This window comes from Edaphosphingomonas fennica (assembly GCF_003034225.1).
Classification (GTDB): Bacteria; Pseudomonadota; Alphaproteobacteria; order Sphingomonadales; family Sphingomonadaceae; genus Sphingomonas_E; species Sphingomonas_E fennica.
Genome location: NZ_PHHF01000026.1, coordinates 1 through 57,671 on the forward strand (window position 1 = coordinate 1; position 57,671 = coordinate 57,671).

50 protein-coding genes (1 of these 50 running past the window's edge) are annotated in these 57,671 nt (G+C 66.7%); 20 read left to right on the forward strand and 30 right to left on the reverse strand.

Going from position 1 to position 57,671, the window contains the following annotated elements:
- Positions 1–359: 359 nt before the first annotated feature.
- Together CV103_RS05975 and CV103_RS05980 are read right to left on the reverse strand one after the other, a co-directional pair.
- Positions 360–1,142, reverse strand: a complete 783-nt coding sequence (locus CV103_RS05975; protein ID WP_107394305.1) for an SDR family oxidoreductase — start codon at positions 1,140–1,142, stop codon at positions 360–362.
- Positions 1,139–1,465, reverse strand: coding sequence for a nuclear transport factor 2 family protein (locus CV103_RS05980; protein ID WP_070932535.1), 327 nt, complete (start codon positions 1,463–1,465; stop codon positions 1,139–1,141). Before CV103_RS05980 ends, CV103_RS05975 begins: the two co-directional genes overlap by 4 nt.
- A gap of 133 nt (positions 1,466–1,598) precedes the next feature.
- Here CV103_RS05980 and CV103_RS05985 point away from each other — a divergent pair, with 133 nt between their 5' ends.
- Positions 1,599–1,928: a winged helix-turn-helix transcriptional regulator gene (locus tag CV103_RS05985; RefSeq protein WP_015459376.1), complete on the forward strand. Its 330-nt coding sequence runs from the start codon at positions 1,599–1,601 to the stop codon at positions 1,926–1,928.
- Positions 1,929–2,013: 85 nt separating this feature from the next.
- Here the strand turns inward: CV103_RS05985 and CV103_RS05990 are convergent, their stop codons facing one another.
- On the reverse strand, positions 2,014–2,808 hold the full coding sequence (locus tag CV103_RS05990) for an alpha/beta fold hydrolase (RefSeq protein WP_107394307.1): 795 nt from the start codon (positions 2,806–2,808) through the stop codon (positions 2,014–2,016).
- A gap of 50 nt (positions 2,809–2,858) precedes the next feature.
- On the reverse strand, positions 2,859–3,701 hold the full coding sequence (locus tag CV103_RS05995; RefSeq protein ID WP_107394308.1) for an SDR family oxidoreductase: 843 nt from the start codon (positions 3,699–3,701) through the stop codon (positions 2,859–2,861).
- A 96-nt stretch (positions 3,702–3,797) separates the two neighbouring features.
- On the opposite strand from CV103_RS05995, the gene CV103_RS06000 reads away from it, so the two are divergent.
- Entirely contained in the window at positions 3,798–4,736 is a 939-nt protein-coding gene (locus CV103_RS06000; protein ID WP_107394367.1) for an AraC family transcriptional regulator, read from the forward strand.
- On the opposite strand, the gene CV103_RS06005 is transcribed toward CV103_RS06000, so the two are convergent.
- Positions 4,733–5,626, reverse strand: a complete 894-nt coding sequence (locus tag CV103_RS06005; protein WP_015459372.1) for an NAD-dependent epimerase/dehydratase family protein — start codon at positions 5,624–5,626, stop codon at positions 4,733–4,735. The two genes, CV103_RS06000 and CV103_RS06005, sit on opposite strands and share 4 nt — an antisense overlap.
- Before the next feature lie 113 nt (positions 5,627–5,739).
- On the opposite strand from CV103_RS06005, the gene CV103_RS06010 reads away from it, so the two are divergent.
- The 5 genes from CV103_RS06010 (at position 5,740) to CV103_RS06030 (ending at position 11,218) form a co-directional block, all read left to right on the forward strand.
- Complete coding sequence (locus CV103_RS06010; RefSeq protein WP_107394309.1) at positions 5,740–6,648, forward strand: LysR family transcriptional regulator; 909 nt, start codon at positions 5,740–5,742, stop codon at positions 6,646–6,648.
- 160 nt (positions 6,649–6,808) lie between these two features.
- Positions 6,809–9,058 carry a TonB-dependent siderophore receptor gene (locus CV103_RS06015; protein WP_015459370.1) on the forward strand — a complete coding sequence of 750 codons (2,250 nt, stop codon included), beginning with the start codon at positions 6,809–6,811 and terminating at the stop codon, positions 9,056–9,058.
- Positions 9,059–9,065: 7 nt separating this feature from the next.
- Positions 9,066–9,356, forward strand: coding sequence for an iron transporter (locus CV103_RS06020; protein WP_107394310.1), 291 nt, complete (start codon positions 9,066–9,068; stop codon positions 9,354–9,356).
- Between the two features lie 13 nt (positions 9,357–9,369).
- Positions 9,370–10,881 carry a PepSY-associated TM helix domain-containing protein gene (locus CV103_RS06025; protein ID WP_107394311.1) on the forward strand — a complete coding sequence of 504 codons (1,512 nt, stop codon included), beginning with the start codon at positions 9,370–9,372 and terminating at the stop codon, positions 10,879–10,881.
- A 13-nt stretch (positions 10,882–10,894) separates the two neighbouring features.
- A complete protein-coding gene (locus CV103_RS06030; protein WP_107394312.1) occupies positions 10,895–11,218 on the forward strand; it encodes a DUF3325 domain-containing protein in 324 nt (107 codons plus the stop codon).
- Between the two features lie 24 nt (positions 11,219–11,242).
- Here CV103_RS06030 and CV103_RS06035 read toward each other — a convergent pair whose 3' ends face one another.
- The 4 genes from CV103_RS06035 to CV103_RS06050 form a co-directional block, all read right to left on the reverse strand.
- Positions 11,243–12,496: a threonine synthase gene (locus tag CV103_RS06035; RefSeq protein ID WP_211314357.1), complete on the reverse strand. Its 1,254-nt coding sequence runs from the start codon at positions 12,494–12,496 to the stop codon at positions 11,243–11,245.
- Between the two features lie 106 nt (positions 12,497–12,602).
- Positions 12,603–13,937: a dicarboxylate/amino acid:cation symporter gene (locus CV103_RS06040; protein ID WP_015459365.1), complete on the reverse strand. Its 1,335-nt coding sequence runs from the start codon at positions 13,935–13,937 to the stop codon at positions 12,603–12,605.
- A 10-nt stretch (positions 13,938–13,947) separates the two neighbouring features.
- Positions 13,948–14,871 (reverse strand): serine O-acetyltransferase EpsC, encoded by a 924-nt coding sequence (epsC, locus tag CV103_RS06045; protein ID WP_051128840.1) that lies wholly within the window; start codon positions 14,869–14,871, stop codon positions 13,948–13,950.
- Between the two features lie 67 nt (positions 14,872–14,938).
- Complete coding sequence (locus CV103_RS06050; RefSeq protein ID WP_107394313.1) at positions 14,939–15,817, reverse strand: PEPxxWA-CTERM sorting domain-containing protein; 879 nt, start codon at positions 15,815–15,817, stop codon at positions 14,939–14,941.
- A gap of 334 nt (positions 15,818–16,151) precedes the next feature.
- On the opposite strand from CV103_RS06050, the gene uvrA reads away from it, so the two are divergent.
- From uvrA to CV103_RS06065, 3 genes are all read left to right on the forward strand, one after another.
- Complete coding sequence (uvrA, locus tag CV103_RS06055; RefSeq protein WP_015459362.1) at positions 16,152–19,073, forward strand: excinuclease ABC subunit UvrA; 2,922 nt, start codon at positions 16,152–16,154, stop codon at positions 19,071–19,073.
- Between the two features lie 84 nt (positions 19,074–19,157).
- Positions 19,158–19,559, forward strand: coding sequence for a hypothetical protein (locus tag CV103_RS06060; RefSeq protein ID WP_245896671.1), 402 nt, complete (start codon positions 19,158–19,160; stop codon positions 19,557–19,559).
- On the forward strand, positions 19,556–19,768 hold the full coding sequence (locus CV103_RS06065) for a hypothetical protein (protein WP_245896672.1): 213 nt from the start codon (positions 19,556–19,558) through the stop codon (positions 19,766–19,768). The genes CV103_RS06060 and CV103_RS06065 overlap by 4 nt, the downstream gene beginning before the upstream one ends.
- 225 nt (positions 19,769–19,993) lie before the next feature.
- Here the strand turns inward: CV103_RS06065 and CV103_RS06070 are convergent, their stop codons facing one another.
- Complete coding sequence (locus tag CV103_RS06070) at positions 19,994–20,365, reverse strand: GFA family protein (protein ID WP_245896674.1); 372 nt, start codon at positions 20,363–20,365, stop codon at positions 19,994–19,996.
- A gap of 139 nt (positions 20,366–20,504) precedes the next feature.
- Here CV103_RS06070 and CV103_RS06075 point away from each other — a divergent pair, with 139 nt between their 5' ends.
- Together CV103_RS06075 and CV103_RS06080 are read left to right on the forward strand one after the other, a co-directional pair.
- Positions 20,505–21,950 carry a hypothetical protein gene (locus CV103_RS06075; protein ID WP_107394314.1) on the forward strand — a complete coding sequence of 482 codons (1,446 nt, stop codon included), beginning with the start codon at positions 20,505–20,507 and terminating at the stop codon, positions 21,948–21,950.
- A gap of 88 nt (positions 21,951–22,038) precedes the next feature.
- Positions 22,039–22,896, forward strand: a complete 858-nt coding sequence (locus CV103_RS06080; protein ID WP_107394315.1) for an HpcH/HpaI aldolase/citrate lyase family protein — start codon at positions 22,039–22,041, stop codon at positions 22,894–22,896.
- Here CV103_RS06080 and CV103_RS06085 read toward each other — a convergent pair.
- From CV103_RS06085 to fliD, 4 genes are all read right to left on the reverse strand, one after another.
- Positions 22,893–24,197 (reverse strand): dicarboxylate/amino acid:cation symporter, encoded by a 1,305-nt coding sequence (locus CV103_RS06085; RefSeq protein ID WP_107394316.1) that lies wholly within the window; start codon positions 24,195–24,197, stop codon positions 22,893–22,895. The two genes, CV103_RS06080 and CV103_RS06085, sit on opposite strands and share 4 nt — an antisense overlap.
- A 78-nt stretch (positions 24,198–24,275) precedes the next feature.
- A complete protein-coding gene (locus tag CV103_RS06090; protein ID WP_015459355.1) occupies positions 24,276–25,151 on the reverse strand; it encodes an LLM class flavin-dependent oxidoreductase in 876 nt (291 codons plus the stop codon).
- A 108-nt stretch (positions 25,152–25,259) separates the two neighbouring features.
- Positions 25,260–25,658 (reverse strand): flagellar export chaperone FliS, encoded by a 399-nt coding sequence (locus CV103_RS06095; protein ID WP_015459354.1) that lies wholly within the window; start codon positions 25,656–25,658, stop codon positions 25,260–25,262.
- 75 nt (positions 25,659–25,733) lie between these two features.
- Positions 25,734–27,335 (reverse strand): flagellar filament capping protein FliD, encoded by a 1,602-nt coding sequence (fliD, locus tag CV103_RS06100; protein ID WP_170112568.1) that lies wholly within the window; start codon positions 27,333–27,335, stop codon positions 25,734–25,736.
- Positions 27,336–27,479: 144 nt separating this feature from the next.
- On the opposite strand from fliD, the gene CV103_RS06105 reads away from it, so the two are divergent.
- Complete coding sequence (locus CV103_RS06105) at positions 27,480–28,472, forward strand: FAD:protein FMN transferase (RefSeq protein WP_107394318.1); 993 nt, start codon at positions 27,480–27,482, stop codon at positions 28,470–28,472.
- Positions 28,473–28,505: 33 nt separating this feature from the next.
- Here CV103_RS06105 and CV103_RS06110 read toward each other — a convergent pair whose 3' ends face one another.
- The 6 genes from CV103_RS06110 to CV103_RS06135 all read right to left on the reverse strand — a co-directional run bounded on the left by CV103_RS06110 (position 28,506) and on the right by CV103_RS06135 (position 37,032).
- A complete protein-coding gene (locus tag CV103_RS06110) occupies positions 28,506–30,923 on the reverse strand; it encodes a TonB-dependent receptor (RefSeq protein WP_107394319.1) in 2,418 nt (805 codons plus the stop codon).
- An 87-nt stretch (positions 30,924–31,010) separates the two neighbouring features.
- On the reverse strand, positions 31,011–31,238 hold the full coding sequence (locus CV103_RS06115; protein ID WP_107394320.1) for a ribbon-helix-helix domain-containing protein: 228 nt from the start codon (positions 31,236–31,238) through the stop codon (positions 31,011–31,013).
- Between the two features lie 46 nt (positions 31,239–31,284).
- A complete protein-coding gene (gene phbB, locus CV103_RS06120; protein WP_015459349.1) occupies positions 31,285–32,007 on the reverse strand; it encodes an acetoacetyl-CoA reductase in 723 nt (240 codons plus the stop codon).
- A 31-nt stretch (positions 32,008–32,038) separates the two neighbouring features.
- A complete protein-coding gene (hemH, locus tag CV103_RS06125) occupies positions 32,039–33,046 on the reverse strand; it encodes a ferrochelatase (RefSeq protein ID WP_107394321.1) in 1,008 nt (335 codons plus the stop codon).
- Positions 33,043–35,259 (reverse strand): xanthine dehydrogenase family protein molybdopterin-binding subunit, encoded by a 2,217-nt coding sequence (locus tag CV103_RS06130; RefSeq protein ID WP_107394322.1) that lies wholly within the window; start codon positions 35,257–35,259, stop codon positions 33,043–33,045. The genes hemH and CV103_RS06130 overlap by 4 nt, the downstream gene beginning before the upstream one ends.
- 75 nt (positions 35,260–35,334) lie before the next feature.
- Positions 35,335–37,032: a class I adenylate-forming enzyme family protein gene (locus CV103_RS06135; RefSeq protein ID WP_245896676.1), complete on the reverse strand. Its 1,698-nt coding sequence runs from the start codon at positions 37,030–37,032 to the stop codon at positions 35,335–35,337.
- 73 nt (positions 37,033–37,105) lie between these two features.
- Here CV103_RS06135 and lgt point away from each other — a divergent pair, with 73 nt between their 5' ends.
- The 3 genes from lgt to pgeF are packed head-to-tail and all read left to right on the forward strand — an operon-like array spanning position 37,106 to position 39,885.
- Positions 37,106–37,972, forward strand: coding sequence for a prolipoprotein diacylglyceryl transferase (lgt, locus tag CV103_RS06140; protein ID WP_015459345.1), 867 nt, complete (start codon positions 37,106–37,108; stop codon positions 37,970–37,972).
- Between the two features lie 16 nt (positions 37,973–37,988).
- The gene (locus CV103_RS06145) at positions 37,989–39,047 is read left to right on the forward strand and encodes a class I SAM-dependent methyltransferase (protein WP_107394324.1); all 1,059 of its coding nucleotides are present in this window, start codon (positions 37,989–37,991) and stop codon (positions 39,045–39,047) included.
- A 58-nt stretch (positions 39,048–39,105) separates the two neighbouring features.
- Positions 39,106–39,885 (forward strand): peptidoglycan editing factor PgeF, encoded by a 780-nt coding sequence (pgeF, locus tag CV103_RS06150; protein WP_107394325.1) that lies wholly within the window; start codon positions 39,106–39,108, stop codon positions 39,883–39,885.
- 16 nt (positions 39,886–39,901) lie between these two features.
- Here the strand turns inward: pgeF and CV103_RS06155 are convergent, their stop codons facing one another.
- Positions 39,902–42,397 (reverse strand): ABC transporter permease, encoded by a 2,496-nt coding sequence (locus tag CV103_RS06155; protein ID WP_107394326.1) that lies wholly within the window; start codon positions 42,395–42,397, stop codon positions 39,902–39,904.
- Complete coding sequence (locus CV103_RS06160) at positions 42,394–43,086, reverse strand: ABC transporter ATP-binding protein (RefSeq protein ID WP_107394327.1); 693 nt, start codon at positions 43,084–43,086, stop codon at positions 42,394–42,396. The genes CV103_RS06155 and CV103_RS06160 overlap by 4 nt, the downstream gene beginning before the upstream one ends.
- A gap of 79 nt (positions 43,087–43,165) precedes the next feature.
- Between CV103_RS06160 and CV103_RS06165 the strand changes: the two genes are divergently transcribed.
- Together CV103_RS06165 and CV103_RS06170 are read left to right on the forward strand one after the other, a co-directional pair.
- A complete protein-coding gene (locus CV103_RS06165; RefSeq protein ID WP_070935460.1) occupies positions 43,166–43,759 on the forward strand; it encodes an arylesterase in 594 nt (197 codons plus the stop codon).
- Between the two features lie 118 nt (positions 43,760–43,877).
- On the forward strand, positions 43,878–44,780 hold the full coding sequence (locus CV103_RS06170) for a hypothetical protein (RefSeq protein WP_146163387.1): 903 nt from the start codon (positions 43,878–43,880) through the stop codon (positions 44,778–44,780).
- A gap of 49 nt (positions 44,781–44,829) precedes the next feature.
- Here CV103_RS06170 and CV103_RS06175 read toward each other — a convergent pair whose 3' ends face one another.
- The 3 genes from CV103_RS06175 to CV103_RS06185 form a co-directional block, all read right to left on the reverse strand.
- Positions 44,830–45,225, reverse strand: coding sequence for a glycine zipper 2TM domain-containing protein (locus CV103_RS06175; RefSeq protein WP_015459338.1), 396 nt, complete (start codon positions 45,223–45,225; stop codon positions 44,830–44,832).
- A gap of 110 nt (positions 45,226–45,335) precedes the next feature.
- Complete coding sequence (locus CV103_RS06180; RefSeq protein ID WP_107394370.1) at positions 45,336–46,607, reverse strand: CaiB/BaiF CoA transferase family protein; 1,272 nt, start codon at positions 46,605–46,607, stop codon at positions 45,336–45,338.
- 90 nt (positions 46,608–46,697) lie between these two features.
- Positions 46,698–47,657, reverse strand: a complete 960-nt coding sequence (locus CV103_RS06185; protein ID WP_107394330.1) for a 1-phosphofructokinase family hexose kinase — start codon at positions 47,655–47,657, stop codon at positions 46,698–46,700.
- Positions 47,658–47,928: 271 nt separating this feature from the next.
- Here CV103_RS06185 and CV103_RS06190 point away from each other — a divergent pair, with 271 nt between their 5' ends.
- Positions 47,929–51,165 carry a TonB-dependent receptor gene (locus CV103_RS06190; protein ID WP_107394331.1) on the forward strand — a complete coding sequence of 1,079 codons (3,237 nt, stop codon included), beginning with the start codon at positions 47,929–47,931 and terminating at the stop codon, positions 51,163–51,165.
- A gap of 275 nt (positions 51,166–51,440) precedes the next feature.
- A complete protein-coding gene (locus tag CV103_RS22075; RefSeq protein ID WP_146163388.1) occupies positions 51,441–51,983 on the forward strand; it encodes a hypothetical protein in 543 nt (180 codons plus the stop codon).
- 131 nt (positions 51,984–52,114) lie between these two features.
- On the opposite strand, the gene CV103_RS06200 is transcribed toward CV103_RS22075, so the two are convergent.
- The 5 genes from CV103_RS06200 to CV103_RS06220 form a co-directional block, all read right to left on the reverse strand.
- Positions 52,115–53,428 carry an efflux RND transporter periplasmic adaptor subunit gene (locus tag CV103_RS06200; RefSeq protein ID WP_245896677.1) on the reverse strand — a complete coding sequence of 438 codons (1,314 nt, stop codon included), beginning with the start codon at positions 53,426–53,428 and terminating at the stop codon, positions 52,115–52,117.
- Positions 53,404–54,738: a TolC family protein gene (locus CV103_RS06205; protein WP_245896679.1), complete on the reverse strand. Its 1,335-nt coding sequence runs from the start codon at positions 54,736–54,738 to the stop codon at positions 53,404–53,406. Before CV103_RS06205 ends, CV103_RS06200 begins: the two co-directional genes overlap by 25 nt.
- Before the next feature lie 274 nt (positions 54,739–55,012).
- Positions 55,013–56,215 (reverse strand): ABC transporter permease, encoded by a 1,203-nt coding sequence (locus CV103_RS06210; RefSeq protein ID WP_015459331.1) that lies wholly within the window; start codon positions 56,213–56,215, stop codon positions 55,013–55,015.
- On the reverse strand, positions 56,212–56,892 hold the full coding sequence (locus CV103_RS06215) for an ABC transporter ATP-binding protein (protein WP_015459330.1): 681 nt from the start codon (positions 56,890–56,892) through the stop codon (positions 56,212–56,214). Before CV103_RS06215 ends, CV103_RS06210 begins: the two co-directional genes overlap by 4 nt.
- Positions 56,893–57,520: 628 nt before the next feature.
- Positions 57,521–57,671: the 3' portion of a ribonucleoside-diphosphate reductase subunit alpha gene (locus tag CV103_RS06220; protein WP_015459329.1), read on the reverse strand. It continues 1,751 nt past the right edge of the window; the window shows 151 of its 1,902 coding nt (coding positions 1,752–1,902); its start codon lies off the right edge, out of view — the gene reads right to left on this strand; it ends in the stop codon at positions 57,521–57,523.

The window sequence follows — 57,671 nt, forward strand, 5'->3', positions numbered from 1 at the left end:
TGACCGCCGCGCCGATGTCTTCCTCGGCAGCATCCACCTCGCCGCCGCCATCACATGGTGGTTATGAGTCCCGGCCCTAGTGTTCAAAACGCGGGTCGACGTGCAGTTTCTCAAGCAGACGCGCAATGCGTTAGCCCACATCATCTGCGACATTTTCGATAGCGTCACGTCAGTCGGTTATTCATTCCCTGGGTCTTATAACCCCGGCGAGCAGATTTGGCCGCATCTTTCCAAAATAAAGCCCTAGATCGATCGCGCACTACCAAAATGCCCCTCAGGGATTATCGACCAGTTCTCACCTTCATCATCCAGGGCGCACCACGATCCTGAAAGCACGGCGGTTCATGAGAGGGCCCGCTTCAAGCCGTGGGCACGGTGCCGCCATCGATGACATATTCCGCGCCGGTGATCGCGCCCGCTTTCGGCGATGCCAGAAACGCGATCAGGTCCGCCACTTCCCTGGGCCTAGCCGGGCGACCGAGCGGGATGCCGCCAAGCGCGTTCATGATGATGCGCTTGCCGCCTTCATAATCGGTTCCGGCGTCAGCCGCGAGGCGCTCGGCCAGCGCCACGGCGGCGTCCGTCTCCACCCAGCCGGGAGAAACCTGGACGACGCGGATGCCCTTGGGCGCCACCTCCTTCGACAGGCTCTTGCTGTAGGTCGCAAGCGCCGCCTTGGCGGCGGCATAAGCGGTGGTCGATTCCGGCAGGGGAAGCACGTGCTGGATCGACGTGACGTGGATGACGACGCCAGACCCTTGCGCGATCATGGCGGGCAGCAGCGCCCGGTCGATGCGGACCGCGGGCATGAGGTTGAGATCGAGTTCCCTTGCCCACTCCGCGTCGCTGAGCGCCGCAAAGCCGCCCGGCGGCGCGCTCGACCCGCCCAGCGTGTTGACGACGATGTCGATCCCGCCAAGCGCGTCGAGCGTGGCCCGCGCGGCGACAGCACAGCCTTCCGCGCTCGTCAGGTCCGCCGCCGCATAATGGACGCCCGCCGAGGATGGGCCGGGCACGGTTCGCGCGGTCGCGACCACGCGCGCCCCGGCCTCCTGCAACGCCTCCACCACCGACGCCCCGATCCCCTTGGTGCCCCCGGTGACAAGCGCCCGCGCGCCGGCCAACTGAAGGTCGAAGCTCATGGGATGATCTCCAGCGAGGCGATCTTGTCGCCCTGCAAGCGGAAGAAGAATCGCAGGTCGACGGGGCTGCCGGGAAAATCGCCGGCGAGATGGCAGGTGACGACCGTCCTGCCGTCGCTCTCGTCCATGGCGACGGGTTCGCTCGTATAGGCGTATCTGGCCGATGCGTCCGCCTTCCAGGCGGCGATGGCCGGTCGGCCGCCATGCGTCCGGCCCTCGTCCTGCACGACGGCGTCCTCGGTGAAGCAGCGCGCAACCGCTTCGCCGTCCGCTCGATCGGCGGCAAAATAGGCGGCAATGGGTTGAGGTAGATTAATCGGCATAGCGCTTCCTCGGCAGTGCATGGCGCGGTCGAACGCCATGCTGATTGATCGAGCGCGAGAGTGAGGTTACGCCTTGTGAATGGCAAGAACAGACGAAAAAGTAGGGAACTTACCTGAAGGTAAGAATAGCCATTTGACGCCGGTTTCGGCAGCAAGCGGGGTGGAGGAGGTGCTGCGGATACTGGAGGGGCGCTGGAAGCTGGTGATCCTGTTCCATCTGTTCGGCGGCAGGATATTGCGCTTCTCCGATCTTGAACGGGCGATTCCCGCCATCTCGCAGAAGATGCTGATCCAGCAGCTTCGCCAGATGGAAAAGGACGGCGTCGTGCGCCGGATCGTCCACCATCAGGTGCCGCCCAAGGTCGAATATTGCCTCACGGACTGGGGGCAGGCGCTTTGCCCCGCCCTCGATGCCCTGCTGACCTGGGCCGGTCAGCGTCCGCCAGCGGCGGAACGGGAATGAAGACGCCCATCTGAATCCCGTCGAACGACGATCAACCCGTCCTCATCCTCGTCATCCCGGCGCGCGCCGGATACCGCGCGACGGATCAGCCACGTCCGCCGGCCGCCTCCAGGATCAGGCCCGCGATTTCGGCGGGGTGGGACAGGAGCGATACATGGCTCGATCGCAGCTCGATCGTCCTGGCCCCCATGCGGCCGGCCATGAAGCGCTGGAGATCGGGGTCGATCGTGCGATCCTCGGTGGAAACCGCATAATAGCTCGGCTTGCCGCGCCAGGCGGCATTGGCGGTGCGCCCGGCGAGCAATTCCCTGCGGAAGGGCTGCTGAACGGCGAGGAGGACCTTCGCCTTCGCCGCGGGCAGGTCTCCCGCGAAGTCGCGCAGGAAGGCTTCGTCGCCCAGCCGCCCCTCGTCGCCGTCGTAGATGATGCCCGCGCTGGCCGGCGCCGCCGGGAATTTCGCGGCCAGCGCCCCATAATCCTCGCCGGCATCGGGCGCCCGCGCCGCGACATAGACCAGCGCGGAGACGTTGGGATGCACGCCCGCCTCGGTGACGATCATCCCCGCGAAGCTGTGGCCGGCGAGCACGGTCGGCCCCGTCTGCCTGTCCAGCACGCGGCGGGCGGCGGCGACGGCTTCGGGCAATGTGGTGAGCGGGTTCTGGACGGAAACGACATTGAGCCCCCGCGCCTGCAGCAGCGGGATCACTTCCGACCAGGACGATCCGTCGGCGAACAGGCCGTGCACCAGCACGACGTTGCGGGCCTTCGCGCCGCCGGCCGTCTCGGCCGCCGCGCGCGCCTCGGTCATGGCGCCGGCCATGGCCGCGCTTCCCACGGCGAGGGCTGCCGCCCCCACGAATGTGCGCCGGTCGATGGTCATGCGGCCATGCCCTCCAGCTCGGTCGACTCCGGCCCGGCGATGCCGCCCCGTCAGCCCGCCGCCGCCGGCGCGCCCGCGGGATCGAACATCTCGCGCATCCGCATGCTATACCGGTCCTCGCCCGCCGACCAGCGCAGGCCGGCGAGCATCCGGGTATCGGCCCCGGCGGGAAAGCGGAGCCGGCGATGCTCCGCCGTCGCGGCGGCGAAGATCGCCTCGGCCACCTCCGCCTCGGTGCAGTAAGGCGTGGGATAATCGGCCATCTTCGCGAAGCATGCCTGGGCGAAGGCGGCATAGTCCGGGGGGATCAGCCCCGCCATGCGCGGTCCGCCATTGGCGGTGAAGCGGGTGGTCGGCGCATAGCCCGGCTCCACCAGCCGCGCCTCGATGCCGAAGGGGTGCAGCTCATAGGCCAGCGATTCGGTGAACCCCTCCACGGCGCATTTGCTGCCGGCATAGACGGCCACCAGCGGCATCGGCCCGATCGCCGCGCTCGACGTCACGTTGACGATCACGCCATGCCCCTGCCGCCGCATCGCGGGGATGATGGCGCGGCACATGGCGAAGACGCCGAAGCTGTTGGTCTCGAAGATTTCCCGGATTACGGCGTCCGGCGTCGCCTCGACGGCGGAAGCCAAGCCGATCCCGGCATTGTTCACCAGCACGTCGATCGATCCGGCCCAGTCCAGGCCGGCCGCGATGGCGCCCGCGATGCTGTCCGCGTCGGTCACGTCCAGCGGCAGCACCTTCAGCCGATCGCCGGCATCCGCGAAGGTGGCGGGATCGGGGCGGCGCATGGTGGCGATCACCTTCCACCCGCGCGCCAGGAAATGATCGGCGGCGGCCTTGCCATAGCCGGATGAGGTGCCGGTGATGAAAACGGTCCTGCTCATATCGCCTCCCTGGGCTTCGCTGTCGCGGCCGGGGTTAGACGGGCGGGCGGGGACGATCTATAATCCATGATCCGATATTATTTACGGATCGTCCCGATGGACCCGTTGAGCACCGTCATCGCCCTGCTGCGGCCCCATGCCGCTTTGTCCAAGCCGATCACCGCGCGCGGCGACTGGGGCGTGCGCTACGCCGCTTATGGCATGCCCGGCTTCGCGATGGTGGTCGAAGGCGGCGGCTGGCTGACATTGGCGGCGGGCGATCCGGTGCGGCTGGAGGCGGGGGATTTCGTGCTGCTGCCCGTGACGCCGGCCTTCGACATGGCGAGCCGGCCGGGCATGGCCTGCGTGCCGGTGGAGCCGTCCGGGCAGGCGCTGCGCCACGGCGATCCCGATGGCGCGCCCGATTTCCGCATGCTGGGCGGCAGCTTCCGGGTCGATCCCGCCAATGCGGCGCTGGTATCCGCGCTCCTGCCCGGCATGATCCATGTCCGCTCCGCCCTGCACGACACGACCGGCCTCTCCCGCGTGCTCGGCCTGATCCTGGAGGAGACCGCCGGCGATCGTCCCGGCGCGGGGATGATCCTGGAACGGCTGCTGGAGGTGATGCTGATCGCGGCGCTCCGCCACCACGGCATCGACGGCGGAAGCCGGGCCACCGGCCTGCTCGGCGGCATGCGCGATCCCGGCGTGGCGAAGGCGCTGCAGGCGCTCCACGCCAATGTCGGCGATCGCTGGACGGTGGCCCGCCTGGCCGCCATCGCCTGCATGTCGCGCTCGGCATTCGCCGCGCGCTTCACGCAGACGGTGGGATGCGCGCCGATCGAATATCTGGCGCGCTGGCGGATGGCGCTGGCGAAGGATGCGCTCAGCCGGGGCGGGATCTCGCTCGATCGGCTGGCGGAGGAGATCGGCTATGAATCGGCCAGCGCCTTCAGCACCGCGTTCCGCCGCCACGCCGGCTGCCCGCCGGGCGGCTTCGCGCGTTCCCGCCGTTCCGCGCGGGGCCGCCCGGCCGCCGCGCGCATTCCCTCCTAGCGCGGCATATCGTTCAGGATATAGCCGGTGACGGAGGTGTGGACCGGCGCCCAGCCCAGCTCCGCCCGCGCCTTGTCCGCGCGGACGCGGCTGTTGGAACCGAGGCCGAACACCGCCAGCTCGCGGCCCCAGCGGGCGATCGCCGCCTCGGGCGCCCAGTCCTGCGACGGGCCGATGCCCAGCGCCGCGCCGATCGCGTCGGTGATCTCCCTGAACGAGGCCTCGCCATTCTCGACGAAGTAGAAGCTGCCGGCCGGCGCCTTCTCCAGCGCCAGCACATAAAGATCGGCCATGTCGGCGATATGCACGTTGGACCAGCGATTTAGCCCGCGACCGACATGGCGCGCCACGCCGCTTTCCCTGGCCTCGGCCACCAGCGGCGGGATCTGCACGCTCTGCGCCCGCGGGCCCAGATGGTTGCCGTAGATCAGGCTGTTGCACAGCACGATCGAATGGACGCCCGGCGCCGCATCCTCGATCAGCCGGTTGATCGCGATCCGCGCCACCTTGTCGGGCGCGGGCGTCACCGGCGTCTCCTCGGTGAAGATCGCGTCCGAAGGTTCGCCCACCGCCTCGTCGCCCACCAGGCTGGTGCCGCTGGTGTGGATGAAGCGCTTGCCCGATCCGGCCAGCCCCGCCAGCAGCGCCTCCACCGCGCCGCGATGGTCGCTGCTGGCGGCGTTGATCACCGCATCGGCGGCGCGCGCCTCGGCCGTCAGCAGGGCGCCGTCGTCCAGCGTGCCGATCACCGGCTCGATGCCGTGGGCGCGGAGCTCGTCGGCGCGGGCGGCGTTGCGGATCAGCCCGCGCACATTATGGCCGAGGCCCGCCAGCCGGGCCGCCACCGATCCGCCGATATAACCGCTCGCGCCGGTCACGAAGATGTTCATGGAAATGCCTCCTTCGAAATCCCCCGTGAAATGGGCCTGTGATCGCATCTTGAAAATCGGCCGGGCCGGCACATGATCTGGGAAGCGGATTCACAGATGGAAGGTCGATACGGGTGGATAATCGGGCCGGCGAGATGCTCGTCTTCGTGCGGGTGGCGGAAACCGGCAGCTTTTCCGAGGCCGCCCGGCAATTGCGGATGACGCCGTCCACCGTCAGCAAGCTCGTCGGCCGTATCGAGCAGCGGCTGGGCGTGCGCCTCGTCGAACGCTCGACGCGCAGGCTGGCGCTCACCGATGAAGGCCGCACCTATCATGAACGCAGCCTCGCGCTGCTCGCCGATCTGGATGATCTGGAACAGGGGCTGGCGCAAGGGTCGCCCCGCATCAGCGGCACGGTTCGCGTCAATGCCTCGGTGGCGCTGGGCGTGCATGTCCTCGAACCCCTGCTGCCTGCCTTCTGGCAGGCCCATCCGGACGTGCAGGTCGATCTGTCGCTGTCCGACGACGTCGTCGATCTTTATCTGGAACGGACGGACGTGGCCTTCCGGATCGGCGCGCTCGCCTCGTCCAGCCTGGTCGCGGTGCGCATCGGCGCCACGCGTCGGCACATCGTCGCGGCCCCCGATTATCTGGCGCGGCACGGCACGCCGCGGGGCATGGAGGATCTGGAAGGGCATAATTGCCTGGGCTTCAACTTCCGCCGCTCGGCCCCGGTCTGGCCGTTCCGCCAGGCGGGCCGGGTCGTCGATCGCGTGGTCCGGGGCGGGCTGCTCGCCAATAATGGCGAAACCGTGCGGCGCATGGCGATCGCCGGGGTCGGCCTCGCCCGGCTCGGCCATTTCCATGTGGCGGCGGATATCGCGGCCGGCCGGCTGGTGACGGTGCTCGACGATGCCGGCGGCGGCGATGTGGAGGAAATCAACGCGCTGCACCTCGGCACCCAGCGCATTCCGGGGCGGATCAGGGCCTTCCTCGATTTCGTGGTGCCGCGCATGCGGGCCGCGATCGGCAACGGCGGATAGCCCGCGCCGCATCCGGCGCGCGGGGAGCGCGGGGAGCGCGGGACATGGAGCCCGCGCCTGCCCGATCCGTGCCCCCGCCGGACGGCATTGACGCTTCCCCCTCCCCGCCATATGAGCGCCTCTATTGCGAGTCGTTATCGATATCATTAAAGGGGGTTGCATGGGTTCGGCCAAGGGACGCTCCGGCGCATTTCCGTTCGGCGGCTCCGCCACGGCACTGGCGCTCGTCATCGGCCTCGCCACGGCGCCGGCCCGCGCGGAGGACGCCGCCAGCGCGCCCGTCGATCCCGCCGACATCATCGTCACCGGCGCCCAGTATCAATCGCCGATCGGCACCAAGACGGATACGCCGCTGATCGATACGCCGCAGGCGATCACGGTGGTTTCGGCCGAACGCTTCCTCGAAATGGGCGCGCTCAACCTGCAGGATACGCTGCGCTACACCGCCGGCGTCCGCACCGAAGCCTATGGCCTCGATACGCGCGGCGACTATGGCTTCGTGCGCGGCACCGAACCGGGCGTCTATCAGGATGGCATGCGCCGCTCCTTCGGCTATCGCCAGGGTTCGCGGCAGGAAATCTTCACGCTCTCCAGCGTGGAGGTGCTGCGCGGCCCCTCCTCCATGCTCTACGGCCAGGCGCCGATCGGCGGCCTCGTCAACACCACGTCGAAGCGCCCGCAATTCGATTTCGGCGGCGAGGGCTTCGTCTCCTACGGCACCTTCGATCGTAAGGAAGCCGGCATCGACGTCACCGGCCCGCTCTTGGGCGATCAGCTCGCCGCCCGGCTCGTCGCCGTCTGGCGCGACGCCGATTCCCAGACCGATCATGCCAGGGAAAAGCGCTGGACGATCAACCCCTCGCTCACCTGGCGGATGGGATCGGATACGGAGCTTACCCTGATCGGCCTGGTGCAGGACGACAATAATGGCTGGACCGGCCAGTTCCTGCCCTATGTCTCCACGCTGTTCGGCAAGGATCATCCGCTCGGCCCGCTGCCGTGGAGCCGCAACCTCGGCGAACCGTCGGTCGACAAGGTCGATTACAACACCGAATGGGTGTCGGCGCAGTTCAGCCACAGGTTCAGCGAAGCCCTGCAATTCCGGCAGAACGCCCGCTACGAATGGTTCAAGTCCAGCCAGATCCTGCATTATGCCGATATCTACGGCGGCAGCCCGGCGGCGCCCTATCTCGATCCGGCCGATCCCTATCTGAACGCCGTGTTCCCGGAATATGCCGCGCTCGGCCCCAACCGCGTGCTCAACCGCTACGCCTTCGGGGAGGTCTTCCATTCGAGGACGCTGACCACCGACAGCCAGCTCCAGGCCGATTTCGCCACCGGCCCCCTCACCCACAAGCTGCTCGTCGGCTTCGATTACGCGCATTACAAGACGCGCGAGCGCGATGCCTTCGCCATGTCGAACAACGGCTTCGACGAGGATGGCAATCCCATCCCGCCCGGCACCACGCCGATCGACGCCTATAACCCGGTCTATGGCAATGTCATGCCGCTGACCTTCTACGATGTTCCGGATACCAAGCAGGAACAGACCGGCTTCTACGTGCAGGATCAGATCAAGGCGTTCGACAAGGCCACCCTGCTCGTCGGCCTGCGCTACGATCGCGCGACCAACGATACCGAGGGCGCCGAACGCTTCGTCGATCATGCATGGACGACGCGCATCGCCTTCCTCTACGAAATCGCGCCCGGCGTGGTGCCCTATGTCAGCTATACGGAATCGTTCCAGCCGATCGCCGGCGCCGATTTCTACGGCCAGCCTTATGATCCCACGCGCGGCCGGCAATATGAGATCGGCGTGAAGTGGCAGCCCGATCCCGCCACCTTCGTCACCGTCACCGCCTATGACATGAAGGATAGCGGCCGGCTGGTGAACGATCCGTCCAATCCCAACAACCAGATCCAGGCCGGCAAGGTGCGGACCAAGGGCTTCGAGGTCGAAGCCTCGCGCAGCATCGCGAACGATCTCGATATCATCGCCTCCTACAGCTACACCCGCGCCAGGGACAGCAATCTCAGCGATCAGATCGATGCCGGCGTCGGCCTTTCGACCAATCAGCTCGAAAGCATTCCGAAGCATCTCGCCTCGATCTGGGCGATGAAGCATGTCGCCGTCACCGACGAGGCGAAGCTGCGCATCGGCGCGGGCCTGCGCTATGTCAGCGACAGCTATTCACCCACCTATGACGTGAATTTCGTGCCTTATACGCTCGTCACGCCCGATTATCTGGCCGCCGATGCGATGATCGGGCTGGATTATGGCGCGTGGCGCCTGTCGCTCAACGCCACCAACCTCACCGACAAGAAATATTACACCACCTGCCTCGGCCGGGGCGATTGCTTCCTCGGCCTGCGGCGGACGGTGAACTTCAGCGTCGGCTACCGGTTCTGATCGGGCGATGAAGCCGCGGCTCACCCTCCGCTACCGCCTCGGCGTCGCATCGCGGACGGTGGCGGCGGCCGTCGGCGGCTATGCGCTCGCCGCCGCCGTCGCGATGGCGTTCGCCCGCGCGCTGCCGATGGCGCGGGCCGAAGCCTCGACCGTCGCCACCATCGTCGCGCTGCTGGTGATGCCGGCCGCGGCGATCTGGGCCTTCGCCGTCGGCAGCGCCGCGCGCGCCTGGGCCGGCATCGTCGCGGTCGCGGGGCTCGCCGCCGCGATCGCCTGGGCGCTCGGCCCCCATCCATGAAGCGGGCGCATCCATGAAAACCGGTTTCCGCCAATCCATGGCATGGCTCCACGGCTGGGCCGGGCTCGTGCTCGGCTGGCTGCTCTTCGCCATGGCGCTCACCGGCACCGCCACCGTCTTCCGCTCCGAAATCGGCGATTGGATGCGGCCGGAGGTCACGGCCGCGCCCGATCAGGTGAAGGCCACCGCCGCCGCTATCCGCTATCTGGAAAAGGCGGCGCCCAACGCGCCGGCCTGGTATCTCACCGCCCCGGACGATCGCCAGTCCACCATCGAGGCGAGCTATGCCGACGGCGACGATTATCGCTTCGCGGCACTCGATCCCAATAGCGGCCGGCCGGACGGCATCCGCGAGACGCTGGGCGGCGAATTCTTCTACCGCTTCCATTTCGAACTGCAGCTTCCCTATCCGTGGGGCCGCATCCTCGCATCCGCCGCCGGCATGCTGATGCTGGTGGCGCTGATATCGGGCATCATCACCCACCGCCGCATCTTCGCCGATTTCTTCACGCTGCGGACGGGCAAGGGCAAGCGGTCCTGGCTGGATGCGCATAACGTGCTGGGCGTGCTCGCCATGCCCTTCCACCTGATGATCACCTTCACCGGCGTCCTCACCCTCGTCACCCTCACCATGCCCTGGGGCCTCGTCGCCAATTACGGCAAGGATACGACGACGATGTTCGCGGAAGTCGCGCCCGGCTATTTCGAGCGCGAACGCAGCGGCCGCCCCGCCCCGCTCGGCGATGTCGAGGCGATCCTCGCCGATGCCCGCCGCCGCTTCGATGGCGGGCGGATCGGCAATGTCGCGGTGGAAAATCCCGGCGATGCGGCGGCCGTGATCCAGGTGCTGCGCGACGATGCCGATCAGCTCGGCTATTCGGCCGGCAAGCTCGCTTATGACGGCGTCACCGGCCGGCTGCTCGCCGCTTATGCGGAGGATCGCCCCGCGAAGAAGACGTTCGACGTGCTCTACGGCCTCCACATGGGCCGCTTCGCCCCCTGGGTCAGCCGCTGGCTCTATTTCCTCTGCGGGCTGGCGCTGTCCGCCACCATCGCCAGCGGGCTGGTGCTGTGGACGGTCAGCCGCCCGGAAGGCCGGGGCTTCGGCCACCATCTCGTCGCCCGCCTCACCGTCGGCACCGTCGCCGGCCTGCCGATCGCCATGGCCGCCTTCTTCTGGGCGAACCGGCTGGCGCCCGTGGGCCTCGCCGATCGTCCCGGCATCGAGGTCCGGGCCTTCTTCCTCTGCTGGGCGGCGGCGATGCTGTTCGGCCTCGCCCGCGCCCCCCGGCGCGGCTGGGCGGAGCTGACGGCGATGATGGGCCTCGGCTGGCTGCTGCTGCCGCTGGTCTCCGCGCTCACCACCGCGCGCGGGCTTCCCGCCAGCCTGATCCATGGCGACTGGCTGTTCGCGGGCTTCGATCTCGTCGCGCTCGCCATCGGCTGCGGCGCGCTGATGACCGCGCTCCACCTCCACCGGCGCCAGCCCGCCGCCCCGCGCCGCCGCCGGCCGGCGCTGGCATGACGCGGGGGCTTTCATGACGATGGCCTCCGCCCTGCTGCTGCTCGCGGCCTATGCCGCGCTCAGCCTCGCCATGCGCCGCCATGCCGCGCAGGCCGTGCCCGACGGCCGGCTCGTCCGCCACGAAGCCCCGCTCCGCATCGCCGGCTGGACCTTCCTCGCCGCCTCGCTCGCGCTCCGCCTCGCCGCGCCAGGCTGGCGGGCGGGCGTGGTCGAATGGGTCGGCCTCAACGCCGCCGCCGCCGCGATCGTCGTGCTGGCCCTGCTCTATCGCCCGCGCTGGCTGCCGGCGATGGGGCTTGCCGCCCTCCCGCTGGCCCTGCTGGCGCTGATCGTCTGATCTGGCGCCATCGGGCGCGCGCCCTCACAACAGATCGAAATCGATCGGCCTGGTCCGGTCCAGCGCATTGTCCGCCGCCGGCATCGGATATTTCAGGCCGGTGGCGCAGTTGAACAGCACCGCGCTGTCCTCCGCCCCGATCAGCCCTTCCGCCAGCGCCCGGCGATAGGCGGCCAGGGTCGCGCCGCCTTCGGGGCAGAGCAGCAGGCCATCCTTGCGGGCGGCATCGTCCACGGCGCGGGCGATCTCCGCGTCGCTCACCGCCAGCGCCTTGCCGCCGCTCTCGCGCACCGCGGCCAGGATCAGGAAGTCGCCCACCGCGCGCGGCACGCGGATGCCGGCGGCGATGGTGTGGGCATTCTCCCAGCGTTCGGCATGGTTCACGCCGTCGTCGAACGCCTTCACGATCGGCGCGCAGCCGTCGGCCTGCACCGCGAACATCTTCGGCCGTTCGGGCCCGATCCAGCCCAGCGCCTCCAGCTCGGCAAAGGCCTTCCACATGCCGATCAGGCCGGTGCCGCCGCCGGTGGGGTAGAAGATCGCCCTGGGCAGCCGCCAGCCGAGCTGCGCCGCCAGCTCCAGCCCCATCGTCTTCTTGCCCTCGATGCGATAGGGCTCCTTCAGGGTGGAGAAATCGAACCAGCGCCCCTGCTTGGCCCCTTCGGCGACGATCGCGCCGCAATCGTCGATCAGGCCGTTCACCCGCCACACCCGCGCGCCCTGCATCGCGATCTCGCGCACATTGATCTCGGGCGTGTCCTCCGGGCAGAACACGATCGTCTCGATGCCGCAGCGGGTGGCATAGGCGGCCAGCGCGGCGCCGGCATTGCCGTTGGTGGGCATGGCGATCCGCGTCACGCCCAGCGCCCTGGCCATGGCGACGGCCATCACCAGCCCGCGCGCCTTGAAGGAACCGGTGGGCAGCCGCCCCTCGTCCTTCACGATCACATTGGCGGCGCCGGCTTCGGGGATCGGCACCAGCGGCGTCTCGATCTCGCCCAGGCTGACGATGTCGGCGGTGTTCCGCACCGGCAGCAGCTCGCGCCAGCGCCACAGGTCGGTCGGCCGCGCCGCGATCGCCTCGCGCGTCACCGCCTTGCCCGCCGCCTCCAGATCGTATCGCACCAGCAGCGGCCGGCCGGCGGCGGAAAGCCCGTGCAGCCGGTCCGCCTCATAACGCTCGCCGGTCAGCGAACATTCCAGATGGGTCACGAAGGTCGGCCGATCGGCCGTCAGGTTGGCGGAAACCATCCGGCTCGCGGTCAGATCGGCGGTCATGGGAATCTCCGGCGGAAACAAGGCGATGGAACGGGCTCAATGGGCCTTTGCGGTGGTTTTGGAAAGTGGGCGCGGGCGATGCGCCGATCACGCTTCCCGAAAGGGCCTATGCCGGCCCTTCGACGGAGGCGAGCGGATCGTCCTCCTGCGGCGCGCCCTCCAGCATCCCTTCGCGGCGGGATACGATCAGCGGCACCAGCGCCTGCCCGGCCACGTTCACGGCGGTGCGGCCCATGTCCAGGATCGGGTCGATCGCCAGCAGCAGGCCGATCCCTTCCAGCGGCAGGCCGAGGGTGGAAAGGGTGAGCGTCAGCATCACCACGGCGCCGGTCATGCCCGCGGTCGCCGCCGATCCGATCACCGAAACGAAGGCGATCAGCAGATAATCGGACGGCCCCAGGGCGATGCCGTAGAATTGGGCGATGAACAGGCTGGCCACCGCCGGATAGATGGCGGCGCACCCGTCCATCTTGGTGGTGGCGCCCAGCGGCACGGCGAAGGCGGCGTAAGGGCGCGGCACGCCCAGCCGCTCGGTCACCGCCTCCGTCACCGGCAGGGTGCCGATCGAGGATCGCGATACGAAGCCCAGCTGGATCGCCGGCCAGGCGGTGCGGAAGAAGTGCGCCGGGCTCAGCCCGTTCAGCGCCAGCAGCGCGGGATAGACGCCCAGCAGCACGATCGCGAGGCCCAGATAGATCGCCCCGGCGAAGGCGCCGAGCTGGGCCAGCGTCGTCCAGCCATATTGGGCGACGGCGGTGCCCAGCAGGCCGATGGTGCCGATTGGCGTCAGCCGGATCACCCAGCTCAATATCCGCCGGGTGATCGCCAGCAGCGAACGGATGAAGGCCAGGAAGGGCGCCGCCGCCTCGCCGGATCGCAGGGCGGCGATGCCGATCACGATCGATATCACCACGATCTGCAGCGTGTTGATGGAAAGGCTGGTGCTGGCGCCGCCATTCTCCAGCTTGGTGGCCACCGTCAGCCCCAATATGTTGGCGGGCACCAGCCCTTTCAGGAAATCCAGCCAGCTCGCGCTCGATGCCGCATGGGCGGCGGCCGTCACCCCTTCGGCATGGGCGTGCGCGCCGGGCTGCAATATCGTCCCCAGCGCCAGGCCGATGGAAACCGCGATCAGCGCGGTCAGCGCGAACCACAGCAAGGTCTGGCCGGCCAGCCGCGCGGCATTCTTCATCTCGCCGAAATTGGCGATGCTGGCGACGATCGCGGTGAAGATCAGCGGCGGCACCAGCACCTTCAGCAGCTGGACGAAGATGCTGCCGATCGTCGCCAGCGTCTGCGCCAGCGCATTGGGCACGCCGTCGGGCGATCCGATCGCGCGCGCGATCAGGCCCAGCAGGACGCCGATCGCCATCGAAGCCAGCACCTGGGTGCCGAAGCTGGGGCGGAAACGGGCGCGGGTGGGTTGGGGCATGAAACTCATCAGATTCCGATTATTCGACGATGGCAAGCTCGGGCGCGGCGGGCAGCACCTCGGCGCCGGGCGGCACGTCGCGGGTCAGCCACACATGGCCGCCGATCACCGCGCCGCGGCCGATGGTCACGCGGCCCAATATGGTGGCGCCGGCATGGATCACCACCTCGTCCTCCACGATGGGATGGCGCGGCTCGCCGCGCGCGGCGCCGGTCGCGTCGATCGACAGGCCGATCGCGCCCAGCGTCACCCCCTGATACAGGCGCACGCCTTCGCCGATCACCGCCGTCTCGCCGATCACCACGCCGGTGCCGTGGTCGATGAAGAAGCGCGCGCCGATCCGCGCGCCGGGATGGATGTCGATGCCGGTGCGCGAATGGGCGATCTCGGTGATGATCCGCGCCACCAGCGGCGCGCCCAGTTCGTGCAGGCGGTGCGCCAGCCGGTAATGGATCACGGCGGTGATGCTGGGATAGCAGATCAGCACCTCGTCCACGCTGCGCGCGGCGGGATCGCCCTGCCAGGCGGCCTGCACGTCGCTGTCCAGCAGCGCGCGCAATCCGGGCAGCGCGGTGGCGAAGCCGCGCAGGATCGCCTGCACCCGCGCCTCGATCGCGTCGTCCGCCGCATCCCGCTGGTGATAGCGCAGCTCCAGCCGCACCTGCGCCGCCAGCTGCAGCAGCGTCGTCTCCAGCGTCGCCTCGATGAAGGCGTCCTCGTTCGCCGGGTTCAGCTCCGGCGGCCCCAGCCGCAGCGGGAACAGCAGCGCGCTCAGCGGCGCCAGGATGCGGCTGATCGCCTGCCGCTGGGGAAAGCCGTGGCCGCCATGCTCGGCATGCCGCTCATGCGCCGCCCGCCAGCGCAGCCGCTGCGCGCGCAGGCCGGCGATGATGGGGCCAAGCTCCCGGCTGGGATCGAAGGGTTCGATGGCGGTCTGGGTCATCGGCGGCGGCTCCTCATGGATCGCCACCCCTGTCCGCTCCCGATGGCCGGGATCAAGACAACAATTTCTATTGATACGATAGAAAAACTGTCCGGCGCATCCGCATTCCGACCAGCCCGAAGCCGAGGATCATCATCGCCCAGGTTGCCGGCTCCGGTATCGCCGCGGGCAGGCCGTAACTGCCATCGGCGCGCCGCACGATCCGTCCGCTTTCCGAAGTCAGCACCGCACCGGGATCGATGCTGATCCCCAGCAGCCGGGCGCTGTGGAACGCATCCACGCTCTCGCCCTGGGCTAGGTCGCCAACGAAGAAATAGCCCGCCAGCCAGAAATCTTCATCCGATCCGATCGTGAAATCCAGCGTGTAGGTGGCGCTGGCCGAAAAGGGATCGCAGCCATCCTCCCCATCGTCACCGTCGCACAAGGATGCCACGCTCAACAGGCCGCCCGGCACGGCGGTGGCCTGCCCCCGCAGCACCGCGCTGCCCAGGCTGGTGGTGAAGCTTATCGGCCCGTCTTCCTCGCCTTGCCCGATATCGAGGAAGCGCCCTGGCGCGGCCAGGAAATAGGCATTGCCGAAGGTGCTGCTCGGATTGGCCGCGTCGCAGCAGGGGCCGACATAGCTTCCCTCGAAGGAAAAGCTGATGCTCAGCGTCACCGGGCCGCCGTCGGCCGCCCGCACCGAAAGATTGTCCGCCCAGAAGGACAATGCCGAAATCACGCTGCCGCTGTCGGCAAAGGGAAGGCCGGTGGAATTGGCGACCTGAAGCCGGTTTATCCCGATCTCGCTGGCGGCCCGGCCGGCAAGGAACACGCCCCCTTCGCCCGCCGCGTCGATCGCCACGGCTTCGGCGCCGGCGGTGGATGTGCTCGCCAGCCCATTGCCCTCCAGCGTGCCGTCCAGCCACGCCAGGGTCGTGCTTGCCCGCGTCGCGGGCGCCGTCATTCCCGCCACCATTGCCACCGCCAGAAGGAAAGCCGCCCCTTTTATCCGCGAACCGCCGCGCGCGCGCAGGCAAGGTGATGATCGGCGATGGCCGGGCATGGCAGGCTCCCTGTCGAACGCCCCCATTGCATTATGCCTGTCCACGTCCGCCCGGCCCAGCACTCCTAAGCCTTACTCCGTGGGGAAGGGCCGCCGCCATTTCGGGGAAGGCGCCCCGCCGCGGCCGCTTCCGTCCCGCATCGGCTTGCCTCTTGCCCCGCCGCGCACCATCTCGGGGCCGAACATGGCCGATAGCGGCTTGCCGCGCGCGAACAAATATGGAACATTCGCCCTCATGCTGACTCACATTTCCGTCCGTGGCGCGCGCGAGCACAATCTCAAGGGCGTGGATGTCGATATCCCGCGCGAAACGCTCACGGTCATCACCGGCCTGTCGGGGTCGGGCAAGTCCAGCCTCGCCTTCGACACCATCTATGCCGAAGGCCAGCGCCGCTACGTGGAATCGCTCTCGGCCTATGCGCGCCAGTTCCTGGAGCTGATGCAGAAGCCCGACGTCGATCATATCGAGGGCCTCTCCCCCGCCATCTCGATCGAGCAGAAGACGACCTCGCGCAACCCGCGCTCGACGGTCGCGACCGTGACCGAGATCTACGATTATATGCGCCTGCTCTGGGCGCGGGTCGGCGTGCCTTATTCGCCCGCCACCGGCCTGCCGATCAGCGCGCAGACGGTCAGCCAGATGGTCGATCGCGTGCTGCAATTGCCGGAAGGCACGCGCTTCTACCTGCTCGCGCCCGTCGTGCGCGGCCGCAAGGGCGAATATCGCAAGGAACTGGCCGAATGGCAGAAGCAGGGCTTCACCCGCGTCCGCATCGACGGCGAATTCTACGAGATCGAGGACGCCCCCGCGCTCGACAAGAAATACAAGCATGACATCGAGGTGGTGGTCGATCGCCTCGTCGTGCGCGAAGGCATGGAAACCCGCCTCGCCCAGAGCTTCGAGACCGCGCTGAAGCTTGCCGAGGGGCTGGCCTATGTCGATCTCGCCGACGGCGTCGTGCCGGGGCGCGAGGCGGAGGATGCCGGCGGCCAGATGAAGGGCGCGGGCGTGCCGGCCAACCGCATCACCTTCTCCGAGAAATTCGCCTGCCCCGTCTCCGGCTTCACCATTGCCGAGATCGAGCCGCGCCTCTTCTCCTTCAACGCCCCCCAGGGCGCCTGCCCCGCCTGCGACGGCCTGGGCGAGAAGCTCTATTTCGATCCCCAATTGGTCGTGCCGAACGAGAATCTCTCGCTCAAGCAGGGCGCGGTCGTCCCCTGGGCCAAGTCCAACCCGCCCTCGCCTTATTACATGCAGGTGCTGGCCAGCCTCGCCGCCCATTTCGGCTTCAGGCTCGATACGCCGTGGAACCAGCTCACCGATGAGCAGCGCGAGGCGATCCTCAACGGCACCGGCCGCACGCCGATCGTCCTCACCTTCATCGACGGGAAGAAGAGCTACCAGGTCACCAAGCCGTTCGAAGGCGTGATCGGCAATCTCAACCGCCGCATGCTCGCCACCGAAAGCGCGTGGATGCGCGAGGAGCTGGCCAAATACCAGTCCGCGGCCCCTTGCGAGGTGTGCCACGGCGCCCGCCTCAAGCCCGAGGCGCTGGCGGTGAAGATCGCGGGCGAGGATATCTCCCAGTCCACCCGCCGCGCCGTCGGCCCCGCGCTGGCCTTCTTCCGCGATATGCCCAACCATCTGAACGCCCAGCAGAATGCGATCGCCGAACGCATCCTGAAGGAAATCGTCGAGCGGCTGGGCTTCCTCGACAATGTCGGCCTCGATTATCTCAACCTCGATCGCACGTCGGGCACCTTGTCCGGCGGCGAAAGCCAGCGCATCCGCCTGGCGTCGCAGATCGGCTCGGGCCTGTCGGGCGTGCTCTACGTGCTCGATGAACCCTCGATCGGCCTCCACCAGCGCGACAATGATCGCCTGCTCGTAACCCTCCGCCGCCTGCGCGATCTCGGCAACACGGTGATCGTGGTCGAGCATGATGAGGACGCGATCCGCACCGCCGATCATGTCATCGACATGGGGCCGGGCGCGGGCGTCCATGGCGGGGCGATCGTGGCGCAGGGCTCGCTCGCCGATATCCTCGCCACCGAAGGCTCGCTCACCGGCGACTATCTCTCCGGCCGCCGCGCGGTGGACGTGCCGAAGAAGCGCCGCAAGGGCAATGGCAGGAAGCTGACGGTCAGGGGCGCGCGGGCGAACAACCTGAAGGACGTCACCGCCTCCATCCCGCTCGGCACCTTCACCTGCATCACCGGCGTCTCGGGATCGGGCAAGTCCACCTTCACCATCGACACGCTCTATGCCACCGCCGCGCGGGTGCTGAACGGCGCCCGCATGCTCGCCGGCCATCATGAGAAGATCGAGGGGCTGCAGCATCTCGACAAGGTGATCGATATCGATCAGTCGCCGATCGGCCGCACCCCGCGTTCCAACCCCGCCACCTATACCGGCGCCTTCACCAACATCCGCGACTGGTTCGCCGGCCTGCCGGAGGCGCAGGCGCGCGGCTACAAGCCCGGCCGCTTCAGCTTCAACGTCAAGGGCGGCCGGTGCGAGGCGTGCCAGGGCGATGGCGTGCTGAAGATCGAGATGCACTTCCTGCCCGACGTCTACGTCACCTGCGACGTATGCCACGGCAAGCGCTACAATCGCGAGACGCTGGAAGTCACCTTCAAGGGCAAGTCGATCGCCGACGTGCTGGACATGACGGTCGAGGACGCGGTGGAATTCTTCAAGGCCGTGCCGCCGATCCGCGACAAGATGGCGATGCTGGCCGAGGTCGGCCTCGGTTACGTCAAGGTCGGCCAGCAGGCGACCACCTTGTCCGGCGGCGAGGCGCAGCGCGTCAAGCTCGCCAAGGAACTCAGCCGCCGCGCCACCGGCAACACCCTCTACATCCTCGACGAACCCACCACGGGCCTGCATTTCGAGGACGTCCGCAAGCTCCTGGAGGTGCTCCACGCGCTGGTGGAGCAGGGCAACAGCGTGGTCGTGATCGAACATAATCTGGAGGTCATCAAGACCGCCGACTGGATCATCGACCTCGGCCCCGAAGGCGGCGACAAGGGCGGCGAGATCGTCGCCGCCGGCACGCCCGAACAGGTCGCGAAGGAACCCCGCAGCTACACCGGCCGCTACCTCGCCCCCCTGCTCGGCCTGCAACCGGCCGGAGAACAGGTCGCGGCGGAGTGAGCCCCTATCGCCCGGAGTGAGGCCGCTTTGCGCGCTTTCGCGCGGGCGAGCGAAGCGCTCCGGGCATCGGGAGGGGAGCCGCCCGTGCTGGTCGGCGGTGCCGCCGTCGAGCTTTATTCCAGCAGTGCCGTCAACACCGGCGATTTCGATATCGTCACTCCGCGTCAGCAATGGTTCGAGGAGATTCTGCAGCGCCAGGGCTTCGTGAAGCCGGCCGGACCGGGCATGGCGACGCGGGGCTGGATACATCCCGATCTGAAGCTCGGTTTCGAGATCGTTTCATCCTCCCTTCTGGATGGGTCTTGCCGATCGGGAGCGCATTCTCTTCCTCGATTTCGGAACCGAAGGGCGCGCGGCCATAATCTCGGTAGAGGATATCATTGCCGATCGCATGGGCCAGTTCGCCAGTGGCGCCGCACCGGAATTGTGGAAACAGGCACGCTCCCTTCTCATCCTTCACAGCGATCTGGATCGCGCTTATCTTGATCGCCGTATTCGAGAGGAGACAGGCGGTGACTACGGCATCGCGGACATCGAAGGATAAGGCCGTCGCCTTCGACGATTTCGCACGCGACATCGCCCGTCGCCGCGCCGAAACCGGCCAGCCCGATCTCCCACACAACAGCGGCAAACGTCGCACGGCCAGCAAGAAGGCGTTGCTCGAGGCCGTCGAGCAGGCAGGCGGACGCTGGTAAGCACGCACCGGCCGGCAAGGCCGCCGCAGCGAGATAAGCTGCCCCCATCTTCTCCGGGGAGAAAATAAGCAAGGCCGCCAGCGCGCGCCCTCTGGTGCCCATCATCCGAGGGGACGCGCAAGAGAGTGCCCCCGACACCTGCCCACCGCCTCGCGACTGGACGCCGAGCGCCAGCCCTCCTTCCCGGTCGCGGGCCGGGCAGGAGCCGTCCTCCCGCGCCGGCGCTCACCAACTCGCCCCGTCGACCTTCCGCACCTCGACCGCGTCCGGATCGAACCCGTCCAGCAGCCGCGCGTTCATCCCCATCTTGCCGAAATCCTCGCCCAGCGTGCGCCAATGGGTCAGGCAGCCGCAGACCGGGCAGTGGTGGATGCCGATCGTCCGGTCGCCCCACACATAGGCGCGGGTCTCGCCCGTCACCTTCACCGCGCCATCGGGATAATAGGCCATCAGCGCGCCCGTCCTGCGGCACAGCGAGCAGTTGCAGCTATTCACCCACTCAGGGGCGTGGGGCACGGTGAGCGTCACCGCGCCGCAGTGGCAGCTTCCGGTGATGGGCGTGGGGGCGGCTTCGGGCATGGTCGCAGTCTGACCCAATTTTCCTTGTCATCCCAGCGCAGGCTGGGATCGCTTTCCTCCATGTTTCGCCAAAAGCAGGCGATCCCAGTCTGTGCCGGGATGACGGCTGGAGGGGACGCCCTGTCCTACATATAACCATATAGGTTATCTTATCGGCATGACCGACCTCGCCATCCCCTCCGCGCCGGCCGCCTCCCCGGCCGCCCCCGCAACCGCCCTTCCCCGCCGCGACGGCTGGACGCCCGAACGCCAGCGCGCCTTTCTCGAGGCGGTGGCCGAAGGCCATACGGTGGAGGCCGCGTGCCGGATCGTCGGGCTTTCCGTCGCCTCGGCCTACGCCTTCCGCCGCCGCGCGAACGGGGCGGCCTTTGCGCTCGGCTGGCAGGCGGCGGCGTTGCAGGCGCGGGAGAAGCTGGCCGATATCCTCCTCTCCCGCGCGATCGACGGGCAGGTCGAAACCGTCACGCGGGCCAATGGCGACGTGATCGAGCGGCATCGGTTCGACAATCGCCTCGCCACCGCGATGCTCACCCGCATGGATCGGCTGGCCGATGCCCGCGTGGCGGAGGGCACGCACCAGGCCGCGCGGCTGATCGCGCAGGAATGGGAGGCGTTCCTCGATCTGGTCGGCCGCGATTGCTCGCCCGCCCGCGCCGGCCTGTTCCTGGGCCTGCGCGTCGCTGATGGCGGGGAGGAAGGCGACGCCGGCCATGATCTCGCCCCCGTGGTGGCGCTGGCCCGCGCCGATCGCTGGCTGCGGGGCGGCGGCGCGCTGGCGGGCGATGTCGATATCTCCGATCTCGACATGGACGGCCGGGCGGGCTGGACGGCGGACCAGTGGGCGCGGGCCGAGGCCGCCGGCCTGATCCGCGTCGCGGCGCCCGATGCCGGCCCCGACGGCGCCGATGGCAATCCTCAACTTCCTCAACTTCGCGATGGCGCGGACGCCGGCCTGGCGGCGGAGGACGAACCCGTCTGGTGGGATGCGGAGGAGGAAAGCTGGTTCACCCGCTTCCCGCCCCCGCCCGGCTTTCGCGGGCCGGAGGACGGCGAATATGGCGACCCGGATTATTGCCGCGCCCTCTCCCGCGCCGAACGCGCCGTGGTGGAGGCCCGCCACCGATATTTCGTCGATGGCCGCATCGCCGCCGACGCGCCCGATCGCGATCGCTGGTTCGGCTTCGTGCCCTCCGGCCAGCCCGAGGAGGAGGACGAGGAGGAGCAACCCGACGACCCCGAAGGCGATGCGGAGGATGCGCATTTCCGCCGGCAATGCGCGCAGCATGATGCGGCGGTGAACCGGCTCAATCGCCTGCTCGGCCTCTATGACGCGGACGAGGCGTGGCGCCGGGGCAAGGGGCCGGACCCGCTGGGGCTGGAAAATAGCCGCGCCATGTTCCCCGATTTCAACGCCGGGCCGCCAGCGACGCGCCCGGCCGCGGCCCCGCCTGCTCCGGCCGGCCCCACCGGCACCGATCCCGCCGCTTCCGCCCCCACGGACCCCGGCCCGGCTCCATCCGGCAAGCCACTGCCCGACCAGCCACCGCCCGGCGCACAGGCCCCGCCGCGCGATCGCCCGCCCGCCGCCGTCCGCGCGCTCTGAACCGCGCCGTCGCCGCCGGCGGTTCCAAGCCATCCCGATTCGCCCTACAGCCCACCGGCAAGCACAACCGCACCGATCAGGAGGATCCATGGCCGTCCGTCCCCGCCGCAGCGCGCTCTACATGCCGGCGTCCAACCCCCGGGCGGTGGAAAAGGCGCACGCGCTCGATTGCGATGTCGTGATCCTCGATCTCGAGGATGCGGTGGCGCCCGATGTGAAGGCGGATGCGCGCGCCGCCGCCGTGGCGGCGGTTGCGGCCGGCGGCTTCGGCCGGCGGGAACTGGTGGTCCGCGCCAACGGCATCGATACGCCCTGGGGGTTCGATGATCTCGCGGCGCTCGCCGCCGCCCGCCCCGATGCCGTGCTCGTCCCCAAGGTGGATGATGGCGCGGCCGTGGCCCGCCATGCCGCCGCGCTCGCCGGCGCTGCCCCGCTCTGGGTGATGATCGAAACCGCGCGCTCGATCTTCCGGCTGGAGGAGATTGCCGCCGCCCTGGCCGATGCCGGTCCCGGTGGCGGCTTCGTGCTCGGCACCAACGATCTCGCCAAGGAAATGGGGGCGCGGCCCGGCACGCTGCGCGCGCCCTTCCAGGGGATGCTGGGCATGGCCGTCGCCGCCGCGCGGGCGCACGGGCTGGTCGTGCTGGATGGCGTGTTCAACGCGATCGACGACGATGCCGGCTTTGCCGAACAATGCGCGCAGGCGGTGGAATTCGGCTTCGACGGCAAGACCCTGATCCACCCGCGCCAGATCGCCGCGTGCAACGCCGCCTTCACCCCCGATGCCGATGCCGTGGCCTGGGCGCGCGCCATCGTCGCCGCCTTCGCCGATCCGGCCAATGCCGCGAAAGGCGCGATCCGGGTGGAAGGGCGGATGGTGGAACGGCTCCACCTCGCCCAGGCCGAACGCGATCTCGCCGTGGCCGAATGGGCGGCGGCGGGTTAATCCTCGCGGGGGTCGCCGCGCAGGGCGGCGTCCAGCGCCGGCTTGTCCAGCCCGCCCTCCCAGCGGGAAACGACGATGGTGGCCACCGCATTGCCGATGAAGTTGGTCAGGCTGCGGCATTCGCTCATGAACCGGTCCACCCCCAGGATCAGCGCCATCCCCGCCACCGGCACCGCCGGCAGCACGGAAAGGGTGGCCGCCAGCGTGATGAAGCCCGCGCCCGTCACCCCGGCCGCGCCCTTGGACGAAAGCATCGCCACCGCCAGCAGCAGCAGCTGGTCCCCCAGCGAAAGGTGGATGCCGGTGGCCTGGGCGATGAACAGGGCGGCCAGCGTCATGTAGATGTTGGTGCCGTCCAGGTTGAACGAATATCCGGTCGGCACCACCAGGCCGACCACCGCCTTGGGGCAGCCGGCGATCTCCATCTTCTGGATCAGCGCCGGCAGCGCCGCTTCGGAGGAGGAGGTGCCCAGCACCAGCAGCAGCTCGGCCCGCAGATAGGCGATCAGCCGGAGGATGGAGAAGCCGTTATATCGGGCCACCAGCCCCAGCACGACCAGCACGAACAAGGCGGAGGTGAGGTAGAATGTCGCCACCAATGCGATCAGGTTGGCCAGGCTCGCCAGCCCGTATTTGCCGATGGTGAAGGCCATCGCCCCGAACGCGCCGATCGGCGCCGCCCGCATCAATATGCCGACCAGCTTGAACACCGCCTGCGCCACCGTCTCCAGCAGGTCCACCACCGGCTGGGCGCGGCCGCCCAGCATGGTCAGCGACACGCCGAACAGGATGGCGACGAACAGCACCTGCAATATCTCGCCCCCGCTCAGCGCGCCGAGGAAGGTGTCCGGGATGATGTGCATCAGGAAGGCGACGAGCGACTGGTCGTGCGCGGCCCGCGTGTAGGTGGCCACCGTCCCGCTGTCGAGCGTCGCCGGGTCGATGTTCATCCCCTCGCCGGGCTGGACGACATTGGCGACGATCAGCCCCACGATCAGCGCGAAGGTGGAGAAAGTGAGGAAGTAGATGAAGGCCTTGAGCGCGACGCGGCCCACCACGCCCAGCTCCTTCATCCCCGCGATGCCGGTGACGATGGTCAGGAAGATGACCGGCGCGATCACCATCTTCACCAGCTTGATGAAGGCATCGCCCAGCGGCTTCAGCGACGCGCCGACATCCGGCCAGAAATGGCCGATGACGCTGCCCGCGAGGATCGCCGCCAGCACCTGGAAATAAAGCTGGCCGGCCAGTCTCCGCCGGCGCGGCGCCGCTTCCTCCGGCTGGCTTTCGACGACGATCATGGGTGCGGCCCTCTCCCCTCAACGGCCCTTCTCTGCCGCCGGAAGGATGGGAAGTCGAGGGGGAGAGGCCGGGCCCGCTCAGCCCGCCTTGGCGATCACCTCGTCGGCGAAGCGGCGCAGATCAGCCTTCTTCTCGTCGAGCGGCTGGCGGTCCTCCTCCACGGCATAAAGGTTGCGGAAGGCGACGGCGATGTCGGTGACGCCCGCATCCTCGAGCTTGCGGACGTCGTCCAGGCCCAGCATCCCGCCCATCGCCGTGGTGAAGATGCGGTAGGGCCGCCCCGCCGTGCCCAGCTCGGCCCGATAGGCGGCCAGCTTGTCCAGCAGCGGCAGGGTCTGTTCGTAGCTGCCGCCGGCGCACAGCCAGCCGTCATGCCTGGCCGCCCGCTTCAGCGCCGCGTCGGAATGGCCGCCGATCAGGATCGGCAGCGGCCTGGTCGGCACGGGATTGAGCTTCACCGGCGCGAAATCGTAGAATTCGCCCTGGAAGCCGAAATAGCCCCCGTTGGTGAGGCCGCGGACGATCTCGATGCACTCGTCGAACCGCTTGCCGCGCTTGGCGAAATCCACGCCCATCACGGCATAATCCTCCTCCCAGACGGAAAGGCCGACGCCGAAGTTGAAGCGGTTGCCGGTGATCGCCGCGACGGATGCGGCGAGCTTCGCCGAATATACCGGCGGCCGCACCGGCAGCTTCACGACATTGGTGGTGAGTTCCAGCTTCGTGGTCGATGCCCCCAGCGCCGTCGCCAGGATGAAGCTTTCGACGAAGGGCTTGTTCTCCAGGAACTCGCGCCCGCCGTCCGCCGTGTAGGTATATTTGCTGTCGGTTTCCTGCGGGTAGATCAGGCTGTCCGGGATCATGTAGCCGGCATAGCCGTGCGCTTCGGCATCCTGGGCCAGCGGCACCAGATTTTCGAACGGCGTCATCGATTCGGCGTGGTGGAAACGCATGGCGGCCGGCCCTCTCTATCCTGTCCTATGGCAGGCGGAGTAGCCGATGCCGCCCCAAACGACCAGAATCGCCAAGGCGCCAGCTTGGGCGGAAGGGACGCGGATCGATCAGCGAATCCGGTCCCACGCCTCGGCGATGTCGGCGATGATCGAGCGCGCGGTATCGAGCGGGGCGGCGTCATTGTCGTTCACCGCCCGCAGGATGAGCCGGCTGGCCTCGGCATAGACGGAAGCCAGCAGCGGCGCGACATCGCCGCCCTTGTCATGGTCCAGCCCGTTCTCCAGCGCGGCGAGGATCGCCAGCGACCGCGCCTGCGCATCGGATCGGCGCGCATGATCCCCGTTGACCAGCCCCGATTTGAGCAGGGCCATCCGGGTCAGCAGCTCCTCATACAGGATCGAAACCAGCCGATGCGGCCCCGCGCCCTCGATCCGCGTCGCGATATCGACGCTCTGATAGCGGGCACCGGCGGGGGCATAGCGGGCGCGGGCGGCGGAACCGAACATGCATCACTCTCCTGTCGCGGCGGGCGGGGCCGCGCGATGTTCCGAAACGAATTGAACCATGGAACCGGCGGCGGATCAGTTGTTGCCGCTGGTCCACATCTTGATCTGCTGGTCGAGGTAGCTCTGCGTCGCCTTGAACGCCGCCACCCGGCTGTCCATCGCGGTGAACTGGCGGACGAGCTGGTCGTGATAGGCGCTCTCGCGCGTCTCCATCTTCTCCCGATCCTTGGCGATCGTCTTGCTCTCGGTCGCCAGCCGGGCCTGCGTGGTCGCCAGCGGCCCGCCGGACGCGCGCAGCGCATCGCGGATCGCCTGCAAGGCGCCGCCCAGGCCGAGATCGACCGTGATCGTGCCTTCGGCAAGGTTGCCGAGCGGTTCGATCACGAGCCCCTTGGACTTGGCCGCGATCGAGGAACTCAGCTGGCTGCCCGATACGACGCCCAGGAACCCTTCGATCTTGCCCGAAGCCGGATCGCCGGCCACGAGATCGCTCACCGTATAGGTGCCGGGCTTCACCGCTCCATAGGGGCTGACGATCCGGATCAGGGGGCTGGACGCCGTCTGGCCGGGGTTGAACAAGGCCTCGACGCCATCGGGATCGGAGGCGAGGATCGAGGCCAGGCGCGCGCCGTCAACGGCCAGGGTCCCGTCCCGCTGCGTGCGGACGCCGATTTCGGCGAGCGTCGCCGGGCCGCCCGCGCTCGACAGCACGGTCGTGGGCAGCTTGGCGAGCTGGCGCTGCATTTCCCGCAGGCCGACATCGCCGCGCAGCGCGCCGGCGCCCGCCGCCGTCGCCGCGTCCAGCATCGACTTAAGCTCGTTATAGGCCGCGACGAAATCGCTCACCGCCTGCGAGATCGCAGCGGTCGGCCGCGACGAGCCGATGGTGATGACGGTGCCGGCGGCCGCCTTCCTGAGATCGATCTTCACGCCGGGCACCAGATCGGAAAAGCTGTTCGACGTGCGCGTGACCTCCACGCCATCCACCCGCACGATCGCATCCTGGGCCGCCTGGGCGAGACTCATGCCGGATGGGTTGCCGGCATCATAGCTGGCCGGATCGAAGGCGAAGGCCTGCAGGCCGGCATCCGCGCTCGGATCGACCGAAAGGCTGAAGGCCTGCGCGGCGCCGGTCGCCCCCTTGATGACGAGGCGGGATCCGGTCGTGTCCTGGATCACGCTGGCCGTCACGCCCGCGCCGGCCGCGTTGATGGCGCGGGCGAGCCCCGCCAGCGAATCGTTGGCGGCATCGACAGTGATGGCGAAGCTGCCCTTCGCGGTGGTGAGCGTCATCTGCCCCTGCCCGATCGGCGAGGTCGCGCCGGCATAGCTGCCCGAGGCGATGGACTGCGCGGCGGCGAGCTGGCGGACCTCCATCTGCACGGAAAGATTGCCGATCCGGGAACCCGCCAGTGCGCTGGCGGCGACGACGCCGGTGTCGGACGACGTCGCCTGGGTGAAAAGCGAGCCGCCGGAAATCAGCGAGGAGAGAGCGGAGGCGAAGGAATCGATCGCCGAGGAGATGTTGCCGAGCGCGGAAATCTTGGCGCTGTTCGCCTCCTCCCGCTTGGCGATCAGATCCTCCTTGGGTTTCTTCGATGCCGCCGCGAGCTGCTCGACGAGCGTCGCCGTATCGATCCCCGATCCCACGCCCAAGGTTGAAGCAATCGACGTCACTGGCCATTCCCCGCTGATCCATTCGCAGGAACGACCGGATGGAGCCGAGCTTTAGGGCCATCGGGAAATTTACCCGCGACCCGAACGGCCTTTCCGGTGCCCGTTCCCGCTTGCAGGAGAATGGAACCGGCCTAACGAGAGCGGATGGCCGATCCGCACATCCTGATCCCCCACCTGCTTTCTCCATCCGCGATCGCCACCCGGATCGCCGACGGCCGGGTGATCGCCCTGGGCGGCCGGACGATGGGGACGAGCTGGTCGGCGCGGATCGCGGCGCGGGCTGCGCTGCCGGATGCCGGACCGGCCCTGCAAGCCCTGCTCGACCGGATCGTCGCGGAAATGAGCCATTGGGAGCCGACGAGCGACCTCTGCCGCTTCAACCGGCTTCCCGCCGGCGCATGGCAGGCCCTGCCGGCCGATTTCTTCACCGTGCTCCGCCGCGCGATCGACATCGCAGCCGAAAGCGACGGCGCCTTCGATCCGACGATGGGCCGGCTGGTCGATCTCTGGGGCTTCGGCCCCGCCCCCGCCCGCCTCGCCCCGCCTTCGGATGGCGACATCGCCGCGGCTCTGGCGGCATCGGGATATCGGCGGATGGCGATCGACATCCATGGCCGGCGGGCATGCCAGCCAGGCGGCCTCGCGCTCGATTTTTCGGGCATCGCCAAGGGCTATGCCGTCGACATGCTCGCCGATGCCCTGCACCAGGCCGGCCACCGCCACTTCCTGGTCGAAGTGGGCGGCGAGCTGGTCGGCGAAGGCGTGATGCCCGACGGCCAGCCCTGGTGGGTCGATCTGGAGGCGCCGCCGGAAGCCCCCGTGCCGCCGGCGCGGATCGCGCTCCACGGCCTCGCGGTGGCGACGAGCGGCGATTATCGCCGCTTCTTCGATCATGATGGCCGGCGCTACGCCCACAGCCTCGATCCCCGCACCGGCCGGCCGGTGGAAAACGGCGTCGCGGCCGTATCGGTAGTCCACGCCCGTTGCATAGACGCCGACGCCTGGGCCACGGCACTCACCGTGCTGGGCATCGAAGCCGGCATGGCGCTGGCCACGCAAAAGCGGCTGGCCGCACGCTTCATAAGCAACGAGGGCCGGGAAGCCTTCTCCCCCGCCCTCGCCGAAATGCTGGACTGATGGCCCGCCCGGACTTGCCGGGCGGGTGACCGATCAGAAGCTGTAGTTGATCGTGAAGCGTGCGGAGCGGCCTTCGCCCGGCGTCGCCCAGCCATTGTTGCGGATACCCGTGAAGTAACGCTTGTCGGTGAAGTTCTGGATGTTGAGCTGCAATTGCATACCTTCCATCACTTCGTAGCCGAAGAAGGCGCGGTGAACGAGGTAGCTCTTGCTCTTGAACACGGGCGTCAGCGCCGTGCTGCCCGCCACCAGCGGCGTCACGAGCGCGCTATTGTTGAATGCGAAGCTGCCCTGATAGGTGAAGCCGTAACCAACCTGCAGGCCGAAAGGCAGCATGTAGGTGGTGAAGAGGCTCCCCGAGTGGCGCGGCGTGTTCGTGAGCCGCTGGCCACGCTGCGGATCAAGAACAGCCGCATTGTTGCCGCAGGGATTTGTGTTGGGCGTGCCGACAATCGGCCCGGGATGCTCCAGACAGTAATCCGACACGCTCTGCCGCACCTCGCCATCGAGATAGGTGTAGTTGGCGAACACGGCCCATTCTCGGGTGATGTTCCCCGACGCACCCAAGGCGATGCCATCCACGCGGCTATGCCCGTCCTGCACCGGCAGCGTCGGCGCGATGGGATCGTTGGTGTTGACGCTGTAGTTGGTGCGATCGTTACGGAACAGAGCCGCCGTCAGCAGCAGCTGGCGGTCGAACAATTCCGCCTTGGCGCCGATTTCGTAGTTGAACGCCTTTTCCGGCGCCACATCACAGGGGTCAGCGGTGCCGCCGGTAGGCAGACCGATCACCGTGCCGCAGCCCGCACGCACCGAGGCCGAGCGCGGCGTGCGCGAATTGCCGTAGGCGACATAGAGGCTCGCCCACTCGGTAGGCTTGTAGGTAAGGCCAGCACGCCATGAGAAAAGATTCTCGTCGCTCACCTGATTGGCGCCACGGGTATAAGCACCCAGATTGGGGCCAACTGTGGTGTTATAGGTATCGGTGCGGAAGCGCGCCTTGTTGTTCTCATAACGCGCACCCAGGTTCAACTCGACCTGAGGCACCAGGGCGATGGTGTCAAAGGCGTAGATCGCCTTGTTGGTGGTCGAACCATAAGCCTGGCTGGAACGGATATAATTGAACGGTCCGGTATACACCGTGTTCGGATTAGTGATGCTGATGGGTGGCTGCGGGATGGTGTTGCCAGCCGCATCGCGCAGCAACTGGCCCGTGTCCATGTGATAATCTTCTCTAGTATAGGCAACGCCTATCACGAAGCTGTGGTGCAGCGGACCGGTCAGGAAATCCGCCTTGAGGTCGGTCTGATTGTAATAGAGTTCATTTTCCTGATCACGCACGAAACCGCGCGGCCCGCTTGGATAAAAGAAACCCGGCTGATTCGTGGCTCCGGTGCAGGGCAGGCCGGTAGGAAGCGTGCCATCGGCAAGGCACCAAGTGCCTTGCGGCGCGGAGGTGACTGTATTCTGCTCCACGCGCTGCCAGCGGGTCAGATTGCGGATCGATACCTTGTCGCTGAAGGCATGATCGAAGCGCATTGTCGCCTGGTTCAGGTAGATATCCTGATCGTCCAGATTGCGGATGCCGAAATAGCTGCTGTCCTTGATGCCGTCCAGCGGGCCATCGTTCACGGCGTTCCGGTAATAAGGCACGCCATAGACGGGGATATTGTTGTCGCGCTGATAGAGGTAGGAAAGCGTCAGGCTCGTCGGTCCTTCAGCACCGATCTTGACAGAAGGCGCGATGCCCCAGCGCTTGTTCTTTTCGACGTCGCGACCCGGATAGTCATTCTCGTGGATAACGGCGTTGAGACGGACGGCGACCAGATCGCTCACGCGGACATTGCTGTCCACCGTGGCGCGATAATAATTGTCGGTGCCGATACCGGCCGAAACGGTGGTGAGATCGCCCGCCTGCGGCGTCTTCTGCACGAGGTTTATCGATCCGCCGATCGAACCCGAGCCGTTGAACACGCTGTTCGCGCCATTATAGACTTCGATCTGCTGGATATTGAACGTCTCGGTGCGGCTATACTGCGCGCTGTCACGCACGCCGTCATAGAGAATATCGTTGTTTGCCGAATAACCGCGCAGGTTGATGCTATCGCCGAAGCCACCGCCGCCTTCGCCCGCACCGAAAGTGATGCCCGGCAAGGTGGAAAGCGCATCGCGCAGCGTAAGGAGGTTCTGCTGGCGCAGGGTTTCGGCCGAAACCACCGTGATCGTCTGCGGCGTATCCAGCAGCGGCGCCGTCGCCTTCGGCGATTCCACGCGATCGACCTTGATGCCTTCCTCGATCGCCTCTGCCTCGACGGTGACGCCGCCGAGCTTGCCGCCCTCGGCCGTGCCGCTGGACTGCGCCATGGCGGGCGCGGAGGCGATGAAGCCCACGCAGCCGAGGGCGATGAAGGCAGGCGTGGCTACGGAACTGCGGAAATCCGAACTGGCCATGGATGGCTCCCCTTTTGCGCCGCTCTGCGCGGCCCGAACTTATCGGGGGAGGCTATTGCTAGTCATTCTCAATATTGTCAACGTCGATTATTGAGATCGACAGGCACGTTCAAACAGCCAGACGCGAATGGCGCTGGCGAGGTTTGGAGGATCGGGATCGAGCACCCGATCCGCATCGATCCGCGCGACCAGGGCGTTGAGAGGGATATCCTCCGCCCGCGCGGCCGCGACGAGAGCATCCCAGAAAGGTGGTTCTAGACTGATCGAGGTGGAATGCCCCGCGATCATCACCGAACGCTTGACCGGCCCCGGCATCAGGGCCGTCCGGCGCGGATGGCCGCGGGGAAAAGGGCCGGCGCCGTCAATACATGTGCTGCCCGCCGTTGATCGACAGGGTGGAGCCGGTGATGAAGCCCGCATCCTCGCTGGCAAGGAAGGTGACGCCGCGGGCGATCTCCTCCGCATGGCCGAGCCGGCCCACCGGCACCTTGGCGACGATCTTGGCCAGCACTTCCTGCGGCACCGCGGCCACCATGTCGGTATCGATATAGCCCGGCGCGATCGCGTTCACGGTAACGCCGAATTTCGCGCCTTCCTGCGCCAGCGCCTTGGTGAAGCCGTGGATGCCGGACTTGGCGGCCGCATAGTTCACCTGGCCATATTGCCCGGCCTGGCCGTTGATCGAGCCGATATTGACGATCCGGCCCCAGCCGCGATCCCGCATCCCGGCGAAGGTGGCCTTGGCCATGTTGAAGCAGCCGCCCAGATTGGTGCGGATCACCTCGTCCCACGCCTGCCAGTCCATCTTCAGCAGGGTGCCGTCGCGGGTGATGCCGGCATTGTTGACGACGATGTCGATCGGGCCGAGATCGGCCTCCACCTGCCTCACGCCGGCAAGGCACGCCTCATGATCGGCGACGTCCCACTGATAGGCTGGGATGCCGGTGCGATCGGTGAAGGCGCGGGCCCGTTCGCTGTTGCCGGCATAGTTGGCCGCAACCGTGACGCCCTTGGCCTGGAGGGCGAGGCTGATGGCCTCCCCGATCCCGCGCGTTCCACCCGTCACGATCGCAATTCTGGCCATTTGCGTACTCCCACGGCAATTTCGCGAAAGTCTAGAGGCCCGCCCGCCAGCCTTCAAGCTCGGCACCCAGGAGTTTTTTCAACATTTCGATGCCGGCGCCACTATCGTTGAGGCAGGGAAGATAAGCGAACTTCTCCCCGCCCGCCGCGAGGAAGCCGTCGCGACCCCTGATCGCCAGTTCTTCCAGCGTTTCGAGGCAATCGGCCGCGAAGCCCGGCGCCACGATCGCCACCTTGCGGATGCCCCGGCCCGGCAGGGCCGCGAGCGTCGCGTCGGTGGCCGGCTCCAGCCATTTCGCCCGGCCGAAACGGGACTGGAAGGTGACGATGAGCTCGCGTCCCAGCGCCTCCCCCAAAAGCCGCGCCGTCTTTTGGCACTGGCAATGATAGGGATCGCCGAGGCGGAGCGTGCGTTCGGGCATGCCGTGAAAGCTGGCGACGATCGCCTCGGGCACGAAATCCAGCGCCGCCAGCGCCGTCTCGACACCGGCCTTCAGCGCGGCGATATGATCCGGATGATCGAAATAGGGCGGCAGCGTCCGGATGGCGGGCTGGAACCGCATCGCCGCCAGGGTGGCGAAGGCGCGGTCATTGGCGGTCGCCGTCGTCGCCGCGCTATATTGCGGATAGAGCGGGGCGAGCAGGATGCGGTCGCAACCGGCCGCCACCAGCGCGCGGATGCGATCGCCGATCGCGGGGCGCCCATAGCGCATGGCATGATCGACGATGACATCCGGCCCGAAGGCGCCCGCCAGCGCCGCCGCCTGCGCCCGCGTGATGGCCGCGAGCGGGGAACCATCCGGCCGCCAGACCTGGGCGTATGCATGGGCCGATTTCTTCGGCCGCGTCGGCAGGATCAGGCCGTGCAATATCGGCTGCCAGATCAACCGGGGGATTTCGACCACGCGCGGATCGGAGAGGAATTCCCGGAGATAGCGCCGGACCGAGGACGCATCCGGCGCATCCGGCGTGCCGAGGTTGACCAGCAGCACGCCGATGCGCCGCTGGGGCACTGCGGGATGATCGGCGGGCGGGTTCACTGGCCGCCGATGGCCAGCGGCAGCGAGCGCAGGCGCTGCCCCGTTGCGGCGAAGATCGCATTGGCCACGGCGGGCGCCACCGGGGGCACCGCGATCTCGCCCACGCCGCCGGGCGCCTCCTTGCTTGGGATCAGCTCCACGCGGATATCGGGCGTGCCGGCCAGCAGCGGCAGGTTCAGCGCGTCGAAATTGCGCGCCTCCGCCATGCCGCGGGCGAAGCCCGTAGTCGCGCCGAAGGCAGCCGCCAGCCCCCAGACGATCCCGCCTTCGATCTGCTGGAGAACGATATCGGGGTGGATGATCCGCCCGCAATCCACCGCCGCCGCCACGCGATCGACGACGATGCGCTGATCCTCGCCGACATGCGCCTCCACCAGCATCGCCACATGGCTGCCGAAGCTGGAATGGCATGCCAGCCCCTGATTGCCGCCGGGCATGCCGCCATCCCACCCGCCCATCGCCGTCACCGTCGTCAGGCAATGGGCGAGGCGGGGATTGCCGCCCAGCATCTGCATGCGGAACGATAGCGGCTCGATCCCCGCCGATCGGGCAAGCTCATCGATGAAACATTCGGTGAAGAAGGCGGTGTAGCTGTTCGCCACCGATCGCCAGATACCGGTGGGTATCCCGATATCGACCGGCAGGTGATCGATCGCGATCGCCGGAATGGCATAAGGCGGCAACGCCCCTTCCACGGCGGACAGCTCCGCCTTCGCGCCCGGATCGCCGCCGCCGGCCATCAGCCGCGATTGCATGGAGGCCATGGCGGCGGGGGCCGCGATACGCGCCTGCCAGCCAACCACCTCACCCCGCTCGCCCAGGGCCGCCGCCATCCGTGCGCGGGCGGCGGGGCGGAAGCGATCCTGCTGGATGTCGTCGCGGCGCGACCAGGTGAGCTGGACGGGGCGCCGAACCTCCCGCGCGATGATCGCGGCCTGGACGGCGGCATCATTCTCGATCTTCCGGCCAAAGCCGCCGCCGACGAGCATGGGATAGATCGTCACCTGCCCCTCGCTCATGTCGAGCGCGCGGGCGACGGCGGCGCGGGCGAGGCCGGGCGCCTGCGTGGGCATCCACACCTCCATCCGGTCCCCGATCAGCCGCGCGGTCGCGGCCAGCGGTTCCATCGCCGCGTGGACGGCCAGCGGCACCGAATAATCGACCTTCAGCCCCTGCTTGCCGACAAAGGCGGCATCGACATCGCCGACGGCGACGAACCGCGTGGCCTCGCCCCCGTCGAGCGCGGCATTGAGCGCCTGATCGATCGAGTCACTGTCCGGGAAAGGGCCGTCGGTGGTGAAGCGGGGGCGCATCGCATCCAGCGCGCGCTCGGCCGCCCAGCCATTGGTGGCGACGGCCCCGGCCCAGCCCGGATTCTGGACAACCGCGATGACCCCCGGCACCTTCTCCGCCGCCGCCTTGTCCACGCCCGTCAGCCGGGTGGCGCCATGCGGGCCGTGGCGGACCGCCGCGAACACCATATCCGGCAGGCGCACGTCGCCGGCATAGCGGGCCGATCCGTCCACCTTGGACGGCAAGTCGATGCGCGGCACCGAACGGCCGGAAAGCCCACCCGCCCCCGGCGCGCGCAGGGTGACGCCGCCCGGCGCGTCGAGCGACGCCGCCTCCGCCGCAAGCTCGCCGAAGCGCAGGCGATCCTCGCCGCGCGTGACGAAGCCGGCCGCCGTATCACAGGCCCGCCAATCGGCATCCCAGCGCTTTGCCGCCGCCGTGCAGAGCAGGGCGCGGGCAACGGCGCCGGCCTCGCGGAAGCGGGTTTCGAACCCCCGGATCGAGCTTGATCCCCCCGTCACCATCAGCGCGGACCGGATGGCATATTGCCGCGCGGCCCAGCCGCCCACGCCCTTCAGCAGATCGGGCAGCATGCCCTGGGCGGCCTCGCCGATCAGGAAATCATTGGCGTAGAGCGGGCTGATCGGCGCGGGTTCGACCGCGATGGTCCGCCAGTCCGCCCCCAGTTCATCGGCTAGCACCTGCGGCAGCGAGGTCCACACCCCCTGCCCCATCTCCGCCTGCGGCACCACCACGGCGACATGGCCGTCCTCGCCGATCTTCAGGAAGGCGTTGAAGATGGCCTCGCCCGGACTGGCGACGAGATTGGGGCGATAGCTGCGCGGCCAGAGCCCCCAGGCGAGGAGCAGGCCCGCCCCGGCGCCGCCACCGACCAGGAAATTGCGACGGCTTATCGCCATGGAAGGCCCCGAGATCCCATCATCACCCGGCTGAATAAGGAGGGCGCGCCGCGAACGCCAGTGGCTTGAGGGCGATCAGGCCGCGCGGGCGTCCGCTTCCATCTGCCTGGTGAAGCGCTCCCGCAGCGCCCTTTTGTCGATCTTGCCGGTGCCGAGGCGCGGCAGGGGATCGTCCGAGAACCAGAGATGCGCGGGCAGCTTGAACCTGGCGAGGTGCCCGCCGAGGAATTCCAGCAAGGTCACCGCATCCACCGCCCCGCCCCGGCGCATCCGCACCACCGCGCCGACGATTTCGCCCAGCCGCTCGTCCGGCAGGCCGAACACGCTCGCCTCGGCCACGTCGGGATAGGCGTAGAGCGCGGCCTCCACCTCGATGCAGGAGATGTTCTCGCCGCCGCGAATCACGATATCCTTGGCGCGATCGACGATGAAGAGATAGCCGTCCTCGTCCAGATAGCCGACATCACCCGTCAGGAAATGCCCGTCCGCCGTGAAGGCCGCGGCGGTCGCCTCCGGATTGTTCCAATAGCCCCGGATGTTGGCCGCGCTGGCGATGCCGATCATGCCCCGCTCGCCCGGTGGCAGCGCATTGCCATCGTCATCATAGATGGCGACATGGACGAAGGGCGCCTGTGCCGGGCCGGTCGAGGAAGGCTTCGCGGCATAATTGCCCCGGCAGTTGGTGCAGCCGACCGCGTTCGTCTCCGTGAGGCCATAGCCCATCATCGGGTTGCTCTGCGGGAAGGCCTCCATCAGGCGCGGCACATGCGCCGCCGGGCGGGGCGCGCCGCCGGCCGCGATGTCGAGCAGGGTGGAAAGATCGTAACGGCCGCGATCGGGATGCTGCATCAACTCCAGGCTCATCGTCGGCACGCCGACGAAATAGCTCACCTTCTCCGCCTCGATCAGCCTGAGCGCCTCGGTCGCATCCCATTTGGGCATCAGCACCAGCTTGCGCGCGATCACGATGCTGGCGACGAACACCGGTATCTCACCGGTGACGTGGAACAGCGGCACCGTCACCAGCGCCGCCGGCGCTCCCGGCAGATTGTTGCGATCCCCGCCATAGAACGCGCCCAACAGCGTGGCGGTGAGCGCCACGAAGCAATAGGTGGCGGTCGTCACCGCATGATGGGTGGAGACCGCGCCCTTGCACTGGCCGGTGGAGCCCGAGGTGAAGAGCAGCGTGGCGTCGTCCTCGGGCGACACCGCCGGCAGATCGCCTTCGGCCACGCCGTCGATCAGCGGCGCCAGCGCCTGCGCGATCGGCAGATCGATCAGCAGATCGGCCACGCGAACCTCGATGCCGGTATCGGCGATCCGCTGTGCGCGCGGGCCGTCCGCGATGACGAGGCTGGGGGTGGAAAGCTGCAGGCTGTGCGCCAGTTCCTCCGGCGTCCACCAGCCGTTGATCAGCGTGACGATCGCGCCCGCCTTCGCGGCCGCCATATAAGCGACGATCCAGGCCGGCGCGTTGCGCATGGCGATCGCCACCCGATCGCCCTTGCGGATGCCGTGCCCGCCGGCAAGCGACCGGGCCAGCCGTTCGGACCACATGTCCAGATCGGCGTAGGTCAGCCGTTCCTTGCCGGCGACAAGCGCGGTTTCCGATCCATATTGGCCGCAGGCGAAGCGCAAGAGATCGGGCAGCGTGGCCGGCAGCTTCGCGGCCACCGCAAAGCCGCGCGCGTCATGCGTGATCTCGACAAGCCCCCCCGGCCCGGTAACCGCATCCATCACCGCTTGCATGCGGGCGTCCTGCTCACTAGGCATCGGCCGCTCTCTCCTCACGCTTTGCGTTTCTCGTTGCCCCCTTTATGAGGGCCAAAATCCTCGGGGAAAAGCCTTGATCCTGACCTTCCTCGCTGACGCTACGGCAGCCTTGCGGTTTGACCAGCTTGGCCTCTCCCCGGTGGCGCTCGACCTCGGTTTCTTCCAGCTCCGCTGGTATTCGCTGGCCTATATCGCCGGCATCCTCATCGGCTGGTGGTATCTGCTCAAGCTGCTCGACCAGCCGGGCGCGCCGATGGCCCGCCGCCATGCCGACGACATGGTGTTCTATGCCACGCTCGGCATCCTCATCGGCGGCAGGCTCGCTTATGTCACATTCTACCAGCCGGAGATATGGCAGCACCCGCTGGACGTGCTGAAGCTGTGGGAGGGCGGCATGTCCTTCCACGGCGGGGTGATCGGCGTGTCGCTGGGCATCATCCTGCTCGCGCGGAAATATCAGCTCAACTGGCTGCGCATCCATGATTATGTGGCCTGCTGCGTGCCGTTCGGCCTGTTCTTCGGCAGGCTGGCCAATTTCGTGAACGGCGAATTGTGGGGCCGGGCGGCCGACGTGCCGTGGGCGATGATCTTCCCGCGCGGCGGCGACGTCGCCCGCCATCCCAGCCAGCTCTACGAGGCGGGGCTGGAAGGGATATTGCTGTTCGCCGTCCTGTGGTTCCTCTTCTGGAAGACGGATGCCCGCTACCAGCCCGGCAAGCTCGTCGGCACCTTCCTGCTCGGCTACGGCCTCAGCCGCTTCTGCGTGGAATATTTCCGCGAGCCGGACGCACAGCTGATGGAATTCGCCGCGCGCACCCACCTCAGCATGGGCCAGTGGCTGACGGTGCCGATGATCCTGGGCGGCCTCTACCTGATCCTCACCGCCAGGGGCCGCCGCCAGCGCGTGGAGCCCGTGGCAGGCGACCAGAGCGTCGCCTGAGCCGGCGCGGGTTCCGATGACGAGCCCCAGCTGCGAAGAACGGCTCGCCCGCCTGATCCGGGCGGTCGGCCCGATCCCCATCGCCCAGTTCATGGCCGAGGCCAACGGCGCCTATTACGCGTCGCGCGATCCGCTGGGGGCGGCGGGCGACTTCGTCACCGCGCCCGAAATCAGCCAGATGTTCGGGGAGTTGATCGGCCTCTGGCTGGCTGACCTCTGGCAGCAGGCCGGGGAGGAGCCCGCCTGCTATGTCGAGCTGGGGCCGGGCCGGGGCACGCTGGCCGCCGATGCGACGCGGGCGATGCGCGCCATAGGCCTCCAGCCGGCCGTGCATTTCGTCGAGACCAGCCCGGCGCTCCGGGCCGCGCAGGCCGAACGCTTCGCCAATGCCGCCTGGCATGACGATCTTTCCACCCTGCCCGCCGGCAAGCCCCTGCTGCTGGTCGCCAACGAATTCTTCGACGCGCTTCCCATCCGCCAGTTCGTCCGCACCGTGAACGGCTGGCGCGAGCGGATGGTGGCGCACGGCCCGGACGGCTTCGTCCCCGTGCCCGGCGAAGTGCCCGTCGACGCCCTAGTGCCCGATCGCCTGCGGGATGCGCCCGCCGGCTCGATCCTGGAAAGCGCGCCCATGGGCACCGCCATCGCCCGCGACGTCGCCGGCCGCATCGCCGAGCAGGGCGGCGCCGCGATCATCATCGACTATGGCTATGCCGGCCGCGCGGCGGGGGACACCTTCCAGGCGGTCCACGCCCATGCCTATGCCGATCCGTTCGCCCGCCCCGGCACGCGCGACCTGACCGCCCATGTCGATTTTTCCGCGATCCGCCAGGCCGGCGAGGCGGAGGGCGTGCGCGTCCACGGCCCCGTCGGCCAGGGGGCATGGCTGGAAGCGATCGGCATCGGCGCGCGGACGGCGGCGCTTTCCCGCGGCTCGCCCACCCGCGCCGAAGAGATCGAGGCCGCCCGGCACCGCCTCACCGACGCGGGGGAGATGGGGGAGCTGTTCAAGGTGATGGCGTTCGTCGCCCCCGGCTGGCCGGAACCGGCCGGATTCGGGGCGCCGCCGGCCTGACGGTTCATCGGCATGGCGCGGGCTGTCCAACCGTACCCATCGGTGTAAGAAGCCCGCCATGACGCAAGCCATCGATCCGATCCGCGCCGCCTCGCTGGGCGATATCCCCCACGCCTTTCTCGGCCGGCGCGGCGGCGTTTCCACGGGCATCCACGCCGGGCTCAATGTGGGGCTGGGATCGGACGACGATCGCGATGCCATCCGCGAAAATCGCAGGCGCGCCGTCGCCGCCGTGCTGCCGGATGCGCAGCTGGTAACGCTGCACCAGGTCCATTCGGCCGATGCGGTGAAGGTCGACGCACCCTTCCCCGACGAGGCCCGGCCGCATGCGGACGCGCTCGTCACCGATCGGCCGGGCCTGCTGCTCGGCATATTGACCGCCGATTGCGTGCCGGTGCTGTTCGCCGACAGCAAGGCCGGGGTGATCGGCGCGGCCCACGCCGGGTGGAAGGGCGCGATCGGCGGCGTCACCGATGCGACGATCGCGGCGATGGAGGCGATCGGCGCCGATCGCGGGCGGATCGTCGCGGCGATCGGCCCCTGTATCGCGCGCGCATCCTATGAGGTCGATGAAGCCTTCCTCCGCCGCTTTGCCGAGGATGATGCCGAAAATGAGCGCTTCTTCACCGATGGCGTGCGTGCCCGCCATTATCAGTTCGACATCGAAGCCTATGTCACCGCCCGCATCGCCGCCGCCGGCATCGGCCGGGTCGAGGCGCTGGGCCTCGATACCTATGCCGATCCCGATCGTTTCTACAGCTTCCGCCGCGCCACCCATCGCGGCGAGCCCGGCTATGGCCGGCAGATATCGCTGATCGGGCTGCCGCCCCACGCCTGAGCGGCCGCCCGGCGCATCACAATTCCCGAAGCGCGCGGGCGGGCCGCGCCGCCAGCGCCGGCAGCGATCCCAGCAGGCCCAGCGCCAGCGTGCCGAAGCCGCCGATCGCCAGCGTCGCGCCCACCACCGTCCAGTCGGGCGCCCAATCGAGCTCGAACACGCCCGTCACCACATACCAGCCGGCCAATGCGCCGAACAATGCGGCCAGCAGGGAGAGGATGGACGCGAGGATCGCATATTCGATCGCCTGCGCGGCCAGCACCTGCCGGCGCGTTGCGCCCAGCAGCTTGAGCAGCACCGAATCGTAGATGCGCGACCGGCGCGATGCGGCGATGGCACCGACCAGCACGGCGATGCCCGCCGCCAGCGCCACGGACGCGGCGGAGCGGACTGCGGTGGAAAGCTGGCCCAGCACGTCCGCCACCTGGCCGATCACCTCCTTCACCCGGATGAGCGACACGGACGGGAATTGCCGGGTGATCTCGCGGTTGAGCGCGGCCTCGCCCTTTTCCGGCATGGCGATGGTGGCCATGTAGCTGTGCGGCGCGCCCTCCAGCACCCCCGGCGAATAGACCAGCACGAAGTTGAAGCCCATCGTGTCCCACTTGATCTCGCGCAGCGAGGCGATGGTCGCGGGCACCTCGACGCCCAGCACCGACACGGTGATCTCGTCCCCGACCTTCAGGCCCAGGATGCGGGCGGCCTCCACGTCCAGCGAAACGAGCGGCGGCCCCGAATAATCGGGCGGCCACCATTGGCCTTCGACCACGCGGCTGCCTTCGGGCGGCGTGGCGGAATAAGTGAGCCCGCGATCGCCGCGCAGGATCCAGGCGCCCTCGGGCAGCGTATCGAGATCGGCCACGCGCTTGCCGCCGAAGGACACCACCGGCCCCCGCAGCGACGGCACGGTGCGGACCTCCGCCCCCGGCGCGCGGGCGGCCACCAGCGCGCGGAACCGATCGATATCGTCGACCGGAATGTCGAGCGCGAAGAAGCTCGGCGCCTTGGCCGGCACGGTGCTGTCGATCTGGCCGGAAAGATTGGTCTCGATCACCGCGAGCGTGGCGAAAAGCGTGAGCCCGAGGCCGAGCGCCACGACGAGCCGGCCCGTCTGCGCGCCCGGCCGGTGCAGGTTCGCGATCGCCAGCCGCAGCAGCGGCCTGCGCGGGCGCGGCAGGCGCGCGGCGATGCGCCGAACCGCCCAGCCGATCAGGGTGAGCAGCAGCAGCAGCCCCGCGACGGCGGCAACGAACCACGCCGCGAACAGCGGTTCCCGCGCGGTGCCGACCGCCAGCGCGACGATCGCCGCAAGCGTGATGGCCATCGCCGCTAAGACGGGAAATGCCGGCCGCCCCGCCGTCTCCACCCCGCCGCGGAACAGGGACGCGGCGGTCACGGCACGGGCGCGGGCGAGCGGCGCCAGCACGAACAGCAGCGCGATCAGCAGGCCATAGAGCGCGGCCAGCAACAGGGGCCGCGCGTGAATGGCGAAATGCGGCTGCACCGGCAGGGCATCCCCGGCAAGCGCGACGACGGCGGACGGAACCAGGCTGCCCGCAACCACGCCGGTCAGGATCCCCGCGCCGGCGACCAGCCCGATCTGGATCAGATAGGAAAGGAATATGGTGCGCGAGGAAGCGCCCAGCACCTTCAGCGTCGCGATCGCGTTGCGCTTGCCCTCCAGATAGGAGGTGACGCCGTTGCCCACGCCGATGCCCGCCACCGCAAGCGCCGTCAGCCCCACCAGCATCAGGAACTGGCCCAGCCGCCCGATGAAACGCCGGGTGCCGGGCGCGGCGTTGCTGCGATCCTGCACCTCCCAGCCGGCGCTGGGAAAGCGATCGGCGATCTGCTTCGCGACATTCGCGGCGTCCTGCCCATCGGGCAGGCGGATGCGGTAGCGGCTCGTATAAAGGCTGCCCGGCTGCACCAGCCCGGTGGCGGCAAGGCCATCCATGTCCACCAGCGCCGCCGGGCCGAAGGTGAAGCCTTCGCCGACCCGATCGGGTTCTTCGGCGATCAGGCCGATCACCCGCAGCTCGGCATCGCCAATGCGGACCATGTCGCCCGGCTTCACCGCCAGCCGATCGGCCAGCGCCGGGGCGATCGCGACTTCCTTCCCCCTGGGCCGCGCGCCGAGCGCGCCGGGGGCGAGCCTGAAATCGCCATAGAGCGGATAGGCGCCGTCCACGCCCTTCAGCTCGGCCAGCACCGCCTGGGCGCCATCGGGACGCGAGGCCATGGCGCGCATGCGGATGGTTTCCGAAACGCGGCCGGCCGCCACGAAGGCCGCGCGCTCCCCCGGATCGGCGGTGCGCTGGACGATCGACATCTGGACGTCGCCGCCCAGGATCGACTGACCCTGCAACGCCAGTTCCGACGTGATGGCGCTGGAAAGGCTGCCGACGCCCGCCAGCGCCATCACCCCCAGGAACAGGCAGATGGCCAGCAGCCGCAGCCCGGCAAACCCGCCGCGCAGATCGCGCAGCGCCAAGGCCCAGGCGAGCTTCATGCCGCCCGGCTGTCGCTGACGATCCGCCCGTCCAGCATTTCGATGACCCGGCCGCAACGATGGGCAAGCGCGGGATCATGCGTGATGACGAGCAATGTCTCCCCCGTTTCGCGCTGGCGACCGAACAGAAGATCCATGATCGCCGCGCCGGTTCGGGCATCGAGATTGCCCGTCGGCTCGTCGGCGAACAGGATGGCCGGGCGGGGCGCCACCGCACGCGCGATCGCCACGCGCTGCTGCTCACCCCCCGAAAGCTGGGCCGGATAATGGGCGGTGCGATGGCCGAGGCCCACCGCCTCCAGCTCCACGCGCGCGCGGGCGAACGCATCCGCCTGGCCGGCCAGCTCCAGCGGCACCGCCACATTCTCCAGCGCCGTCATCGTCGGCAGCAGGTGGAAAGCCTGCAGGATGATGCCGATCCGCCCGCGCCGGGCCCTGGCCAGCCGATCCTCGTCCATCGCCGCGAAATCGGCGCCCGCGACATGCACCTGGCCGGCATCCGCGCGCTCCAGCCCGGAAAGCACGGCCATCAGCGATGACTTGCCCGAACCGGATGGGCCGAGCAGCGCGACCGTCTCCCCCTCGGCGATCGAAAGATCGATCCCCCGCAGGATTTCGACGCGCGCTTCACCCCTGCCCAGCGCCAGCGTGACATTCCGGGCTTCGATGACGATATTGGCGGCTGACATAGCGAAGGAAGGTTTCCCCTTGAGGCCCGATTGTTACGCATATGGAGTGCGGCGCCTGATTGTCCATGCCGCCGCCCTCATGACATTGTTCGTAACCTTCCCCGCGCTGGCGGCGGACAAGCTGGTCGTCGCCTTCGGGGACAGCCTGATGGCCGGCTACCAGCTCAAGCCCGGCGAAGGCTTCGCCCCACGGCTGGAGGCCGCATTGCGGCGAAGCGGCATCCCGGCGCGCGTGCACAATGCCGGCGTCTCGGGCGATACCACCGCGCAGGGCAAGGCCCGGCTCGGCTGGGTATTGGGGGGACTCAAGGCCAGACCCGACCTCGTGATCGTCGAACTCGGCGCCAACGACATGCTGCGCGGCCTGCCCAACGCGCAGACCCGGGCCAATCTGGATGCGATCCTGGCAGAGCTCAAGCGGCGGCGCATTCCCGCCATGGTCGCCGGCATGCAGGCGGCGCCCAATCTGGGGCAGGCCTATGCCCGAGAGTTCAACGCCATCCATCCGGCGCTCGCCCGCAAATATCAGGTGCCGCTCTATCCCTTCTTCCTGCAGGGCGTGGCCACCAACAAGGCCCTGCTGCTGAAGGACGGCATGCACCCCAATCCGCGCGGCGTGGACGTGATCGTGGCCAACATCCTGCCGTCCGTCCGCAAGGCGCTCGGGCGATAGCATCGCGCTACGGAAGGCTGATCGATCCCCTCACTGCCACCTTTGCGCCCATTGAGGGCGCCCTGCGCTCGCGGGCAATATCGGCGCGTGGCAATGATCGGGTGCCGGGATGCGGGTGGTGCATGATGCGGGGGCCATGCCCTTCGACCAATGGGTGATGCTGGCCTTTCCGCTGGCCGGAATCGCGCTCACCTTATGGCTGTGGAAGACGGCGGAACGGCGGCTGTGGTGGAAGCTGGCCGCCGGCTTCGCCCTGTTCCTCGGCCTGCTGACCGTCGCCCTGCCCTATGCGGACCATGATCGCGTCCAGGCGCGGGCAATTGCGGGCGAGGTGACGACCGTGGAAGGCCCGATCAACGGCCATCGCCGCTGGACCGAACGGAGCTTCGCCGGTTCGTCGCGCGGCGTGGGCGTCACCAACTTCGATCGCTATAACAAGACGACCTACGAATATTTCTACATCGGCGATACGCCGTTCACCTTCATCGTTGGCGGCTATCCCAGCCATGCCTCCTTCACCAACGCGGCCGACCCGCCCGTCGCCATCGCGGACGGGATGTGGGCGCGGGCGAAGTTCTTTCGCGACGATTGGTATAATGACGAACGGCGTATCACCCGGCTGGAACTGGCGCCGGCTCCACCGGCCGGGGCGCGGCCCCTCTCCCCGGTTTCCGTTCCGCAAGCGCCCCCCGCGAAGGCCGGATCGAACCTGCCGCCCGATTTTGCCGCCTTCTGGGAAGGGTTCGCCGCCGCCGTCGGCCGGGGCAATGCGGCGGCCGTCAGGCCGCTCGTCGCCTTCCCGTTCCATTTCGACAGCCATGAGCTGGACGCGGACGAGTTCGACAGCCTGTGGATGAGCCTGTTCGCCGCGCCGCTCCGCCCCTGCATCGCCGCTGCGGCGCCAGTGCGGGAAGGGGATCGCTATGTGATCTTCTGCGCCGGCTATGGCTATTATTTCGCGAAGACGGCCAGCGGTTGGAAGCTGGCCGAATTCCTTGCCGATGGCGAGGCCATGCAATGATCCGCGTGCCGGCGGGACGGGGCCTGCCCCGTTCCGCCGGCGCCCGTGCTTACTTGCAGCGCACCTCGCCGCGATCGATCTCGCGGCCCAGCAGCGCGCCGCCTGCACCGCCCAGCAGCGTGCCCAGCATGCGATCGCCGCTCGTGTCCACTGTCCGGCCCAGCAGCGCGCCGGCGGCGGCGCCGATGATCAGGCCGGTCGTGCCGTCGTCGCGCTTGCAATAATAGCGCCCGTCGCGCCCACGATAGACATGGTCGTTGCGGCTCAGGCGGCGGCCGTCATAGCGGCCGTTATTATAATAGCGGTCGCCCTTCCAATAATTCTTGCCGCGATTGCCGTTGTTGTAATGCTTGCCGTGATGACGGTCGCGGCCATGATCGGCCAGGACCGGGCTTGCCGGCACGGCAACGGCGGCCAGCACGGCGGCAATGATGAACTTACGCATATCTCGTCCCCTTGGGTGTCCTTTGCATATCGTTCATGGCATGCCGAAGCTGAATGGCGCACTACGCCATATTCATGAAGCGGAAGGGAAATCCCCGCGGGTCGCCGGCGTTACGGCACCTCGCCGTCGGTGCCGGGGCGATCCCGGATCACGCCGTCCGCCCTCAGGCCGGCAAGCTCGGATGTGCCCATCCCCAGCCATTCCCCCAATATCTCGCTGCTATGCTCGCCCAGATAGGGCGCGCGGCGGCGATAATCGGCCGGCGTTTCGGATAGCCTGGCGGGATAGGCCACCGTCGGCACGGCCGCGCCATCCTCCCGCACGAAATTGTGCACCGATCCCCGCGCCGCCACGAACGGATCGCCGAATATCTGGTCGATGCGGTTGACGGGGCCGCCGGGTATGCCGTTTTCCTTCAGCATGGCAATGACCTCCGCCGCGCTGCGCGTAGCGATCAGTCCTTCCAGGACCGGCTCCAGCACGTCGCGATTGGCGACCCGCGCGGCGTTGCGGGCAAAGCGGTCGTCCGTGCCCAGTTCCGGCCGCCCCAGCGCCGCGCACAGCGACCGGAACTGGCCGTCATTGCCGACGGCGACCACCACCGGCCCATCCGCCGCGTCGAACAGGCGATAAGGCACGATCGTCGGATGGGCGTTGCCCAGCCGGCCGGGCACGACGCCGCCCACCAGCCAGGACATCGCCTGGTTGGCGAGCATGCTGATCTGGGTATCCAGCAGCGAGCAATCGATATGCTGGCCCTGCCCCGTGCTTTCCGCGTGGCGGAGCGCCATCAGGATCGAAACGGTGGCATAGATGCCGGTGGTGATATCGGTGATCGCCACGCCGACCTTGGTGGGCGGGCCATCCGGCTCGCCGGTGATGCTCATCAGCCCGCCTATCGCCTGCGCCACGAAATCATAGCCGGCCTGATCGGCATAGGGGCCGTCCTGGCCGAACCCCGTAATCGAACAATATACGAGCCGCGGATTGATCGCCCGCAGGCTCTGATAGTCGAGCCCGTATCTGGCCAGCCCGCCCACCTTGAAATTCTCGACGAGGATATCGGCCTCCGCGGCCAGCCGGCGCACGATCGCCGCCCCCTCCGGCGTCGAAAGGTCGAGCGCCAGTGAGCGCTTGTTGCGGTTGCAGCTCAGATAATAAGCGCTCTCGCCCGGCCCCGGCTCGTCCGGGGCGGGATCGAGGAAGGGCGGTCCCCAGCCGCGCGTGTCGTCGCCCCGGCCCGGCATTTCCACCTTGATCACGTCCGCGCCGAAATCGGCCAGGATCTGCGTGCACCAAGGGCCGGCGAGGACGCGGGAGAGATCGAGCACCTTCACGCCGGCCAGGACCTGCGGTTTCGCGCCCGTCGCGCCTGCCTCCATGCCCATTACTCCACTGCGATCCAGACCGGCGCGGGCCTAGCACCGCCTTTCCGGGCCGACAACGCGGATGGGGCGCTGGAAGGCAGGGGTTCAGCCGGCGGAGGCCCCGATCGTCAGCGCCTCCGGCTCCGGCACCGATGCGAGGATGCGTTCCACATCCTCCCGGCAGCACAGGTCGGTCCCCGGCGTCAGCACCGCCGCCGTGCCCGCGGCAAGCCCGTATCGGAATGCCTCCGCCGCGCTCCATCCGCGCGCGAAGCCCAATGTCATCGCCCCGACGAAGCTGTCGCCGGCCCCCACCGCGCTGCGCGCCTCCACCGGCACGGCCGGCAGCAGGAAGGCTCCGCCGGCATTCACCAGCACCGCCCCGCGATGGCCCATCGTCACCGCGACATGTTCCACCTGCCCGCCCGCCACGAAGGCGGAGGCCGCCTCGGCAATGGCCGCGACGTCCGCCAGCTTGCGGCCGATCAGCTGCTCCAGTTCGCCCTGGCTGGGCTTCATCAGGAATATGCCGCCGTCCACCAGCGTGCGCGCCAGCGCCGCCCCGGACGTATCGACCACCAATTTCACCCCGCGCGGCGCCATCGCGGCGCGCGCCCGCGCATAGAAATCGTCCGGCACGCCGCGCGGCAGGGAACCGCTCACCACCAGATAATCGCATTCCGCAACCGTCAGGCGATCGAGGGCCGCCTGCCATTCCGCGTCGCCGACCAGCGGCCCTTCCGGCACGAAGCGGAATTCCTGGCCGCTGGCCCGCTCGTGCACCGCAAGGCTCACGCGCGTGTGATCGTGAATGTCGATCCGCGTCCGCGCGATGCCCGCCTTGTCGATCAGGCTGTCCAGCACGGCCCCGGTGACACCGCCGGCCAGATAATAAGCCTCCGCTTCCCCGCCGAGGCGCGCGACGACGCGCGCGACGTTGATGCCGCCGCCGCCAGGATCATAGCGTTCGTTGTTCGTGCGGATCTTGTGCGTGGGAAAGACGCGCTCCGCCTCGCACGCCCCGTCGATCGCGGGATTGAGGGTAAGGGTGGCGATCCTGCGCATGGCGGGCGATCCTTGCTGCAACCGAAAACCGATCCCGTGATGCCGGCCCGAAAGATTTCACGCAACCCGACGGCCACTCCACCTTCACGGGATGCCGCCGGAAAATCAGGAAAAACGCCGCCCGAAGATATCGAACGTCGTCTTTTCCGAAAATAAATCTGAAAAAGGTGCGGAAAAGACGTGCCGTGCGGATGTGGGGATCGGCGGTTCGCGCGTATCACCCTCATGACCACAAGTCGAAAGCAGGCTTGCGGCATGAGGAGGGGCATTCATGAAGCGGAGTTTTCTGCGGGGATATCTGTATTCTGCGACGGCCTTTGCAAGCATCGCCACCGCATGCGCGGTGCCGGCGTCGGCCCAGACGAGCGAGCAATTATACGATTTCAACATTCCCAGCCAAAGCCTGGGCGGCGCGCTGAACGCCTTCGCCCGCGCATCCCATCAACAGATCACCTTCGATCCCGCAGCGGTCCGCGAAAAGCAGAGTCCCGCCCTTACCGGCCAATATAGCGCGCGCGATGCCCTCGACCGGCTGCTCGCCAATTCGGGCCTCACCGTCCGCGTCGGTCGCACCGGCATCTTCATCGTCGAAAAGCCGGCGACGCCGAGGCCCAGCAAGGCGGAAGCCCAGAATCCCGATCTCACCCCCGCGGAGACGCTCGACATCGTGGTGACGGCGCAGAAGCGTGAGGAGAAGATCCTGGACGTGCCGATCGCGGTATCGGCTTTTTCGGGGACCCAGCTCGATCGCCAGAAGATCGAAAGCGGTGCCGATCTGGTGCGCGGGGTGCCGAACCTGAACTTCTCGAAAAGCTTTTCGAGCATGTACAATATCGGCATCCGCGGGATCGGCACCAAGGCGCTGAACTCGTCGAGCGATCCGGGCGTGGCGGTGAGCTACAACAATACGCCGTTGATCCGGAATCGCCTGTTCGAGCAGGAATTCTTCGACACCTCCCGGCTGGAAGTTCTGCGTGGCCCGCAGGGCACGCTCTACGGCCGCAACGCCACCGGCGGCGTGGTCAACATCTTCCCCGCGCTGCCCACCGGTGAGTTCGAGGGCGAGCTGAAGGGCGAGGTGGGAAACTATGAAACCCGCCGGGTGAGCGGGATGCTCAATATCCCGCTGACCGATACGTTCTCGATCCGCGGCGCGGGCGCCTACACCAAGCGCGAGGGTTTCGATTATAACGAGTTCACCCGCAACCGGGTGAACGGGCGCGATCTCTGGTCGACGCGCCTTTCCGCGCAATGGGAGCCCAGCGACCGCTTCAAGGCGAACGTCATCTGGGAACATTTCAACGAGGATGACGACCGCTCTCGCACCGGCAAGGCGCTGTGCACCACCGATCCAGGCCCGGAAATGGTGGGCAGCACTATTGTTCCCGATCGGTTGCGCAGCCGCCTAAGTCAGGGTTGCTTGCCTGGATCGCTTTACGATGATGCCGCCTTCGGCGTGCCTAACGCCGCAAGCCAGACCGCACTCTATAATGCGCAGTCTATCGTTATTGGCATTGATCCGAATACATTTGCATCAATACCCCTTGTGAAAGCGGGCGATCCTTACGCGGGCATTGTTCAATCGCGCAATCCGCGTAGAATATCGACAGCTATCGATCCGACATTCAAAGCCAAAAACGACATTGTGCAACTTAACCTTGAATTAAAAATTGGCGAATCTTTAACTTTAATTTCGCAGAGCGGATACAGCAAAGATCGTTGGTATTCTTCTCAAGATTACAATAGATTCGCATCCAACCCTATTTTTGGAAACACCAAAGGATTATATAACGTTCTATTTGAACCATATGCCGATGATGGCCCCCTTCCAGATGGATTTTATACAGATCCTCAACTTGGATCATCGGATAGATTGCTAACTATGGATCTGAATAGAACAAGAACCCGTCAGTGGACCCAAGAAATACGCCTTCAATCGGATTTTAATAATAGATTCAATTTCAACGTCGGGGCGAATTATCTGAATTTCAAAACCACGGACGATTATTACGCATTCAGCAATCTTTTTAATCTAACAACAGATTTCGTTTATCTTCAGGATTTATCAAAGGCTTTTGGAAGCCCTCCTACTATATCATTTCTAAATTGCCCTGCGGCGAGCGAAGATCCAGCGTGTCAATATGCTCCATATAAGGACAAAAATCCCCTTAACAGCATAGATGACCTTGGCCACAATTATTTCTTGAGCAGAAATAATGTTAAGACCAAATCGTTTGCGATCTTTGGCGAAGCTTATTATCAAGCCACCGATGATATAAAAATCACTTTAGGTGCCAGATATACAAACGATAAAAAATATCAAACCCAGATACCAAGCCAACTTCTTCTTAGCAGTTCCATCATAACTGGAGGAACTGTAAATTATGGATATCCAGCCCTACCTGACATAGATCAGGGATGGAGCAGATTCACTGGACGAGCTGTTATCGATTGGAAACCCAATATTTCCTTCACCGACGATACACTCGTCTATGGATCCGTCTCTCGTGGTTACAAAGGTGGCGGCGCCAATCCGCCACGGGTCGATTTTGATCCTCGGATCGTTCAATATATTCCCCTATCCGATAGATATAAACCAGAAGGTTTGACAGCATTTGAGATCGGCACGAAAAACCTTCTTGCCAACAATACTATAAGTTTAAACGCAACGGCGTTCTTCTATGATTATGACAATTATCAGATATCTCAGGTTACGGATCGTATTACCTATACGGAAAACTTCGACGCCCAAACTTGGGGGCTCGAGCTAGAAGCGACCTGGCAGCCGAACCGAAATTTCCGCTTCAACAGCAGCTTGGGATATCTCGATTCAAAATTGAAGAAGAATGCGAAATCGATCGACGTGATGGATCGCACCCAGGGGAATCCGGACTGGACGGTGGTCCGGCCATGGCTACAGGTTCCGACGAACTGCGTCGCGCCAACCAAGTATGTCGAAAAGGTACTCAGCACCTTTCCATCCGAGTTGGCCCTTGCGGCACTGTGCCCCGGATCGACCGGTATTGGATCTTACAATCCAAATATACCCCCGGAAACTACCGTGCCATATTGGCAGTATCTAGGGTTTACCTATGACCCTCTAACAGAGGCTCCAAATGCCGGAAGAGGATTCGATGCCGATCTTGGCGGCAATGAACTACCAAATTCTCCGCACCTCACCTTCAATGTTGGAGCACAGTACACATTCTTTTTGGACAGCGACGATTGGGAACTAACGTTCCGCGGAGATTATTATAGACAGTCCAAGAGTTATGCTCGTGTTTATAATACGGAATTCGATAAACTAAAAGGTTGGGGAAATTTGAATATTTCTGTCTCCTTTGCCAGACCAAAAGATCAACTTGCGTTCCAATTATACGTGAAGAATGCCCTGAATGACCAGCCAATTACGGACGTTTTTCTTAGTGCTGATGATATAGGAATGCCAGCAAATACATTTTACCTCGATCCTAGAATCATAGGATTCAACATCACTAAGAAATTTTAAAATTTAATACTATATTAAATAGTAATTATTTTGGAACTCACAGGATTTGGTGATCTACACGATTAGATCTCCCAACCGTTTTGCCATGCCTTGTTAATAAATTTTAGTTTATAATAATTATAAAAAAGAATCACTTGACTATATATAATTCCAATGCAAACATAATCATGCCTTAAAATGGCGCGTGGGCAGATGATGTTTATCGCAGACATCGTTATATTCTGCGTATGTTGCGTCACTTCTGCTCAATAATTGTTAGGAGAAGGAGACAATACATGAAGAAGCTATCACTTATCTGTTCAGCCGCTCTTATTATGGCAGGCATGAGCAGCACGGCAAATGCCGTTACGATCCGCAAAGCGGGCAATAGCATGGTCTTGAGCGGCCCGATTACAACGACGATTTTGGGCGTATCCACCACCTGCACCGTTACGGCGGTTTATGACGTCCCGGAAATGGCTGGAGATGGCCATACCACCTTCAGCCATTCGCTCTCCACGGATCCATCGCATGGACATACCGTTAATCTGCGCAGCTTTTCGATGAGCGGTGGGACCGGATGTTCCCTTGCCACCCTGCACGGGACGCCCACCATTTCGGTCTCTCCGACGACGGTTACGATCAGCGGCATCAACGCAACGGCGATTGGCGGCCTGATCACCTGCGCGGGATCGATCAGCGGCACTTACACCCATCCGGGCTCGCCTCCGCCCCCGAACGCGCGAGTTACGTTCCTCAATCAAACCGTCGGTGCCTGCACCTTCTCTGGAACGCTGACGGCGGCAGCGGGTGAATTTGATATCGACGCGACTCCGTAATTCATCCAATATAGTTAACTTCCTCCCTGAACGCCCAAGCCCCCAACGGAGCTTGGGCGTCTTTTTATATTTTTAGGTTCAAAGTGACCCTACAATAGTACTGTTGATGAAAATTAATGAGTTAATACAAATTATTGCGATGGAAATGACTGTGCGTCCTCCCACACTATAGTATCCCCAGGCTTCAGCCCCGACACAATCTCCACGCCATCCGGTCCGACCTGCCCGATCTGCACCTTGGCCAGACTATCCTTGCCTGTACGTTGATTGCGCACCAAAATGAAGGCATCTGGCACCGCGCCCCGCACCGCCGAAGGGGGAACCACCAATGCGGCAGCCGCATTATAGGTCATTACCGCGATATTGGCAGTCATGCCGACTCTGACCCGAGCCGCCTGATCAGGCGCCAGCGGATCGAGGCTAGCTGTAGCGGTAAATATTGCCTTTCCAGGTGTCGCGACGCCACCAGGATTGCTGGCTTCCCCAGCAATTGCATCAATCTTTCCCGGTAGCGCCAACCCCGCAAAGCCTGCACCAGTTACCATCAACCGTTGTCCCAGCCTGAGCAAGGCGACATCGGCTTCTTCGATGTTGAAAGTGACAATAAGATCACCCGCACGGGCGTTTACGCCAATAAGCTGGCCGCGCGAAACGCGGGCACCTACATGGACATCATTTTCCGCGGCCACAGCCAGCTTATTTGCAGGCGGGCGTACCATGATACCCGCATCTTTCGCGCGGATCACTGCTCCCGTAAATTGTGCATTGAGCACCGCGAGGCGCGCGCGCGCGTTTGCAAGCTCAAGCATCGCCACGCGCCGATTGGGGCCATTGCCGCGTTCCAAAGCCACCCGCATATCCTCGTTCGCCGTGGCCACAGCAGTGCGTTGCGTGCGCAGTTGCTGGAGCATGCCGTCATATTCGGTACGCGCCACCAGCCCGCGATCCAGCAGCGTCTTGGTTTCCGCCAGCTTTCGTTCCGTATCGGCCAGATCGAACCGGGCGCTTTCCACCGCGCGTCGCGCCCGCGAGACCTCCGGGCCGCTGGCCCATCCCTCCATGTCCCGCGCGGCCTGCATCGCCTTCAGATAGGCGCTTTCCGCCTCATTGCGGCTCTGCTCCAGCTCCGAAACGTCGAGCACGGCGAGCATCTGGCCGGGCGCCACGGGATTGCCGTAGGCGAACCCCATTTCCTTCACCGTCCCGTCGAACGGGGCGACGATGCCCGTGCCCTCGCCCGCCTTGATCGTGCCCGCGAAACTGATCGACGCGGTGAAGGGGCGCGGCTGGACGACCATCGTCTGCTCGGTAGTCTCGCCGCCCGCCTCCGGCTGTCCGGGGGACCGCCACCACAGGGCCAGCACGAAAAGGCCGCCGGCCGCGACGACCAGCCAGCCGAGGGACCGCCGGTCCATCCGCTTCAATCGTTCAGGGATATGCGCCATGTTTCCAACGTGTTCCCGATTTGCTGATCCAGGCTCGTCAATGCGTTCAGATATCCGATGCGGGCCGCGAGCTCCTGCGTGTCCGCCGTGCGCAGGTCCGCCTGGAAGGACAGCACCTCGAAATTCGATGCCCGGCCGACCTTGAGCTTTTCCTGCTGCAATTCCAGCGCGCGCGCCGCCAGCGCGCGGGCGCGGCGGGCGGCCACCAGCTGCTGCCAGCTCGCCTCCACCGTCTGCACCGCATCGCGGATCTGCGTTTCCACCGATTGGGTGAGGTCCTGATAGCGCAGCTCCGCCGTCCGCAGGCTGGTGGTCGCGCCGATTTCCCGCTGGCGGTAGGAAAAATCCCCGATCGGGATGGAAAGCTGTACGCCCACATTATGGTCGGTCGGCGGATCGAGCCGCCCCAGGATCGGATCGTCCACCCGCTGGCGGGAGACGGAGCCGCCGATCGAAAGATCCCAGAGCCGGTTGTTCCGTGCGACGGCAAGGTCGATCCGCGTCTGTTCCAGCGCCAGGCGCTGCCCCAATATGTCGACACGCGACGAAAGGCCGAGGTCGACCACGCGATCGAGGTCGATATCGGCCTGCTCGGCATCGGGTTCGTCCGCAGCCACCACATTGGTGCGGGGGTCCACCGCCAGCAATTGCAGCAAGGCGAGCTGCGCGCTCGCAAGCTGCTGCCGCGCCTGCAGCACGGCCACTTCCTGGTTGGCGACGCCGGATTCCGTCTGGACGATATCGGCGGCGGCCATCCTGCCGGCGACGATCAGCGCCCGGTTGGTTTCGAGGAGATCGCGCGTCCGTTCCAGCGAGAGTTCCGCAAGCTCCACCTGGCTCTGCGCCTGCGACAGGCGGCGATAGGCCTGGATGATGCCGGTGACGGTGTCGATCACCGTGGATTTCAGGCTCAGCTTGTTGATCTCCTCCTGCAGCCGGGCGATCCGCACCGGCGCCATGTTCACCTTCGTCCCCGCCCCGCGCAGCAGCGGCTGGGTGAAGGACAAAGCCGCCGTATCGCTATGGCCCGTCCTTCCGGAATCGAGCTGGTCGCGCCGATCCCAGGAAAATTGCACGCGCGTGCCGATCGGCGTCAGCCAGGTGCCGGCCGCGCCGACGGAGGAGGTGTTGAAGGTGGTCCCGCCCACGCGCTGATGGGCGATATCCGCGGAAAGGTTCAGCTTGGGCAGGAACAGCGTGTCGGCCACGAACAGGTCGAACTTCTGCGCCACGCGCTGGAGATAGGCGGACTTGATCGTCCGGTTGTCCCGCAGGCCCAGCGCTACGGTTTCGGCGAGAGTGAGCGGCACCGGCTGCCCGCTGGGCACCGGATTTGCGGGCGGGGATCTTACCGCCGCGATCGGCGCGATCTTCTGCGCGCTTGCCAGATCCGGGGCGATCGCGCCACAAAGGCACGCAATCAGCAACCAGGGGAGGCGGCGATGATCGGGACCAGAATCGGCCTTTGCCTGTGCCTGCTGTTGCCCGCCGGCTGCGCGACGCCCCGGGAGTTGAAGGTGCCGCCAAGCGCCCCGAGCCTTGCCGAACCGCCCGCTTTGCCCGATCTGCCCGGCTATGCGCCCCCTATTCCGCACGAAGCGCCTCGATCGGCTTCAGGCGGGACGCGGTGATCGCGGGATAGAGGCCGAATATCAGGCCGACGAGGCCGGCCACGCCCGTCCCCAGCGGCAGCACATAATAAGCGATGCTGAAGGTCCAGCCCGAGCTTCGCGCCACGAAATAGGTCGCCAGCAAGCCCAGCAATGCGCCGAACAGGCCGCCCGCCACCGCCAGCGTCGCGGATTCGACGATGAACATCGTCCGCAGGTCACGCGGCGTGGCGCCGATGGCCGCGCGCAGCCCGATCTCGCGCCGGCGCTCCATCACGCCCATCAGCATCACGTTCATCACGCCGATGCCGCCCACCAGCAGGGAGATAGCGCCGACGGCGGCCAGCATGCGCGAATGCACCGCCTTCTGCGCGTTCATCGTCTTGATATAGGTCCGCGCGCTGATCACCTGGATCGCCGATCGCGGGTTGGCCAGCATCGCCGACAGCCGCTGCCCCACGATATCGGGGTCCGCCGTCGGGCGCAGCTTGGCGAGCACGATATTGGGCACGCCACCCGCCACCACACGGCGTGAGCAGGCCAGCGGCACGATGACGGATTCGTTGTAATCGCTGGGATTGATCGCCTCGAGGGCGGTCGGCATCAGGATGCCGATCACCGTGAAACCGTAATTGCCGACGATGATGGCAGCGCCCGGCAGCAGCTCCGCCCCCGGCGCGGACAGTTTCTCCGCTGTCCCCTTGCCGACCAGCGCGACGGGGCTGCAATTGTCGATCGGCCGGAACAGCCGCCCCAACCGTGGGGCGAGCCCCACGGTCGCCGCGAAGGCCGGGGGCATGCCGACGATCCCCGCATCGGTGGTCTGGCGGCCGGCGCTGATCGAGGCGCGGCCGGTGATGATGGGAACGGCGCGCAGCACATCGGGATCGCGCGCCGGCAGCTGCGCCACCACGTCCGGATCGAAGCCGGGCGGCATTTCCCCTGTGGGCGTCGCCTGCAGCTGCACCGTATCCACGCCCAGATGGCGGAACAGCTTCAGCGTCTCGAGCTGCGCGATATGGCCGATGTTGAGCAGCGCCACGATCGATGCGGTGCCGATCAGGATGCCCAGCAGCGCCAGCGCCGATCGCCGCCCCTGCACCCGCAGATTGGCGAACGCCTCGCCGATGATCTCGGCCAGCGGAATTCCCGAAGTCGCGGGCGCGCGCTGCGTCACATGGCCACCGTATCGGCGATCACCTGCCCGTCGAGCAGCTCGATCCGCCTGTCGCAGCGTTCGGCCAGCTGGCGATCATGGGTGACCATCACGATCGTCACCGCCAGCCGGCGGCTGAGATCCTTGAGCAGGTCCATCATCTCCAGCGACGTTCCGCTGTCGAGGCTGCCGGTCGGCTCGTCCGCCAGGATCAACTGGGGATCGCCGATCAGCGCCCGTGCCAGGGCGACCCGCTGGCATTGGCCGCCCGAAAGCTCGGAAGGCAGGTGATCGGCCCTGTGCCCCAGCCCCACCCGATCGAGCAGCGCCAGCGCCTTCGGCCGGCGATCCGCCTTGGGAATGCCGCGATAGAGCAGCGGCAGGGCGACATTCTCCCAGGCGCGGAGGCGGGGCAGCAGCTGGAAGGATTGGAAGACGAAGCCCAATAGCCGGTTGCGCAGCCGCGCCGTTTCCTCCGCCGAGGCGAAGTTCACCGCATTATCGCCCAGCAGGACTTCCCCGCGATCCGGGTGATCGAGCAGGCCGATGATGTTGAGCAGGGTGCTCTTGCCTGATCCCGAAGGCCCCAGGATCGCGCAGAAGCTGCCATTTTCTATCGAGAAGGAAATGCCCTTCAGCACCGGAATCGGATTCGCGGCAACGCCATAGGCCTTTTCGACCTCTTTCAGCCGCAGCACCGCATCCCCTCCATATAATCATATGGATGAAAAATACTCATATGAGTCAATAGAAGGATTATACTTTCGCAGTGCAGCATAAGCGCCTGCAAACTCTCTGCGATGAACGGCACCCGACCTCGCGAGATTTGGCAATGTCATGGTGGCAATCTGGCGATCGGCCGGCTCCAATATCTGGGCCCGCCGGATATTGGGTCATTTGCGATATCCGATCCGAACAGAGCGATCCCGTTTCCCGGCATGCCCGACCAGACGATGCCTTGCGGATATATACGTTTCAGCCATGCAAAGACGCACCCGCCGCCACCGACGGAATCGGGGCGGCGGGTGCGTTTTCCCGTTCGTGCATGCCGGCAGCGGCGGCCCTGGCGTGGACTGCCCATGGCCCGGACAGCGTGGAAAATTCAGATTTGCGTCAGCGATGGCGGGAAGGCCGGCAATGTGCCTTTCCGCAGAAAAAGCCTGCCTGGCCGGATCCGGCCCGGTCCATCACTCCCGCGAAAAACGGGAAGGACGGAGGGAGGCTGGCGAAATGCCTGCGCTCCCCCGGCATTCCGGCCGTCAGGCAGGTCCTCGGTGCGCCGAAACCCGGCCGTCGCTCCAGCCAGGTTGCCCTAGCGGCCTCGCCTCACTGGCAGGCGAGGCACTCGTCATAGTCGGTGGTCGTGGCCAGCTCGATCTTCTTGAGGTCGGGCGTGTTGTCCGCCTCCACGCCGCCGGCAAAGCCCGCGCGCTGGATCGATTTCGACCGCAGATAATAAAGCGACTTGATGCCGAGC

Excerpts from the sequence above, each read along its gene's own strand:
- CV103_RS06200 (WP_245896677.1), bottom strand. The coding sequence starts at position 53,428 with ATGGCGCATATCCCTGAACGATTGAAGCGGATGGACCGGCGGTCCCTC.
- CV103_RS05980 (WP_070932535.1), bottom strand. The coding sequence starts at position 1,465 with ATGCCGATTAATCTACCTCAACCCATTGCCGCCTATTTTGCCGCCGAT.
- CV103_RS06080 (WP_107394315.1), top strand. The coding sequence starts at position 22,039 with ATGGCCGTCCGTCCCCGCCGCAGCGCGCTCTACATGCCGGCGTCCAAC.
- CV103_RS06180 (WP_107394370.1), bottom strand. The coding sequence starts at position 46,607 with ATGGAGGCAGGCGCGACGGGCGCGAAACCGCAGGTCCTGGCCGGCGTG.
- pgeF (WP_107394325.1), top strand. The coding sequence starts at position 39,106 with ATGACGCAAGCCATCGATCCGATCCGCGCCGCCTCGCTGGGCGATATC.
- CV103_RS05995 (WP_107394308.1), bottom strand. The coding sequence starts at position 3,701 with ATGAGCAGGACCGTTTTCATCACCGGCACCTCATCCGGCTATGGCAAG.
- CV103_RS06095 (WP_015459354.1), bottom strand. The coding sequence starts at position 25,658 with ATGTTCGGTTCCGCCGCCCGCGCCCGCTATGCCCCCGCCGGTGCCCGC.
- CV103_RS06090 (WP_015459355.1), bottom strand. The coding sequence starts at position 25,151 with ATGCGTTTCCACCACGCCGAATCGATGACGCCGTTCGAAAATCTGGTG.
- CV103_RS06165 (WP_070935460.1), top strand. The coding sequence starts at position 43,166 with ATGACATTGTTCGTAACCTTCCCCGCGCTGGCGGCGGACAAGCTGGTC.
- CV103_RS06175 (WP_015459338.1), bottom strand. The coding sequence starts at position 45,225 with ATGCGTAAGTTCATCATTGCCGCCGTGCTGGCCGCCGTTGCCGTGCCG.
- CV103_RS06020 (WP_107394310.1), top strand. The coding sequence starts at position 9,066 with ATGAAGCCGCGGCTCACCCTCCGCTACCGCCTCGGCGTCGCATCGCGG.
- CV103_RS06025 (WP_107394311.1), top strand. The coding sequence starts at position 9,370 with ATGAAAACCGGTTTCCGCCAATCCATGGCATGGCTCCACGGCTGGGCC.
- CV103_RS06160 (WP_107394327.1), bottom strand. The coding sequence starts at position 43,086 with ATGTCAGCCGCCAATATCGTCATCGAAGCCCGGAATGTCACGCTGGCG.
- CV103_RS06110 (WP_107394319.1), bottom strand. The coding sequence starts at position 30,923 with ATGGCCAGTTCGGATTTCCGCAGTTCCGTAGCCACGCCTGCCTTCATC.
- epsC (WP_051128840.1), bottom strand. The coding sequence starts at position 14,871 with ATGACCCAGACCGCCATCGAACCCTTCGATCCCAGCCGGGAGCTTGGC.
- uvrA (WP_015459362.1), top strand. The coding sequence starts at position 16,152 with ATGCTGACTCACATTTCCGTCCGTGGCGCGCGCGAGCACAATCTCAAG.
- CV103_RS06000 (WP_107394367.1), top strand. The coding sequence starts at position 3,798 with ATGGACCCGTTGAGCACCGTCATCGCCCTGCTGCGGCCCCATGCCGCT.
- phbB (WP_015459349.1), bottom strand. The coding sequence starts at position 32,007 with ATGGCCAGAATTGCGATCGTGACGGGTGGAACGCGCGGGATCGGGGAG.
- CV103_RS06040 (WP_015459365.1), bottom strand. The coding sequence starts at position 13,937 with ATGAGTTTCATGCCCCAACCCACCCGCGCCCGTTTCCGCCCCAGCTTC.
- CV103_RS06185 (WP_107394330.1), bottom strand. The coding sequence starts at position 47,657 with ATGCGCAGGATCGCCACCCTTACCCTCAATCCCGCGATCGACGGGGCG.
- CV103_RS06115 (WP_107394320.1), bottom strand. The coding sequence starts at position 31,238 with ATGCCGGGGCCGGTCAAGCGTTCGGTGATGATCGCGGGGCATTCCACC.
- CV103_RS06145 (WP_107394324.1), top strand. The coding sequence starts at position 37,989 with ATGACGAGCCCCAGCTGCGAAGAACGGCTCGCCCGCCTGATCCGGGCG.
- CV103_RS05975 (WP_107394305.1), bottom strand. The coding sequence starts at position 1,142 with ATGAGCTTCGACCTTCAGTTGGCCGGCGCGCGGGCGCTTGTCACCGGG.
- CV103_RS06135 (WP_245896676.1), bottom strand. The coding sequence starts at position 37,032 with ATGCCTAGTGAGCAGGACGCCCGCATGCAAGCGGTGATGGATGCGGTT.
- CV103_RS06005 (WP_015459372.1), bottom strand. The coding sequence starts at position 5,626 with ATGAACATCTTCGTGACCGGCGCGAGCGGTTATATCGGCGGATCGGTG.
- CV103_RS06035 (WP_211314357.1), bottom strand. The coding sequence starts at position 12,496 with ATGACCGCCGATCTGACCGCGAGCCGGATGGTTTCCGCCAACCTGACG.
- CV103_RS05990 (WP_107394307.1), bottom strand. The coding sequence starts at position 2,808 with ATGACCATCGACCGGCGCACATTCGTGGGGGCGGCAGCCCTCGCCGTG.
- CV103_RS06015 (WP_015459370.1), top strand. The coding sequence starts at position 6,809 with ATGGGTTCGGCCAAGGGACGCTCCGGCGCATTTCCGTTCGGCGGCTCC.
- CV103_RS06105 (WP_107394318.1), top strand. The coding sequence starts at position 27,480 with ATGGCCGATCCGCACATCCTGATCCCCCACCTGCTTTCTCCATCCGCG.
- CV103_RS06075 (WP_107394314.1), top strand. The coding sequence starts at position 20,505 with ATGACCGACCTCGCCATCCCCTCCGCGCCGGCCGCCTCCCCGGCCGCC.
- CV103_RS22075 (WP_146163388.1), top strand. The coding sequence starts at position 51,441 with ATGAAGAAGCTATCACTTATCTGTTCAGCCGCTCTTATTATGGCAGGC.
- CV103_RS06030 (WP_107394312.1), top strand. The coding sequence starts at position 10,895 with ATGACGATGGCCTCCGCCCTGCTGCTGCTCGCGGCCTATGCCGCGCTC.
- CV103_RS06130 (WP_107394322.1), bottom strand. The coding sequence starts at position 35,259 with ATGGCGATAAGCCGTCGCAATTTCCTGGTCGGTGGCGGCGCCGGGGCG.
- CV103_RS06085 (WP_107394316.1), bottom strand. The coding sequence starts at position 24,197 with ATGATCGTCGTCGAAAGCCAGCCGGAGGAAGCGGCGCCGCGCCGGCGG.
- CV103_RS06190 (WP_107394331.1), top strand. The coding sequence starts at position 47,929 with ATGAAGCGGAGTTTTCTGCGGGGATATCTGTATTCTGCGACGGCCTTT.
- CV103_RS06155 (WP_107394326.1), bottom strand. The coding sequence starts at position 42,397 with ATGAAGCTCGCCTGGGCCTTGGCGCTGCGCGATCTGCGCGGCGGGTTT.
- CV103_RS06050 (WP_107394313.1), bottom strand. The coding sequence starts at position 15,817 with ATGACGGCGCCCGCGACGCGGGCAAGCACGACCCTGGCGTGGCTGGAC.